Genomic DNA, 56,803 nt, shown 5'->3' on the forward strand with positions numbered 1-56,803 from the left:
CGCATGAGTGCCCACATGTGTTGTCGCTGAAGCGATTCTCTCGACGGTTCTCTCATTCTTCTCACACCGTCCTTCCCCGCGCCCTGCGCCCCGCCCGCTGAGGGCAGCCTTAATTTAAGCTGGGTATGTCCGTCCGCTCACCGAAGAGGTAGTTGATCCCCTGATGACCGATCAGACTCGTCCCCTTCGCGTCGCGATCGTCGGTGCCGGTCCCGCCGGTATCTACGCCGCCGATGCGCTCATGAAGTCCGACACCGCGCAGGATCCGGGAGTCAGCATCGACCTGTTCGAACGGATGCCTGCACCGTTCGGTCTGATCCGCTACGGAGTCGCGCCGGACCACCCGCGCATCAAGGGCATCGTCACGGCCCTGCACAAGGTGCTCGACAAGCCGAACATCCGGCTTCTCGGCAACCTCGACTACGGGACCGACTTCACGCTCGACGACCTGAACCGCTTCTACGACGCGGTGATCTTCTCGACCGGTGCCAACGCCGACCGCGCGCTGAACATCCCCGGCATCGACCTCGACGGCAGTTACGGCGCCGCCGACTTCGTGTCCTGGTACGACGGCCATCCGGACGTGCCGCGCGAGTGGCCGCTCGAGGCCGAGAAGGTCGCCGTCCTCGGCGTCGGAAACGTCGCGCTCGACGTTGCGCGTGTGCTCGCCAAGACGGGCGACGAACTGCTGCCGACCGAGATCCCGCCGAACGTCTACGAGGGCCTCAAGAACAACAAGGCCGTCGAGGTGCACGTCTTCGGGCGTCGCGGTCCGGCCCAGGCCAAGTTCACGCCCCTCGAACTGCGCGAACTCGATCACTCCCCGACCATCGAAGTGATCGTGGACCCGGAGGACATCGACTACGACCAGGGCTCCGAGCAGGCGCGCCGCGCGTCCAAGCAGGTCGACATGGTCGCCAACACGCTGCAGGACTGGGCGATCCGCGACGTGGGCAACCGTCCGCACAAGTTGTTCCTCCACTTCTTCGAGTCTCCGCACGAGATCCTCGGGGAGGACGGCAAGGTCGTGGGCCTGCGTACCGAGCGCACCGAACTCGACGGCACCGGCAACGTTCGCGGGACCGGCAAGTACCGCGATTGGGACGTCCAGGCCGTCTACCGCGCCGTCGGTTACCTGTCGCAGAACATCGCTCAGCTGCCGTTCGACGAGCAGGCGGGCACCGTGCCCAACGAAGCCGGTCGCGTCCTCGGCGACGAGTCCGTCGAGGGCCCGGAGCGGTTCATGCCGCACACCTACGTCACCGGCTGGATCAAGCGCGGCCCCGTCGGCCTGATCGGCCACACGAAGGGCGACGCGAACGAGACGGTCGCGAACCTGCTCGAGGATCGCTCGGCGGGCCGCCTGAACTCTCCCGAGGAGCCGTCCGAGGATGCCGTCGTGCAGTTCCTCGAAGGCAAGCAGCTGCCGTACACCACGTGGCAGGGCTGGTACCGGCTCGATGCGCACGAGCGCAGCCTCGGCGAAGCCGAAGGCCGTGAGCGCGTCAAGGTCGTCGAACGCGAGGACATGTTCCGCGCGTCGGAGCCGCACAAGGCCTGATCACCGGCCCATCTCCGCCCGGTGGACGCCTCGCGTCCCCCGGGCGGAGCCGTCTCTGCGCTGTCCTGCGGGGATGCGCACACGGAGCGACGGGACGACACCGAGGGGACCTCGGGTCCTGCGGTGACACTTTTCATAGCGGGCACCACATCGGGAATCCCGGCCCCGGAGATCCTGTTGCGCCACGAATGGATCTGTTCACACCAGTCACACTCGGCGACCTCCAACTCGGCAACCGCATCGTCATGGCTCCCCTGACCCGCCTGCGCGGCGGACCGGACGGGATTCCCGGCGACCTGATCGCCGAGCACTATCGGCAGCGGGCCGGCGTCGGCCTGATCATCGCCGAGGGAACCTACGTCAACTTCGAGTCGCAGGCGTTCGTCGGACAGCCGGGAATCGCCACCGACGAGCAGGCCGAGGGCTGGCGCCGGGTCGCGGACGCCGTACACGGACGCGGCGGCCGCATCGTGCTGCAGTTGATGCACGGCGGACGAGTGACCCACCCGGATGTGAACGGCGGACGGCGCGTCGTCGCCCCGAGCGCCGTCGCGATCGACGGTGAGGTGCACACCGCCAAGGGCAAGCAGCCGTACCCGGTACCGCACGCGCTCACGACCGACGAGGTGGCCGCTGCTGTCGCCGACATCGTCGCCGCAGCCCGGCGCTCGATCGACGCGGGGCTGGACGGTGTGGAGATCCACAGTGCCAACGGCTACCTGCTGCACGAGTTCCTGTCGCCGGCCTCGAACCGGCGCACCGACGAGTACGGCGGCTCGGTGGAGAACCGGATCCGTCTCGTCGTCGAGGCGGTCACGGCCGTGGCGGACGCCGTCGGTGCGGGCCGGGTCGGACTGCGTATCTCCCCCGAACACAACATCCAGGACGCGCTCGAGACCGACCGCGAAGATGTGCGCGCTGTCTACGGCGCCCTCGTCGACCGGTTGCGTCCCGTCGGCCTGGCGTATCTGTCGGTCCTGCACCAGGAACCTGCCGGTGAACTGGTGCAGGAACTGCGTGCACGCTTCGGTGGGAAGGTGATCGCCAACAGCGGCTTCGCGTCCCCGACCACGCGTGAGGAAGCCGTTCGCCTCATCGAAGAAGCCCATGCCGACGCGGTGGCCGTCGGTCGCGCGGTGCTCGCCAACCCCGATCTCGTCGAACGGTGGCGGGGCGAACACCGCGAGAACGACTTGCGCCCGGAACTGTTCTACGGACCAGGCGCCGAGGGATATACGGATTACCCTCGCCTGCAAGAGGTGTGACCCCGGCGTCGTCGTGACGTTCCGGTGGGTGCCGGCGGAGGCACGCTGCTCTCATGAAGGCGGACGTGCCTCCGCCAGCACACCGAGGTCGACGAAGGAGGCCGGCGCGGGCAGGTTCTCGTACCCGCCCGATGCCAGCGCTTGCCACATGGGCCCCTCCATTGCGGCGACGTCCATCGCGAACAGGCCGCTCGGGCTTTCGATCAGGGGAACCTGGAGTTCCGCCTGCCGGGTCTGCTGCGCCATCTCCAGTCCGAGGTCGACGCCGTACTTGTCCACCGCCAATGCCGCTGCGGCGTGCGGGTCGGCAAGGTAGTCGTCCCAGCCGCGCATCGTGGCACGCATGAACCGCACCAGCCTGTCGCGATTCTCCGCAAGGGCGGTGCGGTCCACGAACACGACATCGGCGTATTGCGCCGAACCGAGATCGGCGAACGTGACCACCTCGTAGCCGTCGCCTCGTCGCAAGCCGTATTGCTGTTCGAGTGTGATCGGCTGGTTGGTGACGAAGCAGGTGTAGCAGTCGCCCTGGCCCTCGACGAGCGGGCTCGGATCGAAGCCGACCGGAGTGAAGTCGTAGACCGGGTCGAGACCCGCGCCGACGAGCACCGCGTCGAGGGTGGTCTGCATGCCTTCCTGACCGAGGATGCGCGCGCTCGCGAGTTCGCGCGGGGTGCGGATCGGTCGTGCGGACAACGACAGCAGTCCGGCGGGTGAGACCTGGAACTGGGCGCCGAGCGCCACGAAATCGTTGCCCTGCCCGATCGCGGTGTACAGGTCGGGTGCGCCGGCCGCGATACCGATGTCCGCCGATCCCGCGGCGACCGCCTGCATCGGCGTGGGGGCGTTCGGGCCACCGCCCTGGAATTCGACGGTGAGTCCTTCCTCGGCGTAATAACCTTTGTCCTCGGCGACGTAGTACCCACCGAACTCGGTGTTGAGGATCCAGCCGAAAGCGACCCGGAGCGTGTCGGACTCCGCACCGGATTCGCCGGAACCACACGCACCGAGAGTGCCGGCCGCGGCGATTCCCAGAGCCCCGGCCGCGGTTCCCCGCAGAAAAGTGCGCCGGCTCAGGCTCGGACCGGTGAAGGGGCGTGCGGGCATGGAGCCTCCTGGTGATGATCGGTGAGAAAGCAGTGGGTGGTCAGGTCAAGCGCGCGGCGGCACGATCCGCGACCGCACGTGCCGCGAAGAAAAGGCCGGTGGACACAGCGGTCGCGACCACCGCCACACCCCAGGCCTGCTGGTTCTGGCTGTAGGTGATCGAGGTGGAGAACATCTTTCCGAGGCCCCCGGCGCCCATGAGGTACTGGCCGAGCAGGACGGCCAGGACCGCGGTGGGGGCGCTGACCCGCAGAGCGACGAGGAACCCGGGCAGGGCATGGGGCAGCAGAAGTCTCCTCAGCCGCACTCCCCTGCCCGCTCCGAGCACCGTGTAGACGTCTCCGAGTGACGCAGGCGGGGCGGCGAGCCGGGCGCCGACGAAAACGAACGCGGGCAGGAAACAGATGATGGCGGTGACCACGAACACCGTGGTCTGCCCGTACCCGAGCACCCGCGCGAGCACCGGGATCATCGCCACGACGGGAACGGAGTTGAGCAGCAACGCCATCGGGGTCAGCACTCCCGCGACGATCCGGGAGGACCATACGAGCACCGCGCACACGCCGCCGGCCGTCAAGCCCGCGGCCAGTCCGCCCAGCGACAGCGCGAGGGTCGGAACGAGCGCGGTCACGTACTCGTGTCGCTCGCGGACGATCGCGACGAGAACGTCCTGGGGGTACGGCATGACGATCTGGTTGAAGTCGTTGACGGCGACCACCGCCCACCACCCGCCGAGCAGCGCGAGCAGCACCCAGTACCGCGTGACGGCGCCGCGCACGACAGTCATGAGAATCTCCGATGCACGGGCACGGCGAGCAGACGGACCAGCAGGTACGCGGTCAGGGACAGCACCACGCATCCGGCGGCGGCGGACCACAGCAGCGGGATCTGATAGTTGTTCATCGCGCTGACCAGCAGCACACCGAGCCCCTTCGGGGCGCCGAACCACTCCCCGAGAACAGCCCCGAGGACGGCCGAAGTCACCGCGAGGCCCGCCGCGTCCGTGACGAGCGGCACCGTGTGCGGGAGTTGCAGGAAACGAAGACGCGACCAACGCGACGATCCGAGCGCCGTATGCACGTCGGACTGCGCCGCCGGTGCCGACGCCAGCCCCGCCGACGTGGCAACGAAGACGGCGAAGCCCGCGCCCATCGCTGCGACGACGGTCGGAGCGGTCGTGCGCCCGACCGTGGTCACCAGCAGGGGCGCGATCGCGATGAGAGGTATCGCGTGCACGATCGTCGCCAGCCGGTCGAGTCCCGGTGCGGTCCATCGGGCCACGACGGTGACGCATGCGAGCGCTCCGCCCACGACGGTGCCCAGCGCGAATCCCCACAGCGCCGAGGTGGCGGTCGCACCGAATGCCCGTGTCAAGGTGGCCTGCACGGCGTCGTTGCCGGCGACGTACGTGACGACCTCCGTCAACGGGGGCCAGTTCTTCCCGAAGACCTGCGCCCTGCCCACCACCTCGAACATCGCGAGCAACAGGGCGGCGCCGAGAATGTTCGACGCGAAATGCGGGATGGTGACGGGTCGCGGAAGAACCGCGGTCACGTCGCGGGCCCGTCGAGCAAGCCGGTGAGCCGGTCGACGATGCTGTGGAATCTCGGGTCGCGGGTGATCTCCGCCGATCGCGGCCGGGGCAGCGCCACGTTCTCGATGTGCCGCACCCGGCCCGGCCGGCCGGTGAGCACGACGATCCGGTCCGCGAGCAGCACCGCCTCGTCGACGTCGTGTGTCACCAGCACGGTCGTCGACCCCGCGTCGGCCCAGATCCGGGCGAGTTCGAAGTTCATGCGCCGGCGGGTCACCGCATCGAGCGCGCCGAAGGGTTCGTCGAGCAGCAGAACGTCCGGTTCGAGTGCGAGCGCCCGCGCGATGGCCACACGCTGCCGCATGCCACCGGACAGTTGTCGCGGTCGTGCTTTCTCGAAGCCCGACAACCCCACGAGTTCGACGAGTTCTTCGACGCGACCGGAGTCGACCGTCCGCCCGGCGATGCGGAAGGGCAGCGCGATGTTGTGCCACACATCCGACCACGGCATCAGGGCGTGTTCCTGGAACGCGACGCCGAGCCGGCGCGAGGCCACCAGGTCGGCGGGTCCGCCTCCCTCGATGCGGACCGTTCCCGCCGTGGGTTCCTCGAGGCCCGCGAGCAGGCGCAGCACGGTGGACTTGCCACAACCGGACGGGCCGAGAAGCGCGACGAACTCGCCACGAGCGACGGTCAGATCGAACGAGTCGACGGCGGTCAGTTCGCCGCGTCGGCGGCCGAGCGGATACGCCTTCGCGACACCCTTCATGTCGATGGCCGGAACGTGCTCCTCGCCGGCGGGTCCGGTCGCGGCCCCTGCGGCGGGCGCTCCCCGGGACAGGACGGTATTCATCGCGCGGCTCAGCCGGTCAGTCCGGCGAGGTCCGGCTCGACGATGTCGAGTTGCTGCACGGGCACGGCGACCGCATCGGTCGTCCACCCCCAGATCGAGTACAGCTCGCGCGCCGGATCGGTGTATCCGTCGCGGCCGTGGAGCAACCGGTAGTTGTCGACACAGATCATCTCGCCGGCTTCCGCCCGGAACATCGGCCCGGTGTCCCGCACATGCAGCACCGTGTCGTTCCAGCGCGCGAGCATGTCGGCGTCGGCGGGACGAGTCGAGCCCGGGACCGGCGCCAGGTAGGGGTGGTACCGCGCCTGTACGCGCCCGCTGGGCACGACCCGCACGATAGGCGCGTACGTACTCTGCGCGAAGTTAGGTTCCGAATGATCGATGTCGACGGTCCGGCAGAACTCCGCGAGGTCGGCGGTCGCGGGATCGGCGGCGAGTAGTTCGGTGAGCTTCCACGCGTCGACGAGGAACGAGTCACCGCCGGATTCGGCGGGCCGCTTGCACCACAGGAACAGGTGGTCCGGCGCGTAGTCCCCGAACGCGAATCCGTCGTTGTGTGCGGTCATCCGTTCGCCCGGTTTTCCGAACGAGCGCTTTCGTCCTCGCTCGTCGACGGGCTGAGCGTCGACGACGGCAGCTTCCCGCTGATGGTTGCGCATGCTCGCCTCGAACTGCCGACCGAGCCGGATGCGCTTGTCTCCCAGCACTTCCGCCGCAAAAGCCAGGGCATCTTCCTCGGTGTGCAGTCCGCGGGCAACCGCGGCACCGCGGGAGGAGATGGCTGCGCGTGCCTCCTGCGGGGTGTCTATCCGCTCGGGAACCACACTGGCTTCTGTCAATCGTGACGTGAACATCCCACCTCCGGGTGGCAGCGAGTGACGGCCGGTGGTTCGACGCTGAACCGATCGTTGGGGACGACGTTAGGCCGCCGCGCATTTCAACGGCGTAACCAATCGGATCGGGTGGGTAAACAACGACGGCGCTGCCGGCCGGTCGACCGGAGCTACCAGAACACCACCGCACCGAGCCACGCGCCGGCTGCGATCAGGGCGCCGAACAGTTCCACCAGGATCGACAGGCCCGCCGCCTTGGTAGCGGCCACCGTGGACCGCCACGCCCCCGCATGTGTGCGATGGCGCTGGATCTCCGAGACGTACATGCCGAGAAGGAATCCGAGCACGAGGCCGATCACGGGCACGACGAAGAACCCGACGATCCCGACCAGACCACCGATGATCAGCGACCGGTTCGGCACACCCGCCTGCTGGAGTCGCTTTCCGGGCCAGGTGTATTTGACGATCGCGGTGACCACGAGGGCCAGTGCGGCGATCGCGAACACCGTCCATGCCGCCGCGCCCCCGGTGACCACCGACCACACCGCGATCGCTCCGAAGATGAGCAGCGTGCCCGGCAGGATCGGGAGCACGATACCGAGCAGCCCGACACAGATGACGAGGCCGACGAGGACCTCCGCGCCGGTGCTCACAGTGCGATCGGGTGCACGCGTGACGCGGCATCGGTCGCGCGGGCACGGGCGGTCGCGACGTCCGTCGCGGTCGACACGGCCACACCCATCCGGCGGCGACGGTACGACTCGGGCTTGCCGAACAGGCGCAGGTCCGTTTCGGGGACGCGCAGAGCGTCGGCCACACCGTCGAAGGCGATCCCGGGGGCGTCGACCCCTCCGTAGATCACGGCGGATGCGCCGGGGGTGATCATGGCCGTGTCGACCGGCAACCCGAGGATCGCGCGTGCGTGTAGCTCGAATTCCGAGTAGCGCTGGGTGCGCAGGGTGACCAGGCCCGTGTCGTGCGGGCGCGGGCTGACCTCGGAGAAGTACACGTCATCACCCTTGACGAACAGTTCCACGCCGAACACGCCGCGACCACCGAGCGCACCCGTGACCGCACCGGCGACCTCCCGGGCGCGGGCGAGCGCGGTCGGGCTCATAGGTTGCGGCTGCCAGGATTCGACGTAGTCACCGTCTTGCTGCAGATGCCCGATCGGATCGCAGAAATACGTCTCGACCTCGCCCGACTCGCCGATGGCGCGCACGGTGAGCTGAGTGATCTCGTAATCGAAGTCGACGAAGCCCTCCACGATGACGGTGCCGTGGTTGATGCGGCCCCCGGCCAGTGCGTGATCCCACGCGGCGGACAGGTCGGCGGCGGAACGCACCGTCGACTGGCCCTTCCCCGACGAGGACATCACGGGTTTGACGACGCACGGAAAACCGACCTGCTCGGCCGCGGCGCGGACCTCGTCGAGCGACTGCGCGAACCGGTAGGGAGAGGTGGGCAGACCCAGATCCTCGGCCGCGAGGCGGCGAATCCCCTCGCGGTTCATGGTGAGCTGCGTGGCGCGGGCGGTGGGGATGACCTCGGCGAGCCCGCGTTCTTCGACCACGGCCAGCGCGTCGGTGGCGATGGCTTCGATCTCCGGCACGACCAGATGCGGACGCTCTGCCTCGATGATCGCCAGGAGCGCGTCGGGGTCTCCCATGTCGACGGTATGAGCACGATGCGCAACCTGATGACCTGGGGCGTTGGAGTAGCGATCGACGGCGATGACCTCCACGCCGAGTCGCTGCAGGGCGATGATCACCTCCTTGCCGAGTTCGCCGGAGCCGAGCAGAAGAACACGGGTGGCAGTCGGAGACAGCGGAGTACCGAGACGCGGTGAGACCATGGTGGGACTATATGTGGCATCGATCGCCGTCCCTGGAGGAAAGCGATGTGCAGTGCAGTGCCTCACAGCAGCGCCCGGCAGTCGCCTGCCGGCTCTCCCACCGACGCGCGCGCCGATACCCGGTTCTTCACACGGGCGGGCGTCGATCCGGCCGACGAAGTGGACTGGCAGCGCCGCGACGCGCGCATCGTCCACCACGGCACCGGCAAGGTGGTGTTCGAGCAGACCGGAGTCGAGTTTCCGGCGTTCTGGTCGCAGAACGCCACCGACATCGTCACCCAGAAGTATTTCCGGGGACAGATCGGCACCGACCAGCGTGAACACTCCTTGCGCGACGTCGTGGCCCGGATCGTCGACACCGTCACGGCGTGGGGTAGGGCCGACGGGCACCTCGACGATCCGGAGGCGTTCGCGGCCGAACTGACCTTCCTGTTGCTCCACCAGCGGGCGTCGTTCAACAGCCCCGTGTGGTTCAACATCGGTGTGCCGGACAAACCGCAGCAGGCGAGCGCGTGTTTCATCCTCTCGGTCGACGACAGCATCGATTCGATTCTGGAGTGGTACCGGCAGGAAGCGCTGATCTTCAAGGGCGGGTCGGGCGCGGGGGTGAATCTGTCGCACATCCGGTCGTCCGCCGAACCTCTCACCGGCGGAGGCAGGGCGTCGGGACCGGTGAGCTTCATGCGCGGCGCCGACGCCTCCGCGGGCACCATCAGGTCGGGCGGAAAAACCCGCCGAGCCGCGAAGATGGTGATCCTCGACGTGAGCCATCCCGATATCGAGGAATTCATCGACTGCAAGGCGATCGAGGAGCGCAAGGCACGGGTCCTCGCCGAGGCGGGGTTCGACATGAGTCTCGACGGCGCCGACACCTATTCGGTCCAGTATCAGAACGCCAACAACTCTGTGCGGGTGACCGACGAGTTCATGCGCGCCGTGGTGGACGACGCCGAGTGGCCGCTGCGTGCGGTCCGCACCGGCGAGGTGGTGCGGACCGTCCGAGCCCGCGACCTGCTGCAACGCATCGCCGCCGCGACCTGGGAATGCGCCGACCCGGGGATGCAGTACGACTCGACCATCAACGCCTGGCACACCGCGCCGGCGACGGGCCGGATCAATGCCTCGAACCCGTGCTCGGAGTACATGCACCTCGACGATTCGGCCTGCAACCTCGCGAGCCTCAATCTGCTGACCTTCCTTCGCGAGGACGGTGTGTTCGACGTCGACGGATTCCGGCACGCCGTCGCGGTGATGCTCACCGCGCAGGAGATCCTCGTGGGCCGCGCCGACTACCCCACCGACAGGATCGGGGAGACGTCACGGCGCTTCCGGCAACTGGGGCTCGGATACGCGAACCTCGGTGCGCTGCTGATGGCCTCGGGTATCCCCTACGACAGCGATGCGGGCCGTGCGTGGGCCGCATCCGTCACCGCGCTGATGACGGGAGCCGCCTACGAGGTCTCCGCGCAGCTCGCGCAGCGCCTCGGACCGTTCGACGGTTTCGCCGAGAATCGCGAGCCGATGCTCGGGGTGCTCGCCAAACACCGGGGCGCGCTCGACGACATCGACGCCGACCTCGCGGCACCGGAGGTTCTCACCGCGGCACGCGAGTCGTGGGACCGTGCGGTGGCCGACGGCGCCGCACACGGTGTGCGCAACAGCCAGGTGTCGGTGCTCGCCCCGACCGGCACGATCGGCTTGGCGATGGATTGCGACACCACCGGAATCGAACCGGATCTCGCACTCGTCAAGACGAAGAAGCTCGTCGGCGGAGGGTCGCTCTCGATCGTCAATCGCACTGTGCCGCGGGCACTGTCACGCCTCGGATACGATCCGGCGCGGGTCGCGGACATCGTGGCCTATCTCGATCTCGAGCACACCCTGGAGGGCGCGCCGCACGTGCGTGACGAACACCGGCCGGTGTTCGCGACGTCCATGGGCGACAACGTGATCGCGCCGCGCGGCCATGTCGGGATGATGGCGGCGGTGCAACCGTTCCTGTCGGGGGCGATTTCGAAAACGGTCAATCTTCCGGAATCCGCGACGGTGGAAGACATCTCCGACCTGTACGTCGACGCGTGGCGGCTCGGCCTCAAGGCGCTCGCGATCTACCGCGACAACTGCAAACTCGGTCAGCCGCTGTCGGCGACCTCCCGGTCGGGGCGCCGTGACGGGGCCGCCACGCCGCTCCCGGCGCCTCGCCGGGAACGGATGCCGCGCACCCGGCGTTCGCGCACGTTCGAATTCCGCGTGGCCGATTGCAAGGGGTTCGTCACCGTGGGCGAGTACGGCGACGGCAGACCCGGCGAGATGTTCCTGCGGGTGTCGAAGCAGGGCTCCACTCTTGCCGGAATCATGGACGCGTTCTCGATGTCGGTCAGTTACGGCCTGCAGTACGGGGTTCCGCTGCGCACGTTCGTGCGGGCGTTCACGAGCACCCGCTTCGAGCCGGCCGGGATCACGGACGATCCCGACCTGCGGATCGCCACGTCGATCCTCGATTACATCTTCCGGCGGCTCGCGGTGGACTACCTCGATCTCGACGAACGCACCGAACTCGGGATCCTGACGAGCGCGGAGCGCACCGTCCCGGACACCCCGACCCTCACGTCGTACACGGGCACAACCACAGCGGCCACGACGGCCGCGATCACGACGGATACTCCCGACACTCCTCCGGCACCCGGCGGCCTCACTGCACCCTCTCCGGGGAATCCGGACGCGCCGTACTGCATGCAATGCGGAGTGCGTATGCAACGTGCCGGATCGTGCCACGCCTGCCCGTCGTGCGGGAGCACCAGCGGTTGCAGTTGACGGCTGCCCCATACCGATGCGATGACCCTGGGCGCGGCCAGGCGGACGTGCTGACCTCCAACGGATCCAGACTCGAACATCTACTCTTGCTGCCTTCCTGCGGAAGACCAAATCGACAAGACCTCGTGGCACCCCGATTCCGAGCAATCAACGTCCCGATCGACGCAGCCCCCCTAGAAGTTGCGGTCTTCCAGCCGAACAGCGAGGCTGCATCCGAGCGGTGGTACCGGTTGCTCGCGAAGCAGCAGTACAACGCGATCAGCGCGAACTCGGAGGAGTACTCCATGACGATGGACGTCTCCTTCGACGACAGGCAGTCCCGCAGGATCAAGCTCCGGAAGATCAACGCGAAGAAGCGAAACCCGCATCCTGACGTCGAGCCGATCGTCGGCATCGACGGACTCCAGTGGCGGGCACACCCCATCCTGTGGAGCGGCCCGAGACTCCAGCAGTCCTCATGACCGATGGCCCCGACGGCCAGCCGGTCAAGGTCGCAGTTCGCAAGAAGGTGGCGGCCGGAGCGCACCTCCCGACCAGCTCAGGCGTGGACACGAAGGAAAGGGCACTCCGGAAGGCATGACCAGCCCGCTCCGTAATCGAGACTTCCGATACCTCTGGCTAGCACTCTCATCCTCGCTGCTCGCAGCGGGCGTGTGGGTCATCGCGTTACCCCTGTTTACACTCCACCTCGGATACGGCCCGGCTACCGTCGGCATCGTCGTCGGCTGCGGACTCATCGGCACTCTGGCGAGCCTGCTCTTCGGCGGCGCCCTTCTCGACAGGCACCCCAAACGGACGATTCTCGCCTGGTCAGCCTTCATCCCCGGGACTGTGCTCCTGGCCATCTGCCTATGGGCAGAGGCCGCCACCATCCCGTGGTACGCCTTGGCCGCAACAGCGGCGATCGTCGGCGCCTGCGACGGCGTATACGGGCCGGCAAACGAATCCCTCCTGCCAGAAATCGTCGAAAAGGAGCACCTCCACGTCGGCAACAGCCTCCAAGCCTTAGTGGAGTCCCTGCTGCTGAAAGCCTTCGGACCAGCGATCGGAGGCGCGACAATCGCTCTGGCCGGCCCCGCCCCTGCTCTCGCAGTCGTGGGCGTCTTGTTCCTGGTCACGGCGGCGTTCTCTCGACAAATCGTGCCGGCCTACGAACCGCCCGCACCCGACCGGTCGGCCGGCTGGGCATCGGTGTTTCAGGACATCGGCGACGGCTTCCAGTACGTGGCCCAGACAAAATGGATATGGACGGCAGTGCTGTGGTCCGCACTAGCGCTCCTTCTGCAGGCAGGCCCACGATCCGTCGCACTACCCGTCGTATTCGGTGAGGGATCAGCAGGGGCATACGCCCTCATCATGGTCGGCTACGGAATCGCCAGCGCCGTAGGGTCACTGGTCTCGTCGTTCGCGATCCGCCCCGACAACCGATTCGGAACCCTCTTCGCCGCGTGGAGCCTCGGGTCCCTTCCCCTCATCGCCATCGCCTTCCACCCGACAGTCGCAGTGGCGGCGGTCGCGATGGTCCTCGTCGGCCTCTTCAACGCCTACGGAAACGTCCTCTGGCAAACCCTGATGCAACAAGGCGTGCCCGACGACCTGCGGGGAAGAGTGACCAGTGTCGATTGGTTCGGCAGCATCTCTCTCATGCCCATCTCCACAGTGGTGACAGGGCTGTTCATCGACCACGGAATCGTCAGGCTCCTCTTCCTCCTCGCGGGCACCGTCCCCGTGGTTCTCGCCTTCATCGCGTACGCCATCATCGCCAAGGACAGCTCCGCAAACTCCGATCGAACATCCACCGATCCAGCAGAGAACCCGCCGTTGGATCGCACTTCCGGATGAACCGCTGCTTCGCAGCAGGGATGGCGAAGCCGGAGAACCACCTTGCGCACCCGTACGTCGACATCGCGCCCAGTTCGCCGATCCGGTGCACGGTACGGAAGCGGCGATGGTCGCCCTGATCGTCGGCGAGATCGGCGGATTCACGGTGCTGCTCGCCGGATTCGTACGGGGTGCTTTCCTCGCCGGGTGAGCCCCGGGCGCCGAGCGGACCGGGCGCGCGCCGGTCAGGACTGCATGAGCGAGAGCACGTTTCCGTGCGGATCACGGAACCAGGCGACCCGTGCGCCGTCCGGCGCGGTCCACGCATCGTGCTCGTCTTGATCCATCCCGTTGTAGCGCGTGAAGTCGACGCCCTTGTCTCGGAGTCGGTCGACGGTGGCATCGAGGTCGGGTACCCGCCAGCCCAGCGCGGTGTAGCCCGTCTCCTCCCGCGACTGCACGAGCGTGATCCGCACGGGCGCTCCGCCGCCCCCATCGATCACCAGCACGAACGCATCGCGACCGAGCTTCCTGAATTTCAGGGTGTCGACGTAGAACATCTCCGAGACGTCGAGGTCCGTGCTCGGTACGAAGCTCACAAGTTGTCCTGTGATCAACATGTCTTCCACTGTGCCCGGCACCTCCCGTCCGGGCGGCCGATTCGGCGGATTCGCCTCCCGGGTCGGGCCTGGGAACGATGCCGACCTCCGGGCCGGAACGCTAGGCTTCGATCATGAGCACCTCCGAGATCGCTACCGTTCTGGCCTGGCACGAGGCCGTCAACAGCAACGACATCGACACGCTCCTCGAGTTGTCGAGCGACGACATCGTCCTTCCCACCGACGACGACGACGCCGATCAGGGCCTCGACGAACTGCGCGAATGGGCAACGAACTCCGGCGTCACTCTCGAGCCCGGACGGATGTTCGTCCACGAGGGCATCGTGGTCGTCGAAGAACGGTCGACGTGGGGTGCGGAAGCCACGGGCGCGCCGCTCGACGAGGCGATCGCCTTCCGGGTGGTCGACGACAAAGTCGTGATGGTGGTGCGGCACAACAGTCTCGCGGACGCATTCGAGGCGACCGGACTGACCGAGGCCGACCTGTACCAAGCGTGAGCCGCAGCACCGTGACCACGCTCATATTCCCGAGCGATCGCTAAGGTACTGTCCCGGTCGGAGAGTTCCTACGCATCGGAGTGAGGTTCGACGAGTGTCCGCTGAAGCTGTTGAGAAGAAGGGCCCGCTCGCGGGTATCCGCGTCGTGGAGTTCAAGGGACTCGGCCCCGGACCGCATGCGGCAACCCTGCTCGCCGACCTCGGCGCGGACGTCGTCATCGTGCAGCGTCCCGGCGAGATCCCGCCCGCGGGCCACCGCGACCCGATCCAGCGCAACCGTCGCGTCGTCGAGGCGAACCTCAAGGACCCGGCGGACATCGAGAAGGTGCTTGCACTGCTCGAGCGCGCCGACGTGCTGATCGAGGGCTTCCGTCCGGGCGTCACCGAACGTCTCGGCCTCGGACCGGACGTGGTGCTCGAGCGCAATCCCCGGATCGTGTACGGCCGCATGACCGGCTGGGGACAGGACGGTCCTCTCGCCAACGCCGCCGGCCACGACATCAACTACATCTCGCTGACCGGTGTGCTCCACGCGATCGGCCGCGAGGGCGAGCGGCCCGTCCCGCCGCTCAACATGGTCGGCGACTTCGGCGGCGGTTCGATGTTCCTCGTTTTCGGCATTCTCGCGGCGCTGGTCGAACGTCAGACATCCGGTCGCGGCCAGGTCGTCGACACGGCGATGGTCGACGGTGCCCTCGCCCTGTCGCACATGATGTGGTCGTTCCGCGGCAACGGCCTGTGGTCCGACGAGCGCGGTGTGAACATGCTCGACACCGGTGCACACTTCTACGAGGTGTACGAGACCTCGGACGGCAAGTACATGGCCGTCGGTGCGATCGAACCGCAGTTCTACGCGCTCCTGCTGAAGGGTCTCGAACTCGATCCGGCCGATCTGCCGCATCAGCTCGACAAGTCCTCGTGGCCGGAGATGAAGAAGGTGCTCGCGGAGAAGTTCCTCAGCAGGACCCGCGACGAGTGGTCCGAGGTGTTCCTCGGTACCGATGCGTGCGTGACGCCGGTCCTCACTTTCGCGGAGGCGCCGCAGAACGCGCATCTCGCCGCACGGGGATCGCTGATCGAGGTCGACGGTGTCGTCCAGCACGCGCCCGCCCCGCGCTTCTCGCGTACGCCGTCGGGTGAGCCCGCAGCGCCGGCCGGCGAGGCGACCGATATCGACACGCTCTGGGTCTGACTCTTTCAGAGCTCGACCGCTGCCCCGACGGATCTTCCGGCGGGGCAGCGGCTTTCGTGGTCTCTCAGACGACGATCCTGGTCTCGTCTATGGGCGATCCCGCGGTGACGGCGCTGTAGGCCGCGGCGACCGAGGCGATTCCACGCCGCAGGGTGTCAGGCTCCTGGGTGTAGGGCAGCCGCACGAATCGTTCGAACGCACCCTGCACTCCGAATCTGGGACCGGCGGCGAGGAGCACCCCGTGGCTCGGTCCTGTCGCGGCGAGAGCCGTCGAGACCGGTTCGGGCATCCTCGCCCACAACGACATGCCGCCCTGCCCGAGGGTGTATCTCCACGCCGGTAACCGGTCCGCGAGCGCGGCGACGAGTGCGGCGCGGCGCTCCCGCAACACGCGTCGGCGGGCATCGAGCAGATCCTCGACGTCCGACAGCAGGTGCGCGGCGGCAAGTTGTTCCATGACCGGCGTGCCGAGGTCCACTGCCATACGCGCTCCGGTGAGACGCACGATCAGGTCCCGGTCGGCACGGATCCACCCCACTCGCAGCCCGCCCCACAACGACTTGCCGGTCGACCCGACGGTGACGACCTGCCCTCCGAACGAGGTCGCGGCGACGGGCGGCGGTGGCGAGGCGTCCAGCCACAAGTCCACCATCGTCTCGTCCACGACGAGCGTCACCCGCGCGTCACGCATGATGCGGGTCAGTTCTGCTCGCCCGTCCGCGTCGAGACACAGCCCGGTCGGATTGTGGAAGTCCGGCACCAGGAACGCGGTGCGCGCGCCGGTCTGGCGGGCGGCACCGGCAAGTCCGTCGAGATCCCAGCCGCCGGCGGGTCCGTCTTCCGGTCGCACCGGGACCGGCACCGGACGGGTGCCGTGACGACGGATCGCTTCAAGGGCATTCGGATAGGTGGGGTGGTCGACGATCACCCGGTCGCCGGGATCGGTGAGGACGCCGAGCAGCAATCGCATCGCGTGCTGCGCACCGGAAGTCACCATGATCTGATCGGGCGTGGTGGGCAGCCCACGATCCCGGTACCGGCGGGCGATCACGTCGCGCAGCGCCATGACGCCCACGGGTTCCATGCCGTGGGAGCCCAGATACGAGGACATCGACCCCAGTGCCGCGCTGTACGCCGCTTCGATGGCGGCCGCCGGGGCCGCGAGCGACGCGTTGCGGAGGTCGATCGCCTCACCGAGCACCGGCACCGACGCCGGGACCGTGGTTCGTTCGGCAGGCATCGCCACCGTGCTGCGCGCTCCCTGCCGACTGCGGAGGTACCCCGCATCGCGCAGCGCGGTGTACGCGGCGGTGACAGTGGTGCGGCTCAGCGACAGGGCCGACGCGAGTTCGCGTTCGCTGGGCAGCGCAACCCCGAGCGGTACCCGACCGTCGTGCACGAGGAGGCGGATGCCGTCGGCCAGCGCACGGTATGCCGGCCTGCGGTCCCCGGCGTCCTGCCAGTTGCCCAGATCCCGGACAAGCGAACCGGCCCCTATCGCACGCGTGATCACCGGTCCAGTATCGCCGAAAGTGGACCGATCGAGTCAGGCCGGTCGGTGAGGCAGGCCCGCAGGAGACGAACCTCAGCGACTGGGGTGGAATGAGAACACCCATCTTCCGTTCGTTGACACGGTTGACGCAGAAGATGACGCTGGGGTTGACACGGTTGACGACCAGGAGGCTTTCGCATGGTTACCCTCGCCGAGCAACAACGTGAGCTCATGGACGAGCTCACCCGCCGCGTCCAGGACACTTTCGACCGCGCACGCGAAGCCCACGTCTCCCCCGCTGCCTTTGCAGACGTCAAGTCGATCGCTCGCGCGATGACTGCAGCACTTCCCCACGTCTACGACCAGCTCATCGGCCCGTTTTACGACACCGCGGGGCTGACACAGTGGTGGGGTGTGAGCCGCCAAGCCGTCAACAAGGCTGTAGCCACGGGCAGTGTGATCGCCTGCCAACTCGACGGCGGCGGGTGGGTCTACCCCACCTGGCAGTTCACCGACACAGGAACGGTGCACCCACACCTGCTCACTCTGTGGAGGACCCTGCGCGACGCTGCCGACCCGTGGACCTGCGCAGTCTGGCTTCGCAGCCCCCAGCCCGAGCTCGATGACCGCACTGCAGCCGACTGGATCGTCGACGGTCATCCCCTGGACGCGGCACTGGAGCTGGCCCGCGCCGACGCGCAGCGGTGGGCCGCGTGAGCAGTCGTGACACTGTCGCTCTGGGGCCGCCGACCCGGCCGCTGCGCAACTTCCCCGCCTGCGAACTCACCGTGGGGCAGTCGCTGCACCGCGGGCACCGCGCCGGGAACGGCCCTTGGTGGTTCTCCTCCGACGGCGGCGGCCGCTTCGATCTGACCCCGCCACGCGGTACCTGCTACCTCGCGTACGACGAGCTCACCGCGATCCGGGAGACCGTCGGCCAGGCGCTGGCGGCAACCGGGATCATCAGCGACGAATTCGCCGCCGAACGCCAGCTCTCCACCCTGACCGTGCCACACAACCATCGGCTCGCCGACACCTGCGCGGACACGGCGGCGGACTTCGGTTCAACCACGGAACTTGTCACCATGACCCCATACGCGGTGCCTCAGGAGTGGGCGGCGAAGTTCGCCGCCACCACCTTCGCCGGGCTGCAGTATCAAACCCGGTTCACCACCGGGCCGAACCCCAACGCGGTCAGCCTGTTCGGGAACGCGGGAGAGGCCGACTGGCCGACCGATCCGAGTCCCGACCCGTTCGTGGCCGCTGCGCGACGGTATGACTTCACGGTTGCCAGCCCGCCGCGGTCGGTGCGCATCGTCGCGCCACCGACGACCTGATCCTGTTCCGCACCACATGGTGGCCGCTGCACACCGACGCTTGCGAGCCGCACGTCCGCCGAGGGACCGTCGAGGCTCAGCCGCGCAACCGGTTTCAGTGCGGCGCGGCCTGTGTCAGCGAATGACGTCGCGGCGCACGATCGTCTCGTCGCGGCCGGGACCGACACCGATGCACGAGATGAACGCTCCGGAAAGCTCTTCGAGACGCAGCACGTAATCCTGAGCGTTCTTCGGAAGCTCTTCGAAGGTGCGGGCGTGGGAGATGTCCTCCCACCAACCGGGCATCTCTTCGTAGATCGGCTTGGCGTGGTGGACGTCGGTCTGCGTCATCGGCATCTCGTCGACACGGACCCCGTCGACGTCGTAGCCGACGCAGATCGGCACGGTGTCGAGCCCGGACAGCACGTCGAGCTTGGTGAGGAAGTAGTCGGTGATGCCGTTCACGCGGGTGGCGTAACGGGCGATCACGGCGTCGAACCACCCGGTGCGGCGCGCGCGACCGGTGGTCACCCCCACCTCGCCGCCCTTCTTCGCCAGGTACTCACCGTGGTGGTCGAACAGTTCGGTCGGGAACGGGCCCGAACCGACACGCGTGGTGTACGCCTTGAGGATGCCCAGCACCGTCGTGATCTTCGTCGGTCCGATGCCCGATCCGACTGCCGCGCCACCCGCGGTGGGGTTGGACGACGTCACGTACGGATAGGTGCCGTGGTCCACGTCGAGCAACGTGCCCTGCGAGCCCTCGAGCAGAACCGTCTCACCGCGGTCGAGTGCCTTGTTGAGCTCGAGGCGGGTGTCGGTGATGCGGTGCTTGAATCCCTCGGCCTGGGTGAGGACTTCTTCGACGACCTGCTCGGGATCGAGCGCCTTGCGGTTGTAGATCTTGACGAGCACCTGGTTCTTGAACTCGAGCGCCGCCTCGACCTTCTGAGTGAAGATCTTCTCGTCGAGAACATCGGCGACGCGCACCCCGACGCGGGCCAATTTGTCCTGGTAGCAGGGGCCGATTCCGCGCCCGGTGGTGCCGATCTTGCTCTTGCCGAGGAAGCGCTCGGTGACTTTGTCGATCGCCACGTGGTACGGCATGATCAGGTGCGCGTCGGCCGAGAGCAGCAGGCGGGACGTATCGACGTCGCGCTCTTCGAGGCCGGCGAGTTCGGTGAGCAGCACGCCCGGATCCACGACGACACCGTTGCCGATGACGTTGGTGACGCCCGGGGTCAGGATGCCCGAGGGGATCAGGTGCAGAGCGAACTTGTCGCCGTTGGGCAGCACCACGGTGTGCCCGGCGTTGTTTCCGCCCTGGTAGCGCACGACCCACTGCAGACGTCCGCCGAACAGGTCCGTAGCTTTGCCCTTGCCCTCGTCGCCCCATTGGGCTCCGATCAGGACGATTGCCGGCATGTCGCGCTCTCCTCAGACAGGTGTTACGTGCGGGCGGTCTCGCCTGCAGGGTCCTGCCCTGGAACCGGACAGCAGCCGGGACCACAGTGTAGTCCACCCTGCCACGGCCTCCGGCTCCGGCACCGGTATCGGCACGATCCGGGTGGCAGCTGCAGGAGGACTCGCGGCACCGCCGCGCGTCCCACCCCCGCCCGGCGCCTTCCGATTAGAGTGAACCGAAGCCTGCAACCGTACGAACCCGACATTCGCGAGGAGTTCTGTTGACCCCGGTAGTGTTCAGATGTGGCGAGGTACCCCTGCCGCTGACTCTCACCCCGGAGACGACGCTGTCCGCTCCCGCGCTTCCGGAGAAGGACGATTTCGAGGATGTCCTCGCCCAAGCGGACTCGGTGGACAACCCCCGGCTGATCGTCGTCGGAGACGATGCCGCATTCGCCGCGACATTGACCCGGCTGATGCGCCTCGATCGGCTCGACGACATCGAACTCGCGTACGTACCCGAGTCGCGCACTCCGGCCACCGAGGCATACGGCCTGCGCAGCGGCTCGAAAGCGGCCACCATCGCATTGCGCGGTGAGGCGAAGCCGATTCCGCTGATCCGGGACGACGCCGGCATCGCGCTCGTCGGCCGGGCGCTCGTGTGTGGCGACGAGTCCGGTCTCGTCGGGGAGGCCTACGTCGACGACACCCGCCTGTTCTCCGGCACGGTGCCCGGTATCCGGGTCGAGCCCACACCGGCGATGCCGGGACTGCGCGCCGCAATCGACCGGCCGCGCTGGTTCGGCGGTTACAAGTGGCTGACGGGACGGGCGATGCAACTGGGTTCGCCCGCCGCGACCGTCACCCGCGACGGGGTCGCGAATCCCCGCCCGCTCAAACGCTCCACCTTCTACCGGCACGACAAGAACTGGCTCCTGGTGCGCTGAGCCGTCGCGCTCACATACCGGTGCGCGCGGCGATTCGACCCGAGTCGATCGCGGCGACCAGCTCCTGGTGATCGCGGACGTTCCTCTCCGCATAGGTCTTCGCGAACCCCGCAATCGCTTCGTCGAATTCGTTGCCCGATCCCAGATAGGACGCGATCGCGATGCGGTCTCCCCCGCGCGCGTGGCCGTACGCGAGGACGCGGGCGCACAGCCGCCCGTACAGCTCCATACCCCTCGGCGTCATCGCCTCCACCACCGCGGACCCCTTGCCGTCGCGCAACTGCCGGACGTAGAAGTCACGCCGGACACCGTCGACTCCGGGACCCTGCTGCCATCCGAGAAAGATGTCACTCGCGGCCTGCATGAGCCGTTGGCCGTGCACCACCCGCTCACCTTCGTTCTCGTACTGCGGCCCGTCGACGTACCCGGCAAGTACGGACCGCTGCGCTTCCTTGGCCTGCAGCACCAGCGGATCGTCGTCCCTCCCCCGCATCAGGACGATCCATGCCCGGGTGCCCACGCTGCCGACACCGACGACTTTCCGCGCGGCCTGGACGAATTCGAACTGCGCGAGCAGGGTGCGGCGATCGGATTGGAGTGTGGAGGCGTATTCGCGCAGTCGCCGATGCAGTTCGTCGTAGAGCTGCGTGGCATCGGCATCGGCGAACACTTCTTCGATCGGCACGATCAGAGGTGGCCGGCTGGTGATCGTGCGGCGCCCGTCCACGACGGAGGTCAGTTTTCCGGCCGCGTGCACGCTGTCGCTGTGTACCGACTTCTCGAGCAACTTCCGAACACGTTTTTTCATGGACGAATCGAGTTCGTCGCGGAGTTCGACCAGTTCCGTGGTCGGCTGGATCCGCGAGTACCAGACCGCGAGGTTCCCCCGCTCGGCCTGCTCGAGCATCGTTTCCCGATACTCGGACGCGCAGGCAGTGGTGATGCGCCGCCGCTGCCTCCGGGTGAAGTCGTTGTCCTTCGCTGCGATCGCGAGACTGGCCGCGAGTCGTTTGACATCCCATTCGAACGGCCCGGGGTAGGTCTCGTCGAAGTCGTTGACGTCGAACGCCAATTTCCGTTCGGGCGTGGCGAAGATGCCGAAATTGGACAGGTGCGCGTCGCCGCAGAGTTGGGTGATCAGCCCGCTCGACGGGGTCCGCGACAGATCGTCCGCCATGACGAGCGCGGCACCGCGGTAGAACGCGAACGGCGACGACGCCATGCGACCGTGCCGGATGGGGACCAACTGGGGCACCCTGGTCTCGGCTTGCGCCAAGAGCAGATCGATCGGGGAACGGCCGGGATCGGCGCCGCATTCGGCGAGCGAGTCGAGGGGCGTCGAGCGTCGTGCGTGCTTCCCCTTGGCTCTCCGTGCTCGGGGATCGAGAGACACCTGGGTGTGCGTCGGAATGTCGGGTTCGGCCACGATTTCCATTCCTTTCGGGTGGCGGTCCTACCCACCCGGGGAAGTGCCGGGAGGGTTCTGACGCTGCTGCCGACGCCACTGCACCACGCCGGTCAGCACGCGGATCCCGACGGCAAGGAACACCAGATTGGCGACGATCTGGAGGGATACGACCGCTCTCGTCGAATCGGTGGTGGCCACGATGTCGCCGAATCCGACCGTGGCGAACACGGTGAGACAGAAATAGAGTGCGTCGACCCGCGAGAGCACCTCACTGAATCCCTGCGCGTTCGCAGCGGACAGCAGGTAGTAGAACGCGGCGTAACCGACCAGGTACAACGCAACAGTGGCAGCGGCCGCTTCGACGGCCTGCACCGCCGGGTAGTGCGACGCCAGTACCTTCTTGACCTGCCAGACCGCCACCGTACCCACCGCGAGAACCCCCACGACCAGGAGGAACACCGCCCCCAGGTCCCCGATACCGTCGAGCGGTGCGAGGAAGTAGACGGTCAGCAGCACAACGGCTGTCAGCAACGGCCGCACACCGGCCGACCACAACAACCTGCGGGTGGACCGGCCTCCGGTCGGTAGCGGGCCGCTCACGCGCCGCCTCCGACCCCGGTGTCACGGGTTGCCGACGCGGACACGATGTCGCCCCGCGCTGTCTACGTCGCACCCAGTGGAACGAACGGAACGATGTCGTCGCGGCCTTCGCGGACGATCGCCGCGGAACCTTCGGGCATTTCGTTCCATGCACCCGGCAAGTCCCGTATAGGTTCGGACACAACCAATCTCGCCGTCATACCGAAACGCTGGAGTGCCTCGACCTCCGGATGCAGCGAGCGCAATCGCGAGATCTCGGTGGAGTAGAACAGCGAACGTGTTTTTCCTTCGCTCGAGTAGCGGAACGCCCACACCGTGACGCCGTCCGTGGTGGCGGCGCTCATCTGCACCGGAGCGTCGATGCCGTATTGCCGGGCGAGGTGCTCGACCAGGCCCACTGCCCGCCCCACCGCGCCGAGGGGGTCTTCCCGGAGGCCGAACGTCAAGGCCAGAAAGAAGAGCACTTCCGAGTCGGTGGACCCTTCGATGTACGGGTAGAGATCCGGTTCGATGGCGAACACCAGATCCCGTTTCATCCGCTCGAATCCTTCGATGCATCCGTTGTGCATCCACAGCCAGTTCTCGTGCCGGAAGGGGTGGCTGTTGCTCCGCTGGACGGCGCTCCCGGTCGACGCCCGGATATGGGCGAACAGCAGGTGGGTGCTCACCTGCGACGCGACTTCACGAAGATTCTCGTCGTTCCACGCCGGATCGATGCCCTTGAACACCGCGGGCGTTTCGCCCAGGCCGTACCAGCCGACACCGAAACCGTCACCGTTGGTGGTTGTGGCGCCGAGATGCGAGTGCAGGCTCTGATCGATCAGCGAATGCTCCGGCTTGAACAACAAATCCTCGGCGAGAATCGGATCGCCGGAGTAGGCCATCCATCTACACATCACACCAGTGTCGCACCGGGAGTCCGCCTGTACGAGGTGATCGCGGCAGATCGGGCGGCGGCGCCGCGGGCCAGGTCACGAGCACGCGGCGCGCGCCTTCGGATCAGCCGATGCTGACACCGTAGTCGCGGGCGATTCCCGCGAGGCCGGACGCGTAGCCCTGGCCGATCGCGCGGAACTTCCATTCGGTGCCGCGCCGGTACAGTTCACCGAAGACCATCGCGGTCTCCGACGACGCGTCCTCGCTCAGGTCGTAGCGCGCGAGTTCGCGATCGTCGGAGCGGTCGACCACCCGGATGAACGCGTTGCGCACCTGACCGAACGACTGCCCGCGCGCGTCGGCGTCGTGAATCGATACCGGGAAGACGATGGACTGCACCTCGGCGGGCACTGCGACGAGGTCGACGTTGATCGACTCGTCGTCACCCTCTCCCTCGCCGGTCAGGTTGTCGCCCGTGTGCTCGACCGATCCGTCGGGCGAACGCAGGTTGTTGTAGAAGACGAAGTGTTGGTCCGAGAGCACCTTGCCGTTCGCACCCGTGACGAGAGCGCTGGCGTCGAGGTCGAAATCGGCGCCGGTCGTAGCCCGGACGTCCCAGCCGAGACCGACCGTCACCGCAGTGAGGTTCGGAGCCTCCTTCGACAACGAGACATTTCCGCCCTTGGCCAAACTCACACCCATGCCGGTCCTTTCGATCGGTTGTCGTGAGACCCACGATAGTCGGCCCGCCGAAGCGGGCGATTCGGCGTGCTCGCGCCGTGCTACGTTGCCGACGTCGCACGACGGCACGAGCGAGCCGGGCGGATGGAGAAGACGAACGAGAGCAGGAGTGCCTTGGCCCAGGAGAATGCGACATCGGGCGCGACCGGGGTGCTCGAACGGATCGCGGCACTGAGTCCCTTCTTCGCGGTCGGGACCGGAGAAGTGCCCGGCGGCCGATGGCAACCCACCATCGCACTGCGTGAGCGCACGACCCGTGACCACCTCGTGACCGCTACGGCCGAGCAGATGAGCACCGACGAGATGCGGGTGGCCGCTTCGACGGTGTTCTTCGCTTACGCCGCACGCGTGTGGTCGATCGCGATCGGGTCCGTCACTCTCTCCGGGCGTTGTATCGGCCTCGACCCGGACCAGCTGCTGTGGCGGTCCGACGGTGGCACCCTCCTGTTGCACGTGGCCGAGCCGCGGTTCGGTGACTCCGTTGCCGTCGAGGTGCTCGACCGGCAACTCGAGCCGATCATCGAGGCGTGGCGCGATGTGGTGGCACCCGGGCTGATGTGGGGTAACGCGGCCTCGGCTCTGATCGGTGCAGGACGAATGATCGGCGAGGCGGCACTGCCGCACCTCGACGCGCTGCTGGACGACCCCCGGTTGACCGGCAGCATCGACCGAGCGACAGGAAGGCGTCGTAGCTGCTGCCTGTTCTACCGCACCGCCAACGGAGGCGTGTGCGGCGATTGCCCTTTTCCCACCCCGCCCGCTGGTCCGTGAATCCGTCGTTCTGACAAGCATTTCCGCTCGGTACGCCCGCACGGTTCGTGTGCCGGATCGGACGGAAACCTCGGTTACGAGACCGAAGTCGACCCGCGTAGGACAGAAGCGTAGGAGCGCAAGAGATCCCGGATCTCCGGATCGTTCACGCTGAGCCGTCCGGTGCGCCCGATGGCGGTCAGCGCTCCGGTGAGCCGATGGTCGTTAGTGCGCACCGGGACCGCGAGCGCTGACCGGCCGATGCGGCTCTCGTCGACCTCGGACGCGGCATCTTCGTCACGTACACGTTCCAGTTCCGCCCTCAGTTCGGCTGGTTCGGTCTTGGTGCATTCGGTGATCCGGCGGAGCGGGCCGGGCCCGATCAGTTCGGGCCGCTGAACGAGCAGCAGTTTTCCGATCGCCGACGCGTGCAGGTGCGTCGTCCAGGTCGACTCGCCGGACAGTTCGTGGTCGGGGTCTCGGTCGACGAGGCGGACCCGGCCACCCGTGTAGGACACCAGGTAGACGCCGTACCGGAGCTGTGCCCGCAACTCCTCGAGGACAGGACCCGGATCGATGTCCACATGGGGCGCCGGTGCGGCGGCAGCGAGTTCGCGGGTACGCCGCCCGAGCGCGAAACCCGACAGGTCTTCGACCCGAACAAGGTAACCGTCTGCCACGAGGAGATTGAGCAGACGGTAGGCAGTCGCGGGCGGGATCGCTGTCAGCGCCGCGACGTCACGAGCCGATGCGCCGGCACCCAGGGTTGCAACGGCTTCGAGGAGGGCGAGCGCACGCTGAACGGCCCGGGGTTCGTGCCCACCCTGCCCGGCCCGGACGCTCACCGCCGTACCGCGTTCGGATGATCGGATCCGACGAGGGCGACGCGGCCGCGGCCGGTCTCGGCGAAGGCGCCGGCCCCGGGAAGCACATCCTTCGATTCGGGGCTGTCGAACACGCCGATGTCGGCGAGGGTCGCCGGTCGCGTTCGTCGCAGGTGCCGGTACCACAGGACCGGAACCGCGAGCACGACGAGCAACGCCGTCAGAGCGCCGAACCGGCCGTCCAGCGCGTGGCCGATCACGATGCACCCGGTGACCACCCCACCGAGAGTCGCAGCGACGCGACATGTCCAGGTGATTGCCGGCGTCGACTCCTGGATACGAGCGAGGAACACCACCGCCGCGACCGCGACCAGGACGTACGCGACCAGAAGAACGACGCGCAGCGTGACACCGGCCCAGTCGGGCACCTCACCCCGGACCGCGAGGACCGTCGCACCGATCGCGAGACAGGACACCGCGGAGACGAGCGCAACCCAGGGTGTGCGGAGTCTCCGGTGTACCGAGCCCAGCCCAGCCGGCAGAACGCCTTCGACCCCCATCGAATACAGCAGCCTGGACGCGGCGTTGGAGGACGCCATCGCCGACGCGAGCCACGAGCAGGCCATCCCGAGGTGCAGCAAGGCCACCACCACCGGACTGACTCCTGTCGAGGTGCCGTACAGATAAGCCCCCACGAGGGTGTCGGCGTGGCCGCTCCACGCGGCCCAACCGGCGAATACGAACAGCGCTCCACACAGTGCCGGTGTGGCGATCACGGTGCGGGTTACGGTGATCATCGGACGGCGCGCCTCGGGCGCGACGAACGTCGCGCTCTCGAATCCTGCGAGGGCGAAGAGCGCGGACAGAACTACAGGAAGCAGAAGACCGGTCCCGGCTCCCGGAAAAGGCTGCACCGGCACCGATTCCGCACCGGGCATCACCATCAGGCCGACGATGAAAATCAAGGAACAGGATTCGATCACAAGGATCGCCAGCGCCGCGAACCGGACACCACGCAACAACGCCGCAAGGATCGCCGCGGCGATCAGGAGATACACCACGGCGGTCGCCGGCCCCCGGATGCCGATGCCGCACTGTGCGGCGATCGCGATCACCGCGTGCCCTCCGTGGTACAGCGTCAGCGCACCGCTCCCGAGATACTTCACCGCCATCGCGATGCCCGTCGTCAGAGCCGCACGTGGGCCCAGACCTTTTGCGACGAACGCGTACAGCCCGCCCGAAGCAACCATGCGGCGGGTGAACAGCGCTGTGCAACAAGCAATCAGAGTGACCAGCACAGTTGCAGCCACCACGGCGATCAGACCGGACATCAGCGCGTGGTGGGTGAGCATCGCGGCGGGCAGCAGGACCATCGATGCCGCCGGGGCGGTCGTCGCGACCGATTGAGCGAGCACCTCCCATCCCGACAGTTGCCTGCGCCCCAAAGCTCGCAGTGGCGACACTGCCGGGCGTTCCGGTTCCCGGTGCGCGAACGACCGTGCGATCGCATCGGCCAGCGCAGACGTTTCGGTCATGATGCCTCCCCACCCGCCGGCGTGCTCGTGCCGGCCGCGCAGACCGTACGCGCATCGTGTTACCCCACGGTTTCTTCGGCAAGTCGTATGAGGTCTTCCGAGTGAGAGGGATTGCTCGCGACGTTTCTCACTCGCCGCTGCCGAACCGTTTCTTCGCCGTATCCGGCGGGAAGCACACCGCCTCCACGATTGCTCCGAACGACGGCGCGGGCACAGGACGTCCGCGGCCTGGAGCAGACGTCGTGAGCGCGATGGGAGCCATGAAGTGAGTGTCACCAGAAGATCATTCATGCGGGGCCTCGGCATGACCGGAGGCGTCGGACTCGCCTACGGGGCGATGTCGACCATAGGTCTCGCCCCCGCGGCAGCCACCCCACCGAACAGGTTCCAGCCTCCCGCGATGGGCGACCTCATCGGCAAGGCCCCGGGAAAGCAGTCGGTCGTCGTGCTCGGCGGCGGTCCCGCAGGTCTGTGCGCTGCGTACGAACTCCGTAAGGGCGGCTACGACGTCACGGTACTCGAGGCTCGCACCCGGCCGGGCGGACGCGTCTACTCGGTGCGCGGCGGCACCACGGAAACCGAGATCGGCGGAGACACTCAGACCTGCACCTTCGCCGGCGGCCATTACTACAACCTCGGGGCCACCCGCATCCCGCAGAGCCACATCACCCTCGATTACTGCCACGAACTCGGCGTCGAGGTCCAGCCGTTCGGCAATCAGAATGCGAACACGCTCGTCCATTACAGTAGTGACACCGCTATCTCGGGACAGTCGGTCCAGTACCGCGCCGCGAAGGCGGACACCTACGGCTACATGTCCGAACTCCTCCACAAAGCCGCGTCGAGGGGTGCGCTCGACGACGTCCTCTCCCCCGACGACAAGGAGGCGTTGTCGGAGTTCCTCAGCGACTTCGGTGACCTGTCCAGCGACGGCCGTTACCTCGGCTCCACCCGACGCGGCTACTCGGGCGAACCCGGTGCCGGCCTGAACTTCGGCACCGAGACCGAACCGTTCCCGATGAGCGACGTCATCCGGTCCGGCCTCGGCCGCAACTTCAGCTTCGAGTTCGGCTACGACCAGGCGACGACGATGATGACCCCCGTCGGCGGTATGGACCGGATCTACTACGCCTTGCGGGACAAGATCGGTACCGACCGGATCCACTTCGGTGCCGAAGTGACCTCGATGAAGAACGTTCCCGACGGCGTCGCCGTGACCTACACGCAGGACGGCGCACGGAAGTCGATCACCGCCGACTACTGCATCTGCACCGTTCCGCCGAATCTGGTCGGCCGTTTCGACAACAACTTGCCCGCGGAAGTACTCAAAGCGCTGTCCGCCGCCGTTCCCGCCTCGGCCGGCAAGCTCGGCATCGAATACACCCGGCGCTGGTGGGAAACGGAAGACCGCATCTACGGCGGCGCTTCGAACACGGACAAGGACATCACCCAGATCATGTTCCCGTACGACCACTACGGCTCGGACCGAGGAGTCGTCGTCGGGTACTACACCAGCGGACGGCGGCACCTCGCGTTCGAATCCCTCACTCACAAGCAGCGTCTGGACAAAGCCGTGGCAGAGGGCATGTCGATCCACGGCGAGAAATACGGCCGGGACATCGCCTCGTCCTTCTCGGGTAGCTGGCGTCGCATGAAGTACTCGGAAGGCGCCTGGACGAACTGGAAGGGCGCCGGTGACTCGCACGGGGGTGCCGCCACCCCCGAGTACGAACTGTTGCTCGAACCCGTTGACCGCATCTACTTCGCAGGGGACCACCTCTCCAACGCAATCGCCTGGCAGCACGGCGCCTTCACCTCTGCCCGCGATGTCGTCACGGCGCTGCACCAGCGCGTCGCCGCAGCCTGACCACCTTCGATCTCCAGGAGCACTCATGAAGCGCACCACCCTCCGCGCCGCGGCGTTGGCCGCGAGCCTGGCCACCACCACCGCCATCCTGACTTCCTGCTCGTCCGACGACGACCCCGGCGCGCCACCCAGCGAGACGACTGCCGTGGCGCAGGCGGTTCTCGAGCCCGGCGAGGCGAACCCGATGATCGCGCAGGGCGTGACGATCAGTTCCGGTGCGAGGGTATACAAATCCAGCGGTCTGGGGCCGACTGCGGCGAATACGGCAGCACCTCAGGGCACCCCGGAGTCGTACATCGACTCACAGTTCGCCGACGGTGAGCTGCCCGACGGTGTCACCGTAACCGAAGCCCAAGGGATCAACGTCCTCAAGAACATTCGCGCGAACCTCGAAGCGCAGGGACTGACTCTTGCCGATGTCACCACCATGCGGGTGTTCCTCGACAACGCGCCCGGCACCGACAGAGCGGACTACGCCGGCTGGAACCGCGCCTATCGTCAGTTCTTCGCGAACACGAATCTCGACACCGGGGACACCGAACTGGTGCCCCTGGGAACCGCAGAGCCGGCCGCACCGCTCGAACGCAATGCCGCACGGCCCACGCGGTTCGCGCTGGAGGTCGGCAGCCTTCCCGTTCCGGGCTGGCTCGTCGAGGTCGAGGTCGACGCGGTGTACCCGACGGACGGGATGGCGGGCTGATGGGCGCGATGAGCCCGGCACATTGGGCGGTCGTCGCGGTGGTCCTGCTCGTTCTGTTCGGGTCGAAGAAGCTCCCCGAAGCTGCGCGAGGGCTGGGCAGATCACTTCGGATCCTGAAGTCCGAGGTCGGCGAGATGCACGCCGACGATTCCCGGCCCGCGTCGACCGACACTCCGAGCATCACCGGATAGGCAGCAGGTACCCCGGGCACCCCGGGGTACCTGCTCGTCAGGTGAAGGGCACCCCGCCGGTGACCGCGATGGTCTCCCCGGTGATGTAACTCGAGTCCTGCGAGGCGAGGAACACGTACGCGGGAGCGAGTTCCGCCGGCTGTCCGGGACGGCCGAGCGGCACATCCTTACCGAAATTCTCGTACGCATCCTTCGGCATGGTCGCAGGAATCAACGGCGTCCAGATAGGGCCGGGTGCACCAGCATTGACGCGAATACCCTTACTCGCGACGTCTGCGGCAAGCCCTTTGGTGAAGTCGACGATGCCGGCCTTCGTGGTGGCGTAATCGAGGAGACCAGGTGAGGGGTTCACCGCCTGGATCGAGGTGGTGTTGACGATCGCCGATCCCGGTTCCATCCGGGCCACTGCGAATTTCGACAACCAGAACAGGGCATAGAGATTCGTCTTCATGACGCGATCGAACCCGTCCGTGGTCATGTCGGCGATCCCACCGGGAACCAGGTGCTGGTAGGCAGCGTTGTTGACCAGGATGTCGATACCACCGAACTCCGAGACGGTCGTGGCGACGAGGTGTCGGCAGAAGTCTTCTTCCCGGATGTCTCCGGGCACGAGCACGGCGCTCCGTCCCGCCGCTTCGACGAGTTCGGCGGTCCGTCTGCCGTCCTCGCCTTCTTCCGGGAGATGGCAGAGGACGACGTCTGCTCCTTCCCGCGCGAAGGCGAGCGCCACGGCGCGCCCGATACCGGAATCACCACCGGTGATCAGTGCACGCCGGTCGAGAAGTTTTCCGGAGCCCCGATACGTCAGTTCGCCGTGGTCCGGAGCAGTGACGAGTTCGTCGGTCGCGCCGGGGTAGGTGATCTCGGGTTGCTGCTCCAACGGGGGAACAGGGTGTTGCTCTCCGGGGTGTTGCATCCGGTTCTGGGCCTCGTCGGACACGGTTGCCTCCCTCGGTCGTCGGCCTGTGTTTCCCGGTACCCCGCAGGGAGGTCTTCCACACCGGCGGTTGAGCGCCACCGATATGGGTATTCCGACCGGAACGTCGCAACGGAGGAGCATGTCAGTGGCCGACCACAAAGACCCCGAAACCACGTCGACCGAACACGGGAGCGAGGATGCGGCGCCCGACGTCGTCTCCGACCCCGCCCGCTCCACCGAAGGCGAGTCGACCGAGTGGACCACCGAAGGCGGAGCTACGCCTGCGGGTCCGGCCACCGAGACGGAGAACTCCGAGGAGAAGAACTCGTAAGCACGGGGCCCCGCCGGCCGCCGTGGGCTCGGCGCCACGGGTCGCCGTGGGCTCAGCGATCGACGAGCGACCCCATTTTCTTCGCCACCATGTCGATCGTGCGGCGCGGCATGAGCCGCGAGAGCAGGTCGATCATCGTGGCGTCCTTGCCGATACACATACGGAACGTGCCCTTTTCGATCGCGTTGGCGATGCGCAGCGCCGCCTCGGCGGACGAGGTGATCTTCGCAGCGCCCGCATCGGTGTCGCGGCCCGGAATGGACGCCCCCGAATTCTCGGCGATGCCGGTGCGGATCGCGCCGGGGAAGACGAGCGTCACGGCGACGTTCGTGGTGCGAAGCTCCGCGAACAGCCCTTCGGTCAGAAGCTTTACTGCGGCCTTGCTGGCGCCGTACACGGACTGACCCGGCACCGGTGCGAGGCCGCCCATGCTGGAGACGTTGAGCAGGCTGGCCTCCGGACGCTTCGTGAGCTCGGGAAGGAACGCCTTGCACATGTGCACGACGCCCCAGTAGTTGACATCCATCACCTTCGACATCTCGTCGTACGACAGTTCGGCGAACGGCACGAAGTGCTGGATGATCCCGGCGACGTTCGCGATGCCGTCCACCTGCCCGTGAGCAGCGACGACCTCGCCGACGAGCGCCTCGACGGCGGTGCGATCCGATACGTCCGCGGTGTGGGTTGTCAGCCTGTCGCCGGCGGCGGGCGCCAGTGCGCGCGTACCGTCGAGCGCTTCACTGCGAAGGTCGACGGCTGCAACCCGTGCGCCGCGCACGAGAAGTTCGAGGACGACGTCGCGCCCGATTCCGTTGCCGCCGCCGGTGACGACGAATACCTTGTCGCGTATCCGCATATGCTCCCTTTCGTTTTCCTCACGGTAGCCCCGATCGGGAACTCTCGTCTTCCGCGCGAGGACCATTCGGGGCGGATCGCACTCACGGGCACAACCCGGTCTCGGGTGTGGAACCGGCCCGGAGCGACCTCGGGCGTGGTCATACTGGTGATGATCCGGCCTCGAGCGAGAGGACGACGGCAATGTGCCGATTGTTCGGGATGTCCGCAGCACCCCATCGAGTGCACGCCACATTCTGGCTCCTCGACGCCGAAGACAGCCTCGCCGAGCAGAGTCGCCGAATGCCCGATGGAACCGGTCTGGGGTCCTTCTCCGCCGACGGCACCCCACTGCTCGAGAAGCAACCGATCGCGGCATACGAGGACCGTCAATTCGCGCTCGAGGCCAGGGAGCGGGAGTCCCGGACCTTCGTCGCCCACGTCCGGTACGCGACCACGGGAGGCACCGTCCTCGCGAACACCCATCCGTTCGAACAAAACGGCAGGTTGTTCGCCCACAACGGGGTGATCGAAGACCTTCCGCTGCTGGAAGCCGAACTCGGCGACTACCGCACTCTCGTGCACGGCGATACGGATTCGGAGCGATTCTTCGCGCTGATCACCCGCCACATCGACGAGCAGGGCGGTGATGTCGGTGCCGGAATCGCGGCGGCCGTCGGATGGGTCGCCGACCGGCTGAGAATACTGTCGCTGAACTTCGTGCTCGTGACCGCCGAGGAGTTGTGGGCGTTCCGTTACCCGGACACCCACGACCTCATGGTCCTGCAGCGGCGTTCCGGCGGACCGAGCGGAAGCCGTCATCTCGAGCACGCGAGTGCCGCCGGAACGGTGCGTGCTCGCTCGGGCGATCTGTCCAGCCGGCCGGCCGTTGTGGTGGCCACCGAGCGGATGGACGAGGACCCGGACTGGGAGTCGCTGGCGTCGGGAGAACTCCTTCACGTCGGACCTCGTCACGAGGTGTCACGAACGAAGATCGCGGAGCACGAACCGCGTCACCGGTTGACGCTCGACGACCTCACGGGCCGCGCCAGGGCCGCCCAGGCTCCGAGCGCACCGTGACGGCTGCGACTCACCGGCCGGAATCTATGACTTGCTGGATGAGTCCGCCGTAGGTCTCGATGAGTTCCTCGTTCCCGACGTCCTCCGCTGTGAGCACCTCGAAGGTGCGCAGCCCACCGGCGAGTCCGAGCAGGAGTGTCACGATGATCCGCGACCGCACCAGACCCTCCGACTGCTCACCGATCGTTGCCGCGATCCTCGGCACGACACGCGTCACCATCTTCTGGCGCGCACTCTCCGGGTCGGGTGCCTCTTGGACGAGAAATGGTGCCATGGCCCAGAATTCGTAGTCGCCCGTGTCTCGCCGCTCGACGAGAGCACGCACCATCCGGCGACCGATCGACTCGTCCGGGCGCTCGACGTCGGCGAGGCCCGGCGCGTCGGGCGCGGCGGCCTGGAACAGTTGGGCCTTGCTGCCGGTCAGTTTCATCACGAGGGCGGGCGATACACCCGCAGCCTCGGCGACATCTCTGATCGTGGTTCCGCTGAATCCACGTTCGGCGAACAACGTTCTGGCGGTGTCGAGAATGATCTCCCGGGTGCTCGGTTCACCCACGTCGGCACCCGACCCGAGGAACTCCGGCATGCGCGGACATCACGATCCGGCCGTGGTCGTCACCGCGGTCGTCGCCGAGCCCACCGGGGAAGGCTGCGCGGGTCGCTGTTTCGGAAGGAACATGGCAGCCAGCGTAGCCAAAAACGTGGCGGCGCCCGCGATCGCGAACATCGCCACGATGGCCCCGTGCGCGGGGAACGAGCGTCCCGCCAGTTCGATAGTGAGCCCGGTGAGGAGCGCGGCGACGACCGCACTCATACTCGACGATCCGATCGTGCGGAGGAGACTGTTGAGCCCGTTGGCGGCGGCCGTCTCTGTCAGCGGAACAGCTGCCATGATCAACGCGGGCATCGTCGCATAGGCCATCGCGTTGCCGATGCTGACGAAGACGGCACCGACGATGATGAGGGCGACGGTGTCGTCGAACGCGATACGGAACGCGTAGGACGCCGTCATGACGAGCGTCGCGGTGATGAGGGTGGCACGCCCGCCGAACCGAGCGGTCACTCGTGCCGACAGCGGCGAGAAGATCAGCATGGCAACACCTCCCGGCACCATGCACAACCCGGCCGCTGCCGCACTGAGCCCGAACCCGAAGCCGGTGATCTCGGGGAGTTGCAACTGCTGGGTGGTCGAAAGAGTGTTCGCGTATGCGGCGAACCCGACGAACAGCCCGGCAATGTTGGTCAGCAGCACCGGCCTGCGCATCGACACGCGGAGGTCGACCATCGGTGCGGCGACCCGCAATTCGTACGGCACCCAGACGGCGAGGACGAGGACGGCAACGACCAGGCTCGCGACGGTCTGCGGGTTCGACCAACCCCACGCGGGCCCCTTCGAGATTCCGAGGAGCAGTGCAGTCAGCGCGGCGGACAGCAGCAGCGCTCCGACGATGTCGAATCGCCCCCGGGTGCCGGTGGCGCTTGCCGGGACGACGAGCAGGATCCCCAGCAGGAGGAGACATCCGGCGGCCGCGGAGACCCAGAAAACCGACGACCAGCCGAAGCTGTCGTAGAGCACACCTGCGGTGGGCAGGCCCAGCCCGCCGCCGATCCCCATGGTGGCACTTGTGAGCGCCACGGCGCCGGCGACTTTCTCCCGCGGGAGCACATCACGGAGCACAGCCATCGCCACCGGGATGAGCGCGGACGAGAATCCCTGTAGGGCACGGCCGATCAGGACTGCGAGGAAGGTTCCGCCGAGCGCCGCGATCAACGATCCGACGACCATCATCGACAGCGCCAGCACCATCATTCGGCGCTTGCCGAACATGTCGGCCAGCCGGGAGACGATCGGAGTGGCCACAGCTCCGGTCAGCAAGGTGATGGTGACCAGCCAGGTGGCGTCCCCCGCGGAGACATCGAGAAGCTCCGGGAAGTCCGGCAACAACGGAATGACCAGCGTGGTCTGTAGTGCGGCAACGAGTCCCGCCAGGCTCAGCAGCGCGGTCATCGTGCCACTCGAGGCGGGCTGTCTGCGTGCCTCGTTTTCCGCACTTCGCATTCCGTTCCCCTCCCTCCGGGGTGAACATTGTTCACCCTGCAAGAGTGAACGGCGTTCACCCCTCGCATGTCAACTCGGGAGCGCTCACACCCCCTGGATTCGGACGCCCGATAGTGGCGCCGGTCACAACAACGGCGTAATACTGTAATCACAGCAAATTTGCACGTCGATGCGTCCGAGGAGGACGATCATGCGACATCACCACATGAATTCACCCGGATTCGGGCGACCAGGCGGCTGGCAGCAGGCCCATGTGCCCGACGCGGGGGACGCCACCGAATGGTTCGCCGGACGACTGCCCGACGATTGGTTCACCGGTCCCGCCACCGTCGAAGTCGACCGCGAGGAGATCACCGTGGTCGGGGAACTTCCCGCACCGGACGACACATCGGCCGCCGCCGTAGACGGCCGCATCTCCCGCTTCCGCGAAAGCACCCGCCCCGACCGAATGCGTATCGCCGACGAAGCCGAGGCCCGCTACGGGCGCAAGGTCGCCTGGGGAGTCACCGTCGGTGAACGCCACGTCCTGTTCACCCACCTCGCAGTCCCGGTGATGACGCGGCTGAGGCAGCCCGAACGGAAGGTACTGGACACGCTCGTCGACGCGGGCGTCGCCCGGTCTCGCGCCGACGCTCTGAAATGGGCGGTCCGACTCGCCGGGCAGCACTCGGAGGAGTGGCTCACCGAACTGCGTGAGGCCATGAAGAAGGTCGACGATCTTCGATCCGAGGGCCCTCAGATCTGACGAGTTACTCGCTACATCACGCAACGACGCGGCGAGCGGATTCGCTATGTCCGTTCTCCATCCATCGGCCGAGCCGACACGAGCGCGATGACTTCCGGTTGGCTGCCCGGTCACAACTTGCAGACCAGATCCATCGATCTCGGAGGCATCATGACCCAGCAGACCTCGAGTGCCCTACCCCCGGTCGTCGACCGGCAGACCTGGCAGGCCGCGCTGGACGACCTGCGCAGACGCGAAAAGGCTGCCACCCGCGAACTCGACGCCATCGCCGCCCAGCGCCGCAGACTCCCGATGGTCGAGCTGCCCGACTACACACTGATCGGACCGGACGGTCCGATCCGGCTGGCCGACGTGTTCGACGGCCGCTCACAACTGATCGTCTACAACCACATGTGGTCCGACGGCGAGGAATGGCAGTGCGGTGGCTGCACCAGCCTCACCTCGCAGTGGACCCGGCTGGGCATCCTCGACAACTACGACGCCCGCTTCGTCGTCGTCACCAACGGGCCCATCGACGAAGCTCTGGCGTACAAGGCGAAGACCGGCAACATGATGGACTGGTACTCGTCCTCGGAGAGCTCGTTCGGAGCCGACGTCGACGCACCGCCCGGGGGTGGCTTCGCAGTCAATGTGTTCCTCCGCGACGGAGACACGGTTTACCGCACCTGGCACACCACCGGCCGCGGCACCGAACAGCTCAGCTACACCTTCCCCTTGGTCGACATCCTGCCGTGGGGCCGCCAGGAGGAATGGCAGGACTCCCCCGAGGGCTGGCCGCAATCGCCCACCTACTCAGGGTGGCTCGACTCCCCCGACATCGCCCGCCTCTACGGTCCGAACGGCAACTCCCGATGACATCCGGGTAGAGACAACGGCGAAAGGGTTTCCGTCACTCCTGCCCGACGGTCACCCCTGCCCGGCGAACTCCCGGTCACGGACACGGTGATACCGGATCACCGGCGTGCCTCCGTCGGCGACGACGGAGGCACGCACCCCGTATACGTGCTCGATCATGTCGGACGTCAGTGCCTCGACGGGTGGGCCCTGGGCGACGATCCGTCCCTTCGAGAGAACGACGACCCGGTCACAGAACATCGCCGCGAGGTTGAGGTCGTGCAGTGCGACGTAACTGGTCACCGGCAATGCCACCACCCGTTCCAGGATGTCGAGCTGATGCTGGACGTCGAGGTGATTGGTCGGTTCGTCGAGCAGGAGTTCCTGCGGGTCCTGGGCGAGCGCCCGCGCGATCTGGGCGCGCTGGCGTTCGCCGCCCGACATGGCCCGCCACAGACGGTCGGCGTGCTCGGACATACCGGTCGCCACGAGCGCCCGTTCGATCGCGGCGTCGCCTCCGTCGTCGCGGCCGAAAACGTCCGCGTGTGGAACGCGGCCCAGCCGAACCACATCCCGAACCCTGATGTCGACCTCGGTGTGCGAGTGCTGTCCCACCATCGCGACCCGCCTGGCCAGGACGCGGCGACCGAGCGTCCGGATGTCGGCACCATCGAGCGTCACCGTGCCCGCGTCCGGACGGTCGACGCCGGCCAGCAGACGCAGGAGTGACGATTTGCCGGAACCGTTGGGGCCGAGCAGCCCGATCGTCTCGCCGGGCCGCGGCTCGATCGTCACGTCGTCGACCACGAGGTTGCCGCCCCGGCTCCATCTCAGCGAGGTGGCTGCCAGTGTCGCTGCTTTCCTCGTCACTGCGTGCTCCTCATTCGGAAGAGAATCAGGGCGAAGGCGGGCACACCGATCAGCGCGGTGACCACGCCGACCGGAACCTCCTGCGGGGCGAAGACCGTGCGTGCCACCGCGTCGACCCACACCATGAACACCGCCCCCACCACTGCGGCGACCGGTACGAGACGACTGTGCCTGGGGCCGATCAGGAATCGTGCGGCGTGGGGTAGTACGAGGCCCACGAACCCGATGGCACCGGCCGCGCTGACCAGTACCGCGGTGATGAGTGCCGTCACCACCAGGAACATCAGACGGGTACGACCCACCGCGATTCCGAGCGTCGCGGCGGTGGACGATCCGAAGGTGAAGGCATCGAGCGCGGAGGCCTTCAGCAGGCACACCGCGATCCCCAGTGCGCACACACTGCCGCACAGGATCACGTCGCTCCAGGTTGCGCCCGCGAGCGAGCCGAGCAACCAGAACAGCACGCCGCGGGTGCGTTCCGCGTCGGCCGACGAGATGACGATGAAAGAGGTGAGCGCGGAGAACAATTGGGTCCCCGCGACACCGGCGAGGACCACACGGGAGGTTCCGCCGCCCGCGCCGGACGCGAGCAGCAGCACCAGCCCGAACGACACCAGTGCGCCGAGAAATGCTCCACCGGACAACGAGATCGCACCGCCTCCGATGCCGAGGACCGCGATCATCACGGCGCCGGTGGAGGCACCGGACGAGATACCCAGCACGAACGGGTCGGCGAGCGGATTTCGCAGCAGCGACTGCATGATCACGCCGCACACGGCCAGGCCGGCCCCGCACACCGCCGCGAGCAACGTTCGAGGTAGCCGCAGTTCCCAGACGATGCCCTCCCGGATTGCACTCACCGTCGACCCACTCATACCCAGCTTGTCGAAGATCACCGAATAGACGTCCCCGACAGAGAGATTCGCGGGCCCTATGGTGACGGTGACGGCGATCGACAGAGCAAGCGCCACCACTCCCACGGTGATCACAGCGACAACCGGGACCCGGTCGCCCCTGACGGGCAACCGGGTCTTCATCTCGGCCGTCACCGGTTGCCGAGGTTCCATTCCCGCACTGCGGCGGCGACCTTCTCGATCCCGTCGACCGTGCGGATGGACGGGTTCATGTCGGCGCCGTTGACCACGATGTAACGCTTGTTCTGCACCGCGGACAGTCGCTGTGTGACCGGATTCGACTCGAGGAACGCGATCTTGCTGTCGAGGGCGTCACCGTCGATGCTGCGGCGACTCAGATCCCCGAGCACCAGTGCGGTCGGGTCCCGGTCCAGGACCGACTCCCAGCTGACCTGCGGCCACTCGTTGGTCGTGTCGTCGAAGACGTTCTTCGCCCCGACGGAGTTCGTGATGATGCCCGACGAGCCACAGCAGCCCGCCACATAGGGCGTGTTGATATCGGCGAACCAGAACGCCAGCGAGACCTCCGACGCATCGACCTCACCAGCAGCGTTCTCGTATCGCTGCTCGAGTTCCGCGACGAACTCCTCGCCGCGATCCCGCACGTCGAAAATAGCTGCGAGCTCGCGGATCTCCTTGTAGACGGAGTCCATCGTGAGCGGTTCGGTGCGGTTGCCGTCGGCGTTGACACTCTCGTCGTTCTTGCCTTCACAATCGGTGGGCGACAGGTACGACGGCACCCCGAGCCGGTCGAACTGATCCCGGTCCGCGACACCGCCCTCGCCCAGCGTGCCGCCGAACGATGCCGACACGAAGTCGGGTTCGGTCTCGAGGACCACTTCGAACGACGGTTTGTTGTCGGCGAGACGCGGGACGGTCTCGTTCGCGGCTGCGAGGTTGTCGCGCAACGGGTCCGTCCACGTCGCGGTGCCGACCATCCGATCGGCGAGTCCGAGCGACAGCAGGATCTCCGTGGAGCCCTGGTTGAGCGAGACGGCCCGCTGCGGGGGCGCATCGATTGTGACGGAATAACCGCAATTGTCGATCGTCAGTGGGTAGTTCGTCGCGGACGACGAGACGTCGACGTCCTGTTCGGCGGCTCGCTCGGTGTCGTTCGTCGAACAGCCTGCGACCGCGAGGGTCGCGGCGAAGACTGCGATGCCTGTGCGCAGCAGCGTGTGCCGCCCCTGTCGGGCGGTGAATATCGAGTTGTTCATGTCCATCCTCGTGGTGTCACTTCGGTCCGCGCAGGTGTCCTGGCTCCCGGATCGACGCTCTCCCCCGGCCTTCCAACCGTGATGGGTCGTGGCCGTACGAGTGGGGGATCGCTCCTCGGTGACAGTTGCGGGACAGCCCCGGATTCGCACCGGTGTTCCCTACGTCGTCTCGAAGCGTACAAGACCATCGCGAACATGGATATAGCGGCGGGTCGGCGGAGAGGTTCACATCAGGAGGGACGGTGGTGGATTCACGCCCTGGACCGATGTGGTGAACGGTGACCGGCGGCGCGGCGAAGCAGATACGTATCCATTACCCAGCCTCGCGCGACTTTGGCCCGCGCCCGCGCCTTCTCGATCTCGGGAAGTACGTCGGAGAGGCGTCCGGCCACGAGTTCTTCGTCGGTCGTTCCCAGCTGTGCGCCCCACCAGATATCCCACGCACCTGGTAGTTCCGAGCACGCGAGCTGCCCATCGAGCATGACCACGATGTTCTCCGCTCCTCCGGCCACCTCCTCGGCGAGCCGCCGGCCCGTCGTGATGGTGATGGGGCCTCCGATCACGTTGAGCACCAGCCTGTGCCGTGCCGCGAGCACCTGCACACTGCTGACTCCCGGGATCACGTCGTAGTCGATGTCGAGGAGTCCACGACTGCGAATACGTTCGACGACACGGATAGTGCTGTCGTACAAACTCGGATCTCCCCACACGAGGAGCCCGACGGTCTCGCCGTCGAGAACCTGTTCGGCGAGCGCGATCTCGTAGGCTTCGGCGCGTGCGGCGTGCCAGTCGCGCACCTCGGCGCCGTATGCCTCGGGTGTCCGGTCGCGCGGCGGATCGGGCACCGCGATCACGCGATAGTCCCGCGTGCTGTGACGGCGGCAGATCTCCTGCCGCACAGCGACGAGATCACCTGTACCCGCACGTCCGGCTTCGGCCTCCTTGTCGGCGACAAGGAACACGTCGACGCTGTTCAACGCGTGTACGGCGGTCACCGTCAGGTCGTCGGGCCCACCCGGGCCGATACCGATGAGCCGCAGCCGCCGGACGGTCACCCGCGGTCCTCGAGGTCACCTTCTGCGTCGAGGTACGCCTGCTGCAGCGCCTGCATCGTGTCGGGATCCGGCTCGGCCCACAGACCACGGTCGGCGGCCTCGGTGAGTCGCTCGACGATCCCGCGCAACGCCCACGGGTTCGCCTCGCGGAGGAATTGCTGATTCTCGGGATCGAGAGCGTATGTCTGCGCGAGGGTTTCGTACATCCAGTCCTGCACGACACCGGCCGTGGCGTCGTACCCGAAGAGGTAGTCGACGGTCGCGGCGAGTTCGAAGGCGCCCTTGTAACCGTGGCGGCGCATCGCCGTGATCCAGCGCGGATTGACCACGCGGGCACGGAACACTCTCGCGGTCTCCTCGGCGAGCGACCGGGTGCGCACCGCGTCGGGGGTGGTGGAGTCTCCGATGTAAGCCTTCGGGTCGTTGCCGGTGAGTGCGCGTACCGTCGCGACCATGCCCCCGTGATACTGGAAGTAGTCGTCGGAGTCGGCGATGTCGTGTTCGCGGGTGTCGGTGTTCTTCGCCGCCACCGCGATACGTCGATAGTTGGCGCGCATGTCCTCGGCGGCGGGTACGCCGTGCAGGCCGCGACCGTAGGCGAAGCCACCCCACGCGGTATACACCTCGGCGAGATCCGCATCGGTGCGCCAGTTCCCGGAGTCGATGAGTTGCAGGATCCCCGCACCGTACGACCCGGGCTTGGAACCGAAGATCCGCCGCACCGCGCGGTCGGCGTCGCCGTGCTCGGCTTCGTCCCGTTCGGCGTGGGCGCGTATGTAGTTCATCTCGAGAGGTTCGTCGAGTGCGGCGACCATGCGGATCGCGTCGTCGAGCATTCCGATGACGTGCGGGAACGCATCGCGGAAGAACCCGGAGATCCGGACGGTGACGTCGATGCGTGGCCGGCCGAGCTCTTCGAGCCCGACCACGATCAACTCCCGGACACGCCGGGACTCGGGGTCCCATTCGGGACGCACACCGATCAGCGCGAGGACTTCGGCGATGTCGTCGCCGGCGGTCCGCATCGCCGAGGTCCCCCACACCGACAGTCCTACCGACTGCGGGTACTCACCGGTGTCCGCGACATACCTGTCGACCAGGGCATTCGCGAGTGCCACGCCGGTGTCGTAGGCGAGTCGGCTCGGGACCGCCTTGGGATCGACGGTGTAGAAGTTGCGGCCGGTGGGCAGCACGTTGACCAGGCCCCGCAGCGGCGATCCGGAGGGCCCGGCGGGGATGTAGCCGCCGCCGAGAGCATGTAGCACCGCATCGAGTTCGTCGGTGGTCCGCGCCAGGCGCGGCACCACTTGCTCAGCAGCGAATTCCAGCACTCGTGCGACCTCGTCGTCGGCGCGACCGAGTACGGATTCGACTGTGGCTGCGCCAGATCCGCAAGTCCAGCTGCGGTCTTCCATTGCTCGGACAAGCGCACGGGCCTGGGACTCGACCGCGTCGACCTCGGTGAGCGGCCCGTCGGGCTTCAAACCCAATGCGGTGCGAAGCCCGGGCACCGCGTGCGATTTCCCTCCCCACACCTGGGCTGCGCGCAGGATGGACAGCACCAGGTTCACGCGCGCGTCCCCCTCGGGGGCGCCACCGAGCACATGCAGGCCGTCGCGGATCTGCGCGTCCTTCACCTCGCACAGCCAGCCGTCGACGTGCAGGAGGAAGTCGTCGAACTCTGCGTCGTGCGGGCGATCGTCGAGGCCCAGGTCGTGGTCGAGTTTCGCGGCCTGGATCAGCGTCCAGATCTGTGCGCGGATCGCGGGCAGCTTCGCCGGGTCCATCGCCGCGATGTTGGAGTACTCGTCGAGCAGCTGCTCCAAACGCGCGATGTCACCGTAGGATTCGGCGCGGGCCATCGGTGGGATCAAGTGGTCCACGATGGTGGCGTGTGCGCGACGCTTGGCCTGCGCTCCCTCGCCGGGATCGTTGACGAGAAACGGGTAGATCAGCGGCATGTTGCCGATCGCGGCGTCCGTCGCACACGACGCGGACAGTCCCGCATTCTTGCCCGGCAGCCACTCCATCGAACCGTGCTTGCCGAGGTGCACGACGGCGTCGGCGCCGAATCCGTTCTCCACCCACCGGTACGCCGCCAGGTAGTGGTGCGACGGCGCCATGTCCGGATCGTGATAGATCGCGACGGGGTTCTCACCGAATCCGCGGGGCGGCTGGATCATCAGCACCACGTTGCCGGCCTGCAACGTCGCGAGGACCACGGCCTTGTCGTCGCCGTCGCCGTCGACGAACAAGGAGCCGGGGGCCTCGCCCCAGGTTTCCGCCATCGCATCGGTCAGTTCCGCGGGCAGATTCTTCGTCCACTCGCGGTACCGAGCGGTGGTGACGCGCACCGGGTTACCGGACAACTGTTCGGCGGTGAGCCATTCCTCGTCCTGCCCACCCGCATCGATGAGCGCGTGGATCAGGGCGTTTCCGGCTTCTGCGTCGTCGTCGAGGTCCATGCCGGGGAAGCCGTCGCCCAGGTCGTACCCCTGCGCGCGCATGGCTCGCAGTAGCCGGATCGCCGATACCGGGGTGTCCAGGCCTACGGCGTTGCCGACCCGGGAGTGCTTCGTCGGATATGCCGACAGCATGAGCGCGATGCGTCGCCGGTGTGGGGGTACATGCCGTAACCGGGCATGCGCCACCGCGATACCCGCGACCCTGCGGCAACGCTCGGGATCGGTGACGTAGCGCGGTAATCCGTCGACGTCTAGTTCCTTGAACGAGAACGGCACCGTGATGATGCGGCCGTCGAACTCCGGAACCGCGATCTGGGTGGCCGAATCCAGCGGGGACACACCGTCGTCCGAGTCGGCCCAGCTGTCGCGGCTCCAGGTCAGGCACAGCGCCTGGAGGATCGGGATGTCGAGCGCGGCCAGCGCCGCAACGTCCCACGCCTCGTCCTCGCCACCGGCGCTCACTGTCGCGGGTTTGGTGCCACCCGCGGCGAGGACCGTGACGACCAGGGCATCGAGGGTGCCGAGTTCGCGCAGAAGATCATCCGGGGCACCGCGCAACGACGCACAGTGGATTGCGACGCCGCGCGCCTTGCCGGTCGCGTCGATCGCATCGGCGAGATCGTGTGCGAATTGGACGTTTCCGCTGGTGTGGTGCGCGCGGTAGAACAACACGCCGACTCGCGGGGGCGCCGCGTCAGGGGTTGCGCGACGGTCGAGAATGCCCCATTCGGGCAGCTCGAGCGGGGGTTCGAAACCTTCACCGCCGAGGAGCACCGTGTCGGACAGGAACGCGTGCAGTTGAGCGAGGTTCGCCGGACCGCCGTAGGCGAGGTAGCGGTGGGCCTCTGCGGCGGTACCGATCGGCACCGTGGAGTAGCCCATCAGTTCCGCGTCCGGGGTCTGTTCGCCGCCCAGAACCACGACGGGAACCCCCTGGGCGAGAACCAGGTCCAGCCCGGTCTGCCAGGACCGGGCAGATCCGAGGATCCGCACGACGACCAGGCCGGTTCCGGCCAGCAGGGCAGGGAGCGCTCGGGGATCCTCGCCGGTCAGGTCGAGCCGGGACGGGTTGCCGACCACCCAATCGACGCCGCTCGAACGTGCCGACAGCAAGTCGGTGTCCGACGTCGACAACAGCGCGAGCCGCGTCACAACGCAACCCCAAGCAGCACAACAGAAGCCATGTTCAGTCTCCAAAACCCTCGTGGACCTCGCGTGCCGTGGCCGGTCTCCTGGCTGACGGATCGACGCTGCTCGGCCGACCTTCCCGGAGCTGGCTCCAGTGGTCTCCGCACCGGCGGACCGGTACGGACGAGGGCGAACAACTACCCGCTCACAGTGGCGAGGGCCGCGTCGGTTTTTCACCGACTTCCCGAGCACCACGGCAAGCCGAGAGTAGCGCACAGTTTTCTCCGCGTGTGCAACCATGTGCGCTCATGGCCGATCTTCCTCCCGAAACCTTCGCACCGGATCGGTGCCCCGGGGTGCTGCGTCCGCATGTCGCAGCCGACGGTGCGCTGGTGCGACTGCGTGCACCGGGCGGCCGGGTTCCGGACGACGGTGTGCAGCGGTTGTCGGTGGCGTCCGGGCAGTTCGCGGACGGCGACCTCCACCTCACGTCACGCGGAAACGTGCAGATCAGAGGAATTTCCGTCGACGAAGGCGGGGACGTTCCGGAAGGACTCGTGCAGGCTGTCTCCGGTGCCGGTTTCCTGCCGTCGGCGTCCCACGAAAGGGTGCGGAACATCGTCGCGTCGCCGTTGTCCGGACGGTTCGGCGGGCTCGCCGACATCCGGCCGCTCATCGGTGCGCTCGACGAGGCACTGTGCCGGGAACCTGCGCTCACCGACCTGCCCGGCAGGTTCCTGTTCGGTCTCGACGACGGCCGCGGCGATGTTGCCGGTCTACGGTGCGACCTCGCCGCGGTCGCGGTCGATGCCCGCAACGCACGACTCACCGTCGGAGATCTGTCCGGTCCGACGCTGCCGCTGCCGGACGTGGTCGACGCCATGATCGCGACAGCACTGCGGTTCGTCGAGGTACGGGCGACGCGGTGGCACGTGCGGCAACTTCCCGGGGCAGGACGCGAAATCGGCGGTGTGTCAACCGTTCCCCCGACACCACCTGTCGTGATGCCGTACGGGGTCCTCGGTACGGCGGTATCGGCGCTGGTTCCGCTGGGGATACTCACCCCGCCGATGGTCGCCGCGCTGCCGGCCCGAGGCGTGATCGTCACACCGTGGCGTGGACTCGTCCTTCCCGGTGACAGCGATCCGGCCGCGCTGGCCGCCGCCGGGTTCGTGCTCGACGACGATTCGCCGTGGAGACGGGTCACCGCGTGTACGGGGGCACCCGGGTGTAACCTCGCCGGTGGAAACACCCGAGCACTCGCACACCGCGTCGCTGCGTCACCCCTCCCGGACCGCGCTGTGCATGTCGTCGGCTGCGAACGCTCTTGCGGCGCACCGCACTCCCCTCACTCCCTCGTCTTCGCCTGCAGTCCGCCGTAACAGGAGCCAGCCGTGATCGAATCCCCACCACCCCGTCGGTACGAGTACGAAACCGACGGTACCGAGATCTACGTACGCTCGTTCGCGACGATCCGGGCGGAGTCCGATCTCGCCGCGATTCCCGCGGACGCGGAGAAGGTCGCGGTACGGATGATCCACGCCAGTGGGCAGACCGACCTCGCCCGAGATCTGGTGATCCATCCCGGTCTGGTCTCGGCTGCCCGTCGGGCACTCGACGCCGGGGCGCCTGTTCTCACCGACGCGAACATGGTTGCCTCCGGCGTCACCCGCACCCGCCTGCCCGCCGACAACGAGGTGCTGTGCCTGTTGCGTGATCCGCGGGTCCCGGGTCTCGCCGAACGCTGGGGTACCACCCGGTCGGCGGCGGCGGTGTCGCTGTGGGCCGACCGGCTCGACGGCGCCGTCGTCGCGATCGGCAACGCTCCCACCGCTCTGTTCCACCTGTTGGAGATGCTCGACGCCGGCGCGCCCCGCCCCGCCGCGATCGTCGGGGTGCCGGTCGGTTTCATCGGTGCCGCCGAATCCAAGGAGGCCCTGATCGAACACGGTCTGCAGATCCCGCACCTGGCGGTCCGGGGACGACGCGGCGGCTCGGCGATGGCATCGTCCGCCCTCAACGCACTGGCTCAGGAAGCGGAATGACCACTACAGCACTCACTCCCGGCAGAATCTTCGGCGTAGGCCTGGGCCCCGGCGATCCCGAACTCATCACGCGCAAGGCAGCGCGACTGGTCGGCGACGCCGATGTGGTCGCCTACTACTCGGGAACACACGGCCGGTCGATCGCGCGTGCGATCGCGGCCGACCTCATCCCGGACAGTGCGCTCGAGGAACGTCTGGTGTACCCGGTGACCACCGGCACCGTCGACCACCCGGGCGGATACGACGGCGCGATCGCCGACTTTTACGACGAGTCGGCGGCCCGATTGGCGGTGCACCTCGATGCGGGCCGGACCGTGGTGGTGCTGTGCGAGGGCGACCCGTTGTTCTACGGCTCCTACATGTACCTCCACGATCGACTCGCGACCCGCTACGACGCCGAGGTGGTGCCGGGAGTGACGTCGTTCTCCGCAGCGGCGGCCGCGGCGGCGGAACCGCTGGTGCGACGTACCGATGTCCTGACGATTCTGCCGGGAACGTTGCCGGAACCGGAATTGGCACGTCGGCTCGCCGACACCGACGGCGCCGTGATCATGAAGCTGGGCCGCACCTTTCCCGCAGTCCGCAACGCGCTCGCGCAGTCGGGCCGGCTCGCAGATGCCGTATATGTCGAGCGCGCGTCGATGGACGGTCAGCGGATCGCACCCGTTGCCGATGTCGATCCGGCCGACGTGCCGTACTTCTCGGTGATCTTGGCACCCGGCGACCGGGCGCCGCGAAACGCCGGCATCGCGGACCGGTCCCGTCCGGCGGTCGACACGAGATCGGAACCTGTGTGCGCCCACGAGGTTCTGGTGATCGGTTTGGGTCCCGCCGGCGAGAAGTGGCTGACGCCGGAAGCGTCCGATGCGCTCGCATCCGTGGACCATGTCGTCGGATACGGGCCGTACGTGGACCGGGTACCGGTTCGTGCGGGCCTGCAACGACATTCGACCGGCAACACCGTGGAGATCGACCGCGCACGGTTCGCTCTCGATCTCGCGCTGGCCGGAGAGAAGGTTGCCGTGGTCTCCGGTGGGGACGCGGGTATCTTCGGCATGGCGTCGGCGGTGTTCGAGGCCGCTCGCGACGACAAATACGAGTCCGTGCCGATCCGGGTACTTCCGGGTGTATCCGCCGTGCAGGCGGTCGCGGCCCGCGCCGGTGCACCGATCGGAGCGGATTTCGCGGTGATGAGCCTGTCCGACCGGCTCAAGCCGTGGGAGGTGATCGAACGACGTCTCGTCGCTGTCGCCGAGGCCGACCTCGTGCTGGGCATCTACAACCCGGCGTCTCGCTCACGCACGACGCAGGTCGCCGACGCGAAGGCCGTACTGCTGCGGCACCGCCCGGGCGACACCGTCGTCGTGGTGGGGCGCGACGTGGGCCGCTCCGGAGAATCGCTCGATGTCACCACGCTCGAGAAACTCGACCCGGCGAGCATCGACATGAAGTGCCTGCTCATCATCGGCGCTGCGGGAACCACGGTGACGGCAGCCGGGGCGGTGTGGACCGCACGATCGGTTCGGTGACGACCGCTATACGTGGCGAGGGCGCGCCGGGTCGTAGAGATGCGAACATGCCACGTCGGACTGCTCCCGGACACCGAGCGCCCTCCCCACGAGAATCACCGCGGTGTGCTTCAGCCCGGCCTGCTCGACCCGGTCCGCGATGTCCGCGAGCGTGCCGCGGAGCACCAACTCGTCGGGGCGTGACGCGAAGGCCACAACGGCAGCCGGACAGTCGGTTCCGTACTCCGCACTCAGCTCCTCCGCGAGAACCCGCACCCTGGTGATCGCCAGGTGTAGAACCAGACTGGCGCGCAGACCCGCGACACGTGCGAGGGTCTCGGTGTCGGGCATCGCGGTCGACCGCGCCTGCGTACGAGTGAGCACCACGGTCTGCGCCAGTTCCGGCACCGTCAGTTCCGCACCGAGGGTGGCCGCTGCCGCCGCATACGCGGGCACGCCCGGCGTGACGTCCCACGGCACTCCGGCCGCGTCGAGCCGCCGGGTCTGCTCGGTGAGCGCCGAGTACAGCGACGGATCGCCCGAACACAACCGCACCGCGTCGACGCCGCGCCGGTGTGCATCGACGAGATGCCCGGTGATGCGATCGAGGTCCAGATGCTGCGTGTCCACGAGTTCGGCATCGTCGGCGCAGTGCGCGAGGATCTCGTCGTCGAGGTAGGTGCCCGCGTACAGCACCACCGGCGCGTGCCGCAGCAGCTCGGCCGCACGCAGCGTCAGCAGATCGGCTGCGCCGGGCCCGGATCCTACGAAATGGACTGTCATTTTCCACCTTTCACAACGGACCACTGCACCACCGGGCGCAGTGATTGCCACCCGGTGAATGTTCCTATGGGCGCGGCCTGTTCGACTGACAACCGGGTCAGCTCCCCGCCGTACGTCTTCCACCACTCCACGAGCACGGCCTCGGTCTCGAGGGTCACGGAGTGCGCCACGAGGCGACCACCTTCGCGCAGCGCGTTCCAGCACGCGTCGAGCACTCCGGCTCGACTACCACCGCCACCGACGAAGATCGCGTCCGGTGTCTCGAGTCCCGACAACGCCTCCGGTGCCCCACCGAGCAGCACACGCACCGAGGTCGGTACCCCGAGCCGCGAGGCGTTGCGCTGAACCGTCTCCGCGCGGGACGGGTTCCGTTCGAGCGCGATCGTCCGGCAACTCGGATCTGTACGCGCCCATTCGATTCCCACCGATCCGGCACCGGCTCCGACGTCCCACAACAATTGTCCGGGTTTCGGCGCGAGCGCGCAGACCGCTGCGACCCGGATGGGTCGTTTGCTGAGCTGACCGTCGTGTTCGAAACACTCGTCGGGAAGTCCCGGGACGGTCGAATTGCCCTCGGCTCCTGCACATTCGATGCACAGAAGACTCAGGTCGTCGCCCGGCACACCGACGAACTCCCGCGCCGTGCCCACCCGGCGCGACTCGTCGGCCTCGCTACCGAGATTCGACAGGATCGTCACCCGCGCGGCACCGAATCCTTCGTCGACGAGCAGGCGCGCAACCACGTCGAGACTCGATGCATCCGAGGTCAGCACGATCAGCCGTCGATCACGAGACAGGTACCGGCGCAACGTGTCGACGTTCCGGCCGACGAGAGTGACGGTCTCGCAGTTCTCCGCAGCCCAGCCCATCCGGGCACGGGCCAGGGCGACCGACGATACCGCCGGAATCACGTGCACCGCGTCTCGGCCGAGCCTGCGGATCAAGGTCGATCCGATTCCGGACACCAGCGGATCACCCGACGCTAGCGCAACGATCGACCGCCCGGCATGGCGGGCGAGCACGTCGTCGAGACCCGCGAGCAGCGGGGACGGCCACGGCTCGCGGGTCGCACCGGAGTCCGGCACCGATGCGAGATGCCGTCGCCCGCCGAGCAGGACGTCGGCGCGCAGAACGTGTGCCCGCCCGGCCGGCGCGACGCCGGCCCAGCCGTCGGCGCCGATGCCGACCACGGTGATCGAAGAACCCATGGCGGTGAACCATAGTGCAGGGCGGTGTGGATACACTCGGCCACGGCAAGACAATCGAAGGTGCCCCTCACGGGGATAATCGGGAAGCCGGTGAGAATCCGGCACAGGCCCGCTGCGGTGACCCGGGAGTCGTCGATCATGCGCATACGCGCAGCCACTGGACCATCGGTCCGGGAAGGCGATCGCACGACGTCCGACCGGGAAGTCCGAATACCGGCCTTCGATTCAGCTGCCGAAGAGTACGTCCCAGCGGGAGCCTGTGGAGGGTCGAGTAGTGCACGTGTATCCGTTCAGCGCCGTCGTCGGTTCAGACGATCTGGCGCTCGCCCTGACGCTGTGCGCGGTGTCGCCGGAGATCGGCGGCGTGCTCGTGCGCGGCGAGAAGGGCACCGCGAAATCGACGATGGTCCGGGCGCAGGCAGCACTGTTGCCGCTGGTCGACGAAGTCGAGGGTTGCCGCTTCGCGTGTGACCCCCGTTCCCCCGACCCGGCCTGCCCCGACGGGCCGCACCCGGCGGACGCGCCCGTACGGCGTCGCCCGGCGCGCCTCGTCGAACTGCCCGTGGGCGCCACCGAGGACCGCGTTACGGGGTCGCTGCACCTGCAGAAAGCGTTGTCCGCGGGTGCTGCGGAATACGAACCCGGCCTGCTCGCGCTCGCGCATCGCGGCGTGCTGTACGTCGACGAAGTGAACCTCCTGCACGACCATCTCGTCGACCTGTTGCTCGATGCTGCTGCGATGGGGCGTTCGACGGTCGAGCGGGACGGGGTGTCCGTCACCCACGCCGCCCGATTCGTGCTGGTCGGCACCATGAATCCCGAGGAAGGCGAACTGCGACCGCAACTGCTGGACCGGTTCGGCTTGACGGTCGACGTGGCAGCGCCGCGTGATCCGCAGTTGCGTGCCGAGATCGTCCGCCGGCGCCTGGCTTTCGACGCCGACCCCGCCGGGTTCACGGCGCAGTGGGCCGACGCCGAAGCCGCGTTGTCCGAGCGCATCGTCCATGCCCGTCACAGGATGCGGCAGGTACGTCTCGGCGATGCTGCGCTCGTCGCGATCGCGGAGGTGTGTGCCGCGTTCGATGTCGACGGCATGCGTGCCGACCTGGTGACCGCGAAAACTGCCGTGGCGCACGCAGCCTGGGAAGGTCGCGGTGAGGTGACCCGCGAGGACATCGCGGTCGCGGCGAAACTCGCGCTGCCGCACCGCCGCCGCCGCACTCCCTTCGACTCGCCGGGGATGGACGAGGATCTGCTCGACGAACTACTCGGCAACACCGCGCTCGACGAAGATCCCGACGGCGGGGCGGACGACGGTGGCCCTGATGACGACGGTGGTCCCGACGGTGGCGGTGCGCCGGATCCGTCCGGTCCGTCGGACGGCGACGCGAATTGTGCTTCGCCCGAGACGAAGTGGGGGCGAAAGTCCGCCCCCGCACCCACCGCGGTGTCCACCCCCGGCGATCCGTACCGCACCCGGCTGTTCACCGCGAACCGCACCGGGCGCGGCGCGCCGGGTCGGCGTTCGAGGGCACGCACCACCACCGGCCGCACGGTCGGTGAGCGTCGCGGCGATACCGGCCCGATCCATCTCCCCGCGACGATCCGCGCGAATGCCCGCTACCCTTCGGCCGGGCCGGAAGCTGTGCCGGGCGGGCTTCGGGAACTGCGACGCAAGGTGATCGAGGGTCGCGAGGGAAACCTGGTGCTGCTGTGCGTCGACGCCTCCGGGTCGATGGCCGCGAAACAGCGTATGACCCAGGTGAAGACCGCGATCCTGTCGTTGCTGCTCGACGCGTACCGCCGTCGCGACACCGTCGGCCTGGTCATCTTCCGGGGTTCCGCCGCGAGTCTCGCTCTCCCTCCCACCAGTTCGGTCGACGTGGCCGCCGCACGGCTTCGCGACCTTCCCGCCGGGGGACGCACACCGCTCGCGGAGGGGTTGATCGAATCCGCCGAGACCGTTCGGCGGCACCGGTTGCGCGACCCGGATCGGCGCGCGCTGCTCGTCGTCGTCACCGACGGTCGCGCGACGTCCGGCGAGAATGCCGTGAACAGGTCCCTCGCGGCGGCAGAGGTGATTGCAGCACAGGGAATCTCCGCGGTAGTCGTCGACTCCGAAACGGGCCGGTTCCGCATGGGACTGGCGGGGCGGCTCGCCGAGCGACTCGGAGCCGAATACGTGCATGTCGGCGATGTACACGCCGACGCACTCACCGGAATCGTTCGAGGAAGGGCCGCCTGATGCCGAAGGGACAACCCGACATCGTGCCCGACGACGGGCTCACCACCCGCCAGCGGCGCAACCGTCCACTGCTCATGGTCAACACCGGTGACGGCAAAGGGAAGTCGACGGCTGCATTCGGGCTTGCCCTGCGCGGCTGGAACCAGGGCTGGTCGGTCGCCGTGTTCCAGTTCGTCAAGTCTGCCAAGTGGCGACTCGGTGAGCAGACCGCGTTCGAAACCCTCGGCGAATTGCACACCGAGCGTGGCGCGGGCGGTCCGATCGAATGGCACAAAATGGGCTCGGGCTGGTCGTGGTCGCGCAAGGAGGGCAGCGACGAGGACCATGCCGCCGATGCGCTCGCAGGGTGGCGCGAGATCCGGCGACGTCTGGCCGCGGAGCAGCACGGACTGTATGTGCTCGACGAGTTCACCTACCCGATCAACTGGGGCTGGATCGACATCGACGAGGTCGTCGACACCCTCTCCCACCGCACCGGGCACCAGCACGTCATGATCACGGGACGTCGCGCCGACCCGAAACTGCTCGACATCGCCGACCTCGTCACGGAGATGACGAAGATCAAGCACCCCATGGACGCGGGCCAGAAGGGCCAGCGGGGAATCGAGTGGTGAGAGCAAACCAGTGGTAGCCCTTCCCCGCCTCGTCGTCGCCGCGCCGGCCTCCGGGCACGGTAAGACCACCGTGTCCGCAGGGCTGATGGCGGCCCTGCGGCGCACCGGAATGGTGGTCTCGGGACACAAGATCGGCCCCGACTACATCGACCCCGGTTACCACGCACTGGCGACGGGACGCCCCGGCCGCAACCTCGATCCGCATCTCGTCGGCGAAGATCTCGTGGCACCGCTGCTCCTGCACGGTGCTGCGGGCGCCGACATCGCGGTGGTCGAGGGCGTCATGGGGTTGTACGACGGAATGCTCGGCACCGACGGTTACGCGTCGACCTCACACGTCGCGTCGTTGCTGACCGCGCCGGTGATCCTCGTCGTCGACGTGTCGCACGCATCGCGGTCGATCGCGGCGATCGTGCACGGCATGGCGTCGTACGACCGCGGGACCCGCATCGCGGGGGTGATCTTGAACAAGGCCGGCTCCCAGCGTCATTCGGACGAGGTGATCGCGGCGCTGGAGCCCACCGGCATCCCGGTGCTCGGGGTACTGCACCGCGACGACGGAATCTCGGCTCCCTCCCGGCACCTGGGCCTGATCCCCGCCGACGAGCGCGCGGAGGCGGCCGGGCAACTCGATCGGCTCGCCGACCGGATCGCGGAATACATCGACCTTGCCGAACTCGTGCGGATCGCGCGGACGGCACCGGATGTGCACGGCCGGTCGTGGGAGCCCGGCGAGTCGGTGTCCCGCGGCACGTCGGTGTCCCACGGCGAGGCCGGTCCGGTCGTCGCGATTGCGGGGGGCCGCGCCTTCACCTTCCGCTACACCGAAACCGAAGAACTGCTGCGGGCCGCCGGATGCTGCACCGTCACCTTCGATCCCTTGCGCGACGAGAAGCTTCCGGACGGCACCACCGGAATCTATCTGGGTGGCGGATTCCCGGAGGTCCACGCCGCGGATCTCTCCGCGAACGCGCCTCTGCGTGAACATCTCCGGTCTGCGATCACCGCCGGTGTACCGACCGTCGCCGAATGCGCCGGTCTGCTGTACCTGTGCCGCGACGTCGACGGCGCCGAGATGGTCGGTGCGCTCGATACGTCCGCGCGGATGACCTCCCGACTGACCCTGGGCTACCGCACCGCGATCGCCACGACCGACAGCCTGCTGGCCACCGCCGGCACCCGCGTCACCGGACACGAGTTCCATCGCACCGTCGTCGAGCCCGGCACTGCCCCCGGCTGGTTGCTCAACGGGCGGCCCGACGGTGTCGCGACTGCCACGCTGCACGGCTCCTACCTGCACACCCACTGGGCGGGTCACCCGCAACTCGCGCAGCGGTTCGTCGAGGCTGCCCGCGTCGCGACACCTGTGCCGGCACCGCCGCCGCGACCTCGCCTGCGCGCCCCCGACCTGCACCACCACGGCGATCGCGAAGCAACCCCGGGACTTGTCGACCTCGCCGTCAACGTCTCGACACGGCCTCGTCCCGCGTGGCTGGACGATGCACTGCGCGCGTCCCTCGAGGATCTGGACCGCTACCCGGACCCGGGGGCCGCCCGGTCCGCGCTCGCCGACCGGCACGGCCGAACCGTCGACGAGGTACTGCCCACCGCGGGCGGTGCCGAAGCCTTCACTCTCATCGCACGTGCACGGACATGGCGTGCCCCGGTGGTCGTGCATCCGCAGTTCACCGAGCCGGAGGCGGCCCTCGCCGCGGCCGGGCACGACGTGCGGCGGGTGATCCTGCGCGCCGGCGACGGCTTCGTCCTCGATCCCCGTGCCGTGCCCGACGATGCGGATCTCGTCGTGGTCGGCAACCCCACGAACCCGACGTCGGTACTGCACCCCGCCGGGACGTTGCGGGCACTGCTCCGGCCGGGACGTGTCGTGGTGGTCGACGAAGCTTTCATGGACGCTGTTGCCGGAGAGCCAGAGTCGATTGTGGGCGAGCGGCATTCCGGTTTGCTGGTGATCCGTTCGCTGACGAAAACCTGGGCGATTCCCGGCATCCGGGCGGGGTATGTCGTCGGAGCCTCCGACGTGATTGCGGATCTCGCGGCGCAGCAACCTCCGTGGTCGGTGTCGACCCCTGCCGCGGCGGCGATGATCGCGTGCGCGTCGGCACGCGCCACGTCGGAGGCCGAGACGATCGCGCGGGAGGTCGCCGCCGACCGAGCCGCACTCGTGGAGGCGCTGGGCGATGTGGGCCTGACGGTGTCCGGCGCTCCCGCCGGGCCGTTCGTGCTGGTACCCGTGCCCACCGATACTCGGGAGCAGTTGCGCGCGAAGGGCTTCGCCGTGCGTCGCGGCGACACGTTCCCCGGGCTCGGCGAGCAGTGGGTGCGGATCGCCGTACGCGACCGCGCCACCACCGCCGCACTGCTCGATGCGTGGAGATCGATCCGATGAGGGCAGCAGGGCTGGTGCTGGGGTACCTCGCCGACCAGGTTTTCGGTGATCCGCGGCGGTGGCATCCCGTGAGCGGGTTCGGAAAGGTCGCGCGGTCGGTCGAACGCAAAATGTATGCCGACAACCGCAGCGCCGGAGTCGCATTCACGATGGTGCTCGTCGGCTCCACCGGGCTACTGGGCTGGACGGCCGACCGGGTGACCCGCTCGCGCCCTCTGCTCAACACCGCGGTCGTCGCCGTCGCCACGTGGGTGGTGCTCGGGGGCCGATCCCTCGGTGCCGAGGCGGGCGCCCTGGACGACCAGTTGAGCCGCGGCGACCTCGCCGCGGCACGGGTGCAGGTGACGCATCTCGTCGGCCGCGACCCCTCCCAGCTCGACGCTGACGACATCGCCCGCGCGACAATCGAATCCGTCGCCGAGAACACCTCGGACGCCGTCGTGGCACCGCTCGTGTGGGGAGCGGTTCTCGGTCCTGCCGGGCTGCTCGGCTATCGCGCCGCGAACACGCTGGACGCCCGGGTCGGGCACCGCACTCCCCGCCTGGAACGATTCGGGTGGGCATCGGCGCGGTTCGACGATGTACTCAACCTCGTCCCGGCTCGGCTGACCGCACTGCTGGCCGCGGCGCTGGGCGGGCGTCCCGTCGCGGCACTCCGAGCATGGCGGCGCGACGCGCACAAGCATCCGAGTCCGAACGCGGGTCCCGTCGAGGCGGCTTTTGCCGGGGCGCTCGGAATCAGGCTCGGGGGAGCGAACGTCTATCACGGGGTCGTCGAGGATCGCGGGACCCTGGGCGACGGCCCGGCACCCGTCCCGGCGGATATCGCGAGAACCGCGCGTCTCGCAGCACGGGTAGGTGCGGGAGCACTCGTCTCGACCGTTGCACCGGCCGTCGCCGTGCGGGTCGCGGTGCGCAGACGTCGTTGACGGTCGCGGC

The 56,803-nt window shown here is 67.7% G+C and carries 52 protein-coding genes and 3 riboswitches; of the genes, 25 read left to right on the forward strand and 27 right to left on the reverse strand.

What is annotated here, in order from left to right; translation table 11 throughout:
• Nucleotides 1-163 precede the first annotated feature (163 nt).
• Both ACFWBU_RS08875 and ACFWBU_RS08880 read left to right on the forward strand, forming a co-directional pair.
• On the forward strand, nt 164-1,561 hold the full coding sequence (locus ACFWBU_RS08875; protein ID WP_169651357.1) for an FAD-dependent oxidoreductase: 1,398 nt from the start codon (nt 164-166) through the stop codon (nt 1,559-1,561).
• Nucleotides 1,562-1,749: 188 nt separating this feature from the next.
• Nucleotides 1,750-2,826: an alkene reductase gene (locus ACFWBU_RS08880; RefSeq protein WP_169619154.1), complete on the forward strand. Its 1,077-nt coding sequence runs from the start codon at nt 1,750-1,752 to the stop codon at nt 2,824-2,826.
• Nucleotides 2,827-2,877: 51 nt separating this feature from the next.
• Here ACFWBU_RS08880 and ACFWBU_RS08885 read toward each other — a convergent pair whose 3' ends face one another.
• From ACFWBU_RS08885 to purT, 7 genes are all read right to left on the reverse strand, one after another.
• On the reverse strand, nt 2,878-3,933 hold the full coding sequence (locus tag ACFWBU_RS08885) for an ABC transporter substrate-binding protein (protein WP_378528057.1): 1,056 nt from the start codon (nt 3,931-3,933) through the stop codon (nt 2,878-2,880).
• Nucleotides 3,934-3,973: 40 nt separating this feature from the next.
• A complete protein-coding gene (locus tag ACFWBU_RS08890) occupies nt 3,974-4,720 on the reverse strand; it encodes an ABC transporter permease (protein ID WP_169651359.1) in 747 nt (248 codons plus the stop codon).
• On the reverse strand, nt 4,717-5,487 hold the full coding sequence (locus ACFWBU_RS08895; protein WP_346765272.1) for an ABC transporter permease subunit: 771 nt from the start codon (nt 5,485-5,487) through the stop codon (nt 4,717-4,719). Before ACFWBU_RS08895 ends, ACFWBU_RS08890 begins: the two co-directional genes overlap by 4 nt.
• Nucleotides 5,484-6,320: an ABC transporter ATP-binding protein gene (locus tag ACFWBU_RS08900; RefSeq protein ID WP_378528058.1), complete on the reverse strand. Its 837-nt coding sequence runs from the start codon at nt 6,318-6,320 to the stop codon at nt 5,484-5,486. Before ACFWBU_RS08900 ends, ACFWBU_RS08895 begins: the two co-directional genes overlap by 4 nt.
• 8 nt (nt 6,321-6,328) lie before the next feature.
• Nucleotides 6,329-7,159 carry a TauD/TfdA family dioxygenase gene (locus tag ACFWBU_RS08905; RefSeq protein ID WP_378528059.1) on the reverse strand — a complete coding sequence of 277 codons (831 nt, stop codon included), beginning with the start codon at nt 7,157-7,159 and terminating at the stop codon, nt 6,329-6,331.
• A gap of 164 nt (nt 7,160-7,323) precedes the next feature.
• Nucleotides 7,324-7,806, reverse strand: a complete 483-nt coding sequence (locus tag ACFWBU_RS08910) for a DUF456 domain-containing protein (RefSeq protein ID WP_378528060.1) — start codon at nt 7,804-7,806, stop codon at nt 7,324-7,326.
• Nucleotides 7,803-9,008 (reverse strand): formate-dependent phosphoribosylglycinamide formyltransferase, encoded by a 1,206-nt coding sequence (purT, locus tag ACFWBU_RS08915; protein WP_169619142.1) that lies wholly within the window; start codon nt 9,006-9,008, stop codon nt 7,803-7,805. Before purT ends, ACFWBU_RS08910 begins: the two co-directional genes overlap by 4 nt.
• A 45-nt stretch (nt 9,009-9,053) precedes the next feature.
• Between purT and ACFWBU_RS08920 the strand changes: the two genes are divergently transcribed.
• The 3 genes from ACFWBU_RS08920 (at nt 9,054) to ACFWBU_RS08930 (ending at nt 13,664) form a co-directional block, all read left to right on the forward strand.
• Complete coding sequence (locus ACFWBU_RS08920; RefSeq protein WP_169619140.1) at nt 9,054-11,822, forward strand: vitamin B12-dependent ribonucleotide reductase; 2,769 nt, start codon at nt 9,054-9,056, stop codon at nt 11,820-11,822.
• A 125-nt stretch (nt 11,823-11,947) separates the two neighbouring features.
• On the forward strand, nt 11,948-12,283 hold the full coding sequence (locus tag ACFWBU_RS08925; protein ID WP_378528061.1) for a hypothetical protein: 336 nt from the start codon (nt 11,948-11,950) through the stop codon (nt 12,281-12,283).
• Nucleotides 12,192-13,664 carry an MFS transporter gene (locus ACFWBU_RS08930; protein ID WP_378528091.1) on the forward strand — a complete coding sequence of 491 codons (1,473 nt, stop codon included), beginning with the start codon at nt 12,192-12,194 and terminating at the stop codon, nt 13,662-13,664. The genes ACFWBU_RS08925 and ACFWBU_RS08930 overlap by 92 nt, the downstream gene beginning before the upstream one ends.
• Nucleotides 13,665-13,888: 224 nt before the next feature.
• On the opposite strand, the gene ACFWBU_RS08935 is transcribed toward ACFWBU_RS08930, so the two are convergent.
• Nucleotides 13,889-14,263, reverse strand: coding sequence for a VOC family protein (locus tag ACFWBU_RS08935; protein WP_378528062.1), 375 nt, complete (start codon nt 14,261-14,263; stop codon nt 13,889-13,891).
• A gap of 113 nt (nt 14,264-14,376) precedes the next feature.
• On the opposite strand from ACFWBU_RS08935, the gene ACFWBU_RS08940 reads away from it, so the two are divergent.
• Together ACFWBU_RS08940 and ACFWBU_RS08945 are read left to right on the forward strand one after the other, a co-directional pair.
• Entirely contained in the window at nt 14,377-14,760 is a 384-nt protein-coding gene (locus ACFWBU_RS08940; RefSeq protein WP_169619134.1) for a nuclear transport factor 2 family protein, read from the forward strand.
• 94 nt (nt 14,761-14,854) lie between these two features.
• Nucleotides 14,855-15,952 carry a CaiB/BaiF CoA transferase family protein gene (locus ACFWBU_RS08945; protein WP_378528063.1) on the forward strand — a complete coding sequence of 366 codons (1,098 nt, stop codon included), beginning with the start codon at nt 14,855-14,857 and terminating at the stop codon, nt 15,950-15,952.
• A 64-nt stretch (nt 15,953-16,016) separates the two neighbouring features.
• Here the strand turns inward: ACFWBU_RS08945 and ACFWBU_RS08950 are convergent, their stop codons facing one another.
• Nucleotides 16,017-17,465 (reverse strand): PLP-dependent aminotransferase family protein, encoded by a 1,449-nt coding sequence (locus ACFWBU_RS08950; protein WP_378528064.1) that lies wholly within the window; start codon nt 17,463-17,465, stop codon nt 16,017-16,019.
• Between the two features lie 177 nt (nt 17,466-17,642).
• Here ACFWBU_RS08950 and ACFWBU_RS08955 point away from each other — a divergent pair, with 177 nt between their 5' ends.
• Nucleotides 17,643-18,161, forward strand: a complete 519-nt coding sequence (locus tag ACFWBU_RS08955; RefSeq protein WP_169619129.1) for a hypothetical protein — start codon at nt 17,643-17,645, stop codon at nt 18,159-18,161.
• Nucleotides 18,158-18,781: an RES domain-containing protein gene (locus ACFWBU_RS08960; RefSeq protein ID WP_378528065.1), complete on the forward strand. Its 624-nt coding sequence runs from the start codon at nt 18,158-18,160 to the stop codon at nt 18,779-18,781. Before ACFWBU_RS08955 ends, ACFWBU_RS08960 begins: the two co-directional genes overlap by 4 nt.
• A 114-nt stretch (nt 18,782-18,895) precedes the next feature.
• Here the strand turns inward: ACFWBU_RS08960 and ACFWBU_RS08965 are convergent, their stop codons facing one another.
• On the reverse strand, nt 18,896-20,185 hold the full coding sequence (locus tag ACFWBU_RS08965) for an adenylosuccinate synthase (RefSeq protein ID WP_169619125.1): 1,290 nt from the start codon (nt 20,183-20,185) through the stop codon (nt 18,896-18,898).
• Nucleotides 20,186-20,445: 260 nt separating this feature from the next.
• Between ACFWBU_RS08965 and ACFWBU_RS08970 the strand changes: the two genes are divergently transcribed.
• The gene (locus ACFWBU_RS08970; RefSeq protein WP_206036418.1) at nt 20,446-21,111 is read left to right on the forward strand and encodes a hypothetical protein; all 666 of its coding nucleotides are present in this window, start codon (nt 20,446-20,448) and stop codon (nt 21,109-21,111) included.
• A gap of 10 nt (nt 21,112-21,121) precedes the next feature.
• On the opposite strand, the gene ACFWBU_RS08975 is transcribed toward ACFWBU_RS08970, so the two are convergent.
• The 4 genes from ACFWBU_RS08975 to ACFWBU_RS08990 form a co-directional block, all read right to left on the reverse strand.
• Complete coding sequence (locus ACFWBU_RS08975) at nt 21,122-22,537, reverse strand: DUF2252 domain-containing protein (RefSeq protein ID WP_378528066.1); 1,416 nt, start codon at nt 22,535-22,537, stop codon at nt 21,122-21,124.
• 27 nt (nt 22,538-22,564) lie between these two features.
• The gene (locus ACFWBU_RS08980; RefSeq protein ID WP_296550608.1) at nt 22,565-23,119 is read right to left on the reverse strand and encodes a potassium channel family protein; all 555 of its coding nucleotides are present in this window, start codon (nt 23,117-23,119) and stop codon (nt 22,565-22,567) included.
• Nucleotides 23,120-23,181: 62 nt separating this feature from the next.
• Complete coding sequence (locus ACFWBU_RS08985; protein ID WP_240951851.1) at nt 23,182-24,015, reverse strand: class II glutamine amidotransferase; 834 nt, start codon at nt 24,013-24,015, stop codon at nt 23,182-23,184.
• Nucleotides 24,016-24,118: 103 nt separating this feature from the next.
• Complete coding sequence (locus ACFWBU_RS08990; RefSeq protein ID WP_169619121.1) at nt 24,119-24,697, reverse strand: TerD family protein; 579 nt, start codon at nt 24,695-24,697, stop codon at nt 24,119-24,121.
• A 153-nt stretch (nt 24,698-24,850) separates the two neighbouring features.
• Here ACFWBU_RS08990 and ACFWBU_RS08995 point away from each other — a divergent pair, with 153 nt between their 5' ends.
• On the forward strand, nt 24,851-25,507 hold the full coding sequence (locus tag ACFWBU_RS08995; protein WP_240951850.1) for a (2Fe-2S)-binding protein: 657 nt from the start codon (nt 24,851-24,853) through the stop codon (nt 25,505-25,507).
• A 74-nt stretch (nt 25,508-25,581) separates the two neighbouring features.
• Here the strand turns inward: ACFWBU_RS08995 and ACFWBU_RS09000 are convergent, their stop codons facing one another.
• Both ACFWBU_RS09000 and ACFWBU_RS09005 read right to left on the reverse strand, forming a co-directional pair.
• Nucleotides 25,582-26,331, reverse strand: coding sequence for an IclR family transcriptional regulator (locus ACFWBU_RS09000; RefSeq protein ID WP_169619117.1), 750 nt, complete (start codon nt 26,329-26,331; stop codon nt 25,582-25,584).
• Nucleotides 26,328-27,845, reverse strand: coding sequence for an APC family permease (locus tag ACFWBU_RS09005; protein ID WP_378528067.1), 1,518 nt, complete (start codon nt 27,843-27,845; stop codon nt 26,328-26,330). Before ACFWBU_RS09005 ends, ACFWBU_RS09000 begins: the two co-directional genes overlap by 4 nt.
• 289 nt (nt 27,846-28,134) lie before the next feature.
• Here ACFWBU_RS09005 and ACFWBU_RS09010 point away from each other — a divergent pair, with 289 nt between their 5' ends.
• Genes ACFWBU_RS09010 through tatA form a run of 3 tightly spaced genes read left to right on the forward strand, consistent with a single transcriptional unit; the run spans nt 28,135 to nt 30,603 of the window.
• Nucleotides 28,135-29,712, forward strand: a complete 1,578-nt coding sequence (locus ACFWBU_RS09010) for an FAD-dependent oxidoreductase (RefSeq protein WP_378528092.1) — start codon at nt 28,135-28,137, stop codon at nt 29,710-29,712.
• Between the two features lie 25 nt (nt 29,713-29,737).
• On the forward strand, nt 29,738-30,412 hold the full coding sequence (locus ACFWBU_RS09015) for a Rid family hydrolase (RefSeq protein WP_169619113.1): 675 nt from the start codon (nt 29,738-29,740) through the stop codon (nt 30,410-30,412).
• Between the two features lie 8 nt (nt 30,413-30,420).
• Nucleotides 30,421-30,603: a Sec-independent protein translocase subunit TatA gene (gene tatA / locus ACFWBU_RS09020; protein WP_240951848.1), complete on the forward strand. Its 183-nt coding sequence runs from the start codon at nt 30,421-30,423 to the stop codon at nt 30,601-30,603.
• Nucleotides 30,604-30,640: 37 nt separating this feature from the next.
• On the opposite strand, the gene ACFWBU_RS09025 is transcribed toward tatA, so the two are convergent.
• A complete protein-coding gene (locus ACFWBU_RS09025) occupies nt 30,641-31,519 on the reverse strand; it encodes an SDR family oxidoreductase (RefSeq protein ID WP_378528093.1) in 879 nt (292 codons plus the stop codon).
• A gap of 142 nt (nt 31,520-31,661) precedes the next feature.
• Between ACFWBU_RS09025 and ACFWBU_RS09030 the strand changes: the two genes are divergently transcribed.
• On the forward strand, nt 31,662-31,853 hold the full coding sequence (locus ACFWBU_RS09030) for a hypothetical protein (RefSeq protein WP_169619109.1): 192 nt from the start codon (nt 31,662-31,664) through the stop codon (nt 31,851-31,853).
• A gap of 52 nt (nt 31,854-31,905) precedes the next feature.
• On the opposite strand, the gene ACFWBU_RS09035 is transcribed toward ACFWBU_RS09030, so the two are convergent.
• Nucleotides 31,906-32,709 (reverse strand): SDR family NAD(P)-dependent oxidoreductase, encoded by an 804-nt coding sequence (locus ACFWBU_RS09035; RefSeq protein ID WP_378528068.1) that lies wholly within the window; start codon nt 32,707-32,709, stop codon nt 31,906-31,908.
• A gap of 182 nt (nt 32,710-32,891) precedes the next feature.
• Between ACFWBU_RS09035 and ACFWBU_RS09040 the strand changes: the two genes are divergently transcribed.
• Entirely contained in the window at nt 32,892-33,767 is an 876-nt protein-coding gene (locus ACFWBU_RS09040; protein WP_378528069.1) for a class II glutamine amidotransferase, read from the forward strand.
• A gap of 10 nt (nt 33,768-33,777) precedes the next feature.
• Here ACFWBU_RS09040 and ACFWBU_RS09045 read toward each other — a convergent pair whose 3' ends face one another.
• Both ACFWBU_RS09045 and ACFWBU_RS09050 read right to left on the reverse strand, forming a co-directional pair.
• Nucleotides 33,778-34,353, reverse strand: a complete 576-nt coding sequence (locus ACFWBU_RS09045) for a TetR family transcriptional regulator (protein WP_378528070.1) — start codon at nt 34,351-34,353, stop codon at nt 33,778-33,780.
• A 9-nt stretch (nt 34,354-34,362) separates the two neighbouring features.
• Nucleotides 34,363-35,775: an MFS transporter gene (locus ACFWBU_RS09050; protein WP_378528071.1), complete on the reverse strand. Its 1,413-nt coding sequence runs from the start codon at nt 35,773-35,775 to the stop codon at nt 34,363-34,365.
• A gap of 241 nt (nt 35,776-36,016) precedes the next feature.
• On the opposite strand from ACFWBU_RS09050, the gene ACFWBU_RS09055 reads away from it, so the two are divergent.
• Together ACFWBU_RS09055 and ACFWBU_RS09060 are read left to right on the forward strand one after the other, a co-directional pair.
• Complete coding sequence (locus tag ACFWBU_RS09055; protein ID WP_378528072.1) at nt 36,017-36,571, forward strand: hypothetical protein; 555 nt, start codon at nt 36,017-36,019, stop codon at nt 36,569-36,571.
• 150 nt (nt 36,572-36,721) lie between these two features.
• Nucleotides 36,722-37,426, forward strand: a complete 705-nt coding sequence (locus tag ACFWBU_RS09060; RefSeq protein ID WP_378528073.1) for a DUF899 domain-containing protein — start codon at nt 36,722-36,724, stop codon at nt 37,424-37,426.
• A gap of 51 nt (nt 37,427-37,477) precedes the next feature.
• Here ACFWBU_RS09060 and ACFWBU_RS09065 read toward each other — a convergent pair whose 3' ends face one another.
• The 5 genes from ACFWBU_RS09065 to cobN form a co-directional block, all read right to left on the reverse strand.
• Nucleotides 37,478-38,275: an ABC transporter ATP-binding protein gene (locus ACFWBU_RS09065; RefSeq protein ID WP_378528074.1), complete on the reverse strand. Its 798-nt coding sequence runs from the start codon at nt 38,273-38,275 to the stop codon at nt 37,478-37,480.
• Nucleotides 38,272-39,312 (reverse strand): iron ABC transporter permease, encoded by a 1,041-nt coding sequence (locus ACFWBU_RS09070; protein ID WP_169651583.1) that lies wholly within the window; start codon nt 39,310-39,312, stop codon nt 38,272-38,274. The genes ACFWBU_RS09065 and ACFWBU_RS09070 overlap by 4 nt, the downstream gene beginning before the upstream one ends.
• Nucleotides 39,313-39,320: 8 nt before the next feature.
• Nucleotides 39,321-40,406 carry an ABC transporter substrate-binding protein gene (locus ACFWBU_RS09075; protein ID WP_378528075.1) on the reverse strand — a complete coding sequence of 362 codons (1,086 nt, stop codon included), beginning with the start codon at nt 40,404-40,406 and terminating at the stop codon, nt 39,321-39,323.
• A gap of 11 nt (nt 40,407-40,417) precedes the next feature.
• Nucleotides 40,418-40,605: riboswitch (cobalamin riboswitch) on the reverse strand.
• Between the two features lie 52 nt (nt 40,606-40,657).
• Entirely contained in the window at nt 40,658-41,461 is an 804-nt protein-coding gene (gene cobF / locus ACFWBU_RS09080; RefSeq protein ID WP_378528076.1) for a precorrin-6A synthase (deacetylating), read from the reverse strand.
• Nucleotides 41,458-45,078 carry a cobaltochelatase subunit CobN gene (cobN, locus tag ACFWBU_RS09085; RefSeq protein WP_378528077.1) on the reverse strand — a complete coding sequence of 1,207 codons (3,621 nt, stop codon included), beginning with the start codon at nt 45,076-45,078 and terminating at the stop codon, nt 41,458-41,460. Before cobN ends, cobF begins: the two co-directional genes overlap by 4 nt.
• Nucleotides 45,079-45,130: 52 nt before the next feature.
• A riboswitch (cobalamin riboswitch) is annotated at nt 45,131-45,335 on the reverse strand.
• A 27-nt stretch (nt 45,336-45,362) separates the two neighbouring features.
• Between cobN and ACFWBU_RS09090 the strand changes: the two genes are divergently transcribed.
• The 3 genes from ACFWBU_RS09090 to ACFWBU_RS09100 are packed head-to-tail and all read left to right on the forward strand — an operon-like array spanning nt 45,363 to nt 48,628.
• On the forward strand, nt 45,363-46,436 hold the full coding sequence (locus ACFWBU_RS09090; RefSeq protein WP_378528078.1) for a cobalamin biosynthesis protein CobG: 1,074 nt from the start codon (nt 45,363-45,365) through the stop codon (nt 46,434-46,436).
• Between the two features lie 12 nt (nt 46,437-46,448).
• Nucleotides 46,449-47,099: a precorrin-8X methylmutase gene (locus ACFWBU_RS09095; protein WP_378528079.1), complete on the forward strand. Its 651-nt coding sequence runs from the start codon at nt 46,449-46,451 to the stop codon at nt 47,097-47,099.
• Entirely contained in the window at nt 47,096-48,628 is a 1,533-nt protein-coding gene (locus ACFWBU_RS09100; protein ID WP_378528080.1) for a precorrin-2 C(20)-methyltransferase, read from the forward strand. The genes ACFWBU_RS09095 and ACFWBU_RS09100 overlap by 4 nt, the downstream gene beginning before the upstream one ends.
• Nucleotides 48,629-48,634: 6 nt before the next feature.
• Here the strand turns inward: ACFWBU_RS09100 and ACFWBU_RS09105 are convergent, their stop codons facing one another.
• Nucleotides 48,635-49,390, reverse strand: a complete 756-nt coding sequence (locus tag ACFWBU_RS09105) for a cobalt-precorrin-4/precorrin-4 C(11)-methyltransferase (protein WP_378528081.1) — start codon at nt 49,388-49,390, stop codon at nt 48,635-48,637.
• The gene (cbiE, locus tag ACFWBU_RS09110) at nt 49,387-50,598 is read right to left on the reverse strand and encodes a precorrin-6y C5,15-methyltransferase (decarboxylating) subunit CbiE (protein WP_378528082.1); all 1,212 of its coding nucleotides are present in this window, start codon (nt 50,596-50,598) and stop codon (nt 49,387-49,389) included. Before cbiE ends, ACFWBU_RS09105 begins: the two co-directional genes overlap by 4 nt.
• A gap of 41 nt (nt 50,599-50,639) precedes the next feature.
• A riboswitch (cobalamin riboswitch) is annotated at nt 50,640-50,835 on the forward strand.
• 37 nt (nt 50,836-50,872) lie between these two features.
• Here cbiE and ACFWBU_RS09115 point away from each other — a divergent pair.
• Genes ACFWBU_RS09115 through ACFWBU_RS09130 form a run of 4 tightly spaced genes read left to right on the forward strand, consistent with a single transcriptional unit; the run spans nt 50,873 to nt 56,793 of the window.
• Complete coding sequence (locus ACFWBU_RS09115; RefSeq protein WP_378528083.1) at nt 50,873-52,843, forward strand: magnesium chelatase subunit D family protein; 1,971 nt, start codon at nt 50,873-50,875, stop codon at nt 52,841-52,843.
• On the forward strand, nt 52,843-53,457 hold the full coding sequence (gene cobO, locus ACFWBU_RS09120) for a cob(I)yrinic acid a,c-diamide adenosyltransferase (protein ID WP_296549390.1): 615 nt from the start codon (nt 52,843-52,845) through the stop codon (nt 53,455-53,457). Before ACFWBU_RS09115 ends, cobO begins: the two co-directional genes overlap by 1 nt.
• A gap of 10 nt (nt 53,458-53,467) precedes the next feature.
• Entirely contained in the window at nt 53,468-55,864 is a 2,397-nt protein-coding gene (locus ACFWBU_RS09125; RefSeq protein WP_378528084.1) for a cobyrinate a,c-diamide synthase, read from the forward strand.
• Nucleotides 55,861-56,793: a cobalamin biosynthesis protein gene (locus ACFWBU_RS09130; protein ID WP_378528085.1), complete on the forward strand. Its 933-nt coding sequence runs from the start codon at nt 55,861-55,863 to the stop codon at nt 56,791-56,793. The genes ACFWBU_RS09125 and ACFWBU_RS09130 overlap by 4 nt, the downstream gene beginning before the upstream one ends.
• The last annotated feature ends 10 nt before the right edge of the window (nt 56,794-56,803 follow it).

The sequence above is a fragment of the Rhodococcus sp. NPDC060084 genome (assembly GCF_042730335.1).
Lineage (GTDB): Bacteria > Actinomycetota > Actinomycetes > Mycobacteriales > Mycobacteriaceae > Rhodococcus.

What these genes read in the sequence shown, in the direction of transcription:
- ACFWBU_RS09130 (WP_378528085.1), top strand. Translation starts at nt 55,861, where the DNA reads ATGAGGGCAGCAGGGCTGGTGCTGGGGTACCTCGCCGACCAGGTTTTC.
- ACFWBU_RS08885 (WP_378528057.1), bottom strand. Translation starts at nt 3,933, where the DNA reads ATGCCCGCACGCCCCTTCACCGGTCCGAGCCTGAGCCGGCGCACTTTT.
- ACFWBU_RS08880 (WP_169619154.1), top strand. Translation starts at nt 1,750, where the DNA reads ATGGATCTGTTCACACCAGTCACACTCGGCGACCTCCAACTCGGCAAC.
- cobO (WP_296549390.1), top strand. Translation starts at nt 52,843, where the DNA reads ATGCCGAAGGGACAACCCGACATCGTGCCCGACGACGGGCTCACCACC.
- ACFWBU_RS08935 (WP_378528062.1), bottom strand. Translation starts at nt 14,263, where the DNA reads ATGTTGATCACAGGACAACTTGTGAGCTTCGTACCGAGCACGGACCTC.
- ACFWBU_RS09100 (WP_378528080.1), top strand. Translation starts at nt 47,096, where the DNA reads ATGACCACTACAGCACTCACTCCCGGCAGAATCTTCGGCGTAGGCCTG.
- ACFWBU_RS08890 (WP_169651359.1), bottom strand. Translation starts at nt 4,720, where the DNA reads ATGACTGTCGTGCGCGGCGCCGTCACGCGGTACTGGGTGCTGCTCGCG.
- ACFWBU_RS08955 (WP_169619129.1), top strand. Translation starts at nt 17,643, where the DNA reads ATGGTTACCCTCGCCGAGCAACAACGTGAGCTCATGGACGAGCTCACC.
- ACFWBU_RS09005 (WP_378528067.1), bottom strand. Translation starts at nt 27,845, where the DNA reads ATGACCGAAACGTCTGCGCTGGCCGATGCGATCGCACGGTCGTTCGCG.
- ACFWBU_RS09025 (WP_378528093.1), bottom strand. Translation starts at nt 31,519, where the DNA reads ATGCAACACCCCGGAGAGCAACACCCTGTTCCCCCGTTGGAGCAGCAA.
- ACFWBU_RS08920 (WP_169619140.1), top strand. Translation starts at nt 9,054, where the DNA reads ATGTGCAGTGCAGTGCCTCACAGCAGCGCCCGGCAGTCGCCTGCCGGC.
- ACFWBU_RS09030 (WP_169619109.1), top strand. Translation starts at nt 31,662, where the DNA reads ATGTCAGTGGCCGACCACAAAGACCCCGAAACCACGTCGACCGAACAC.
- purT (WP_169619142.1), bottom strand. Translation starts at nt 9,008, where the DNA reads ATGGTCTCACCGCGTCTCGGTACTCCGCTGTCTCCGACTGCCACCCGT.
- ACFWBU_RS09015 (WP_169619113.1), top strand. Translation starts at nt 29,738, where the DNA reads ATGAAGCGCACCACCCTCCGCGCCGCGGCGTTGGCCGCGAGCCTGGCC.
- ACFWBU_RS09070 (WP_169651583.1), bottom strand. Translation starts at nt 39,312, where the DNA reads ATGAAGACCCGGTTGCCCGTCAGGGGCGACCGGGTCCCGGTTGTCGCT.
- ACFWBU_RS09035 (WP_378528068.1), bottom strand. Translation starts at nt 32,709, where the DNA reads ATGCGGATACGCGACAAGGTATTCGTCGTCACCGGCGGCGGCAACGGA.
- ACFWBU_RS09040 (WP_378528069.1), top strand. Translation starts at nt 32,892, where the DNA reads ATGTGCCGATTGTTCGGGATGTCCGCAGCACCCCATCGAGTGCACGCC.
- ACFWBU_RS08985 (WP_240951851.1), bottom strand. Translation starts at nt 24,015, where the DNA reads ATGTGTAGATGGATGGCCTACTCCGGCGATCCGATTCTCGCCGAGGAT.
- ACFWBU_RS09090 (WP_378528078.1), top strand. Translation starts at nt 45,363, where the DNA reads ATGGCCGATCTTCCTCCCGAAACCTTCGCACCGGATCGGTGCCCCGGG.
- ACFWBU_RS08965 (WP_169619125.1), bottom strand. Translation starts at nt 20,185, where the DNA reads ATGCCGGCAATCGTCCTGATCGGAGCCCAATGGGGCGACGAGGGCAAG.
- ACFWBU_RS09060 (WP_378528073.1), top strand. Translation starts at nt 36,722, where the DNA reads ATGACCCAGCAGACCTCGAGTGCCCTACCCCCGGTCGTCGACCGGCAG.
- ACFWBU_RS09055 (WP_378528072.1), top strand. Translation starts at nt 36,017, where the DNA reads ATGCGACATCACCACATGAATTCACCCGGATTCGGGCGACCAGGCGGC.
- cbiE (WP_378528082.1), bottom strand. Translation starts at nt 50,598, where the DNA reads ATGGGTTCTTCGATCACCGTGGTCGGCATCGGCGCCGACGGCTGGGCC.
- ACFWBU_RS09045 (WP_378528070.1), bottom strand. Translation starts at nt 34,353, where the DNA reads ATGCCGGAGTTCCTCGGGTCGGGTGCCGACGTGGGTGAACCGAGCACC.
- ACFWBU_RS09050 (WP_378528071.1), bottom strand. Translation starts at nt 35,775, where the DNA reads ATGACCGCGCTGCTGAGCCTGGCGGGACTCGTTGCCGCACTACAGACC.
- ACFWBU_RS08940 (WP_169619134.1), top strand. Translation starts at nt 14,377, where the DNA reads ATGAGCACCTCCGAGATCGCTACCGTTCTGGCCTGGCACGAGGCCGTC.
- tatA (WP_240951848.1), top strand. Translation starts at nt 30,421, where the DNA reads ATGAGCCCGGCACATTGGGCGGTCGTCGCGGTGGTCCTGCTCGTTCTG.
- ACFWBU_RS08900 (WP_378528058.1), bottom strand. Translation starts at nt 6,320, where the DNA reads ATGAATACCGTCCTGTCCCGGGGAGCGCCCGCCGCAGGGGCCGCGACC.
- ACFWBU_RS09105 (WP_378528081.1), bottom strand. Translation starts at nt 49,390, where the DNA reads ATGACAGTCCATTTCGTAGGATCCGGGCCCGGCGCAGCCGATCTGCTG.
- ACFWBU_RS09075 (WP_378528075.1), bottom strand. Translation starts at nt 40,406, where the DNA reads ATGAACAACTCGATATTCACCGCCCGACAGGGGCGGCACACGCTGCTG.
- ACFWBU_RS09010 (WP_378528092.1), top strand. Translation starts at nt 28,135, where the DNA reads ATGCGGGGCCTCGGCATGACCGGAGGCGTCGGACTCGCCTACGGGGCG.
- ACFWBU_RS08990 (WP_169619121.1), bottom strand. Translation starts at nt 24,697, where the DNA reads ATGGGTGTGAGTTTGGCCAAGGGCGGAAATGTCTCGTTGTCGAAGGAG.
- ACFWBU_RS08875 (WP_169651357.1), top strand. Translation starts at nt 164, where the DNA reads ATGACCGATCAGACTCGTCCCCTTCGCGTCGCGATCGTCGGTGCCGGT.